This is a genomic window from Legionella maceachernii (assembly GCF_900167045.1).
GTDB lineage: Bacteria > Pseudomonadota > Gammaproteobacteria > Legionellales > Legionellaceae > Tatlockia > Tatlockia maceachernii.
Genome location: NZ_FUXJ01000006.1, coordinates 173,015 through 230,685 on the forward strand (window position 1 = coordinate 173,015; position 57,671 = coordinate 230,685).

Consider the following 57,671-nt stretch of genomic DNA (forward strand, 5'->3'; position numbering starts at 1 on the left):
TGTACTGATGTCTGAACACACACGGAAAAAATATTATGGGACTTCCAGCCATCAAATATTTTCCGACAATTTAATTGAGGATGCCGCGATTGGTGGCTCTTTAGGAGGAGTAATCGGAGGAACAATCGGTGCGATTGCAGGGTTAGGCGCGACAACCCTATTGCCTGGTTTGGGGGTGGTTGTTGGAGGACCAATTATCGCGGCACTTGCCGGCGCAGGAGCTGGCGGTATTTCGGGTGGACTTTTTGGAGCAATGGTGGGCTGGGGCTTCACTGAAGAGCAAGCCAAAATGTATGAAAAGGGAATTAAATCAGGAGGAATTGTGTTGGGGGTTAGTAAAAAAAATAAGAATTTTGTGCAACTGGAAGCTGATTGGAGAGGTAGTGAAGGCAAGGAGAAAAAGCAAAGGTAGAGAGCGACAAATCGCCTCGCTTATCTTATTCCTTCCATCCTGCGGCTTGTCGGCAGACAAGCCGTAAACGTAGACAAAGAGCCATGTAGGAAAATTGAGTCATCGACAGACTCTAATGATCGTAACATATTTCTTTATTATTCCGCGGGCTTAACCGCAAAAAACACACCGTAACAAACCCTACCTTGCTCAAAAGCTTCCTGCATCAGTTTTATCTGCTTTGCAAAACGAAATCCACGCCAGCCTCCTATTCTTAATATTTTTAAAAAGTGATAAGCACTCAGAAGCGATAAGCCTATGTTCCAACTTTGTTTAACAAAAGGTGACCAGTCTTCAGCCGTTTCCACAATAAAATTTTGATGATTCAATAATTGCTGATAATGATTGATTGTGGGCATGTAAGGAAGATCAAAGGCAAGGCATAAATTTTGATATTTTTTGGCGTATTCTCCTGCGTACTCTTCTTCGCTTGAACACCAAGTTGCCAGGAGTAACTTTCCTCCTGGTTTCAGCACACGAAAGGCTTCTTGGATAAATAAATTTTTATCGAAAAATTGCTCACAGCTTTCTAATGACCACACGATGTCAAAAGAGTTATTTTCGATACTTTTCAGCTCCAGAGCATCTTCGACTTTAAAAGTGACAGTGTTAATATTTTGTTCTTGAGCTTGCTGAAAAGCAATGGCCACTTGTTTAGAACTAAGGGTAATGCCAGTAACAATGGCCTGATAATTTTGAGCCAAGTAGAGGCTGCTGCCACCCATACCACAGCCTACATCTAGGATTTTATTGTTTCGAGCTATTTTGAGCTTATCAGCTAATTTTTTTATTAATTTTTCTTGTGCTTCATTTGGGGTAATCACTTGGGAATCTTCATAATACCCATGATGAATATGAGGTCCCCAAACCAAGCGCCAGCCCTCCGATAATTGATCCCAAAAATTTGCAATTTTACGCGTTATTTTCTCACGATGGAGAATGAAAGGCTGGTCGGTTCTGATAGGCATAATCCTTATCCTGTTTTTGATTGTTTTTATTAATGTTCTTCGCTAAGGATACAAGCCAAATTTAAGTAAGTCTATCGTCTTTTTTGCATTTAATTTTGCATTTTTATCAGTTTGAAAATAAAATAGACAGCCATTCTCTAATGCGAATTAACGATGCAATTGTTGCGGTTCTCCAGTTATACTTTCAATGTGGTTGGATGGTTAGTAGCCTTAATTCTTCCGGCTTTTCTTGTTTATCTTTTGCAAGAGACAACAATGAATTGGGCTTGCACTAATTTTGTTGTCATTTTCTCAGCTGCACTTGTTATGTGGATTTTCCGTTTGCTACCCGAATATGTGCCCGCGGTTTTTGTGATTTTGGCCACCATGTTATTAGGATTAGCACAACAAACGGTGCTCTTATCGGGGTTTGGTTCAGACAGCTTTTTTTTAGCCTTGGGTGTGTTTGGGATCGGTGCTGTTTTAGTAAAATCTCGCCTTTTTTATCGGTTATCTTTACTGATTTTGAATCATTTACCTAAGAATAAATTTTTACTCCAAATCGTTTTATTTGTTATTGGTGTTTTACTCACACCTGTAATGACGGCTCAGAGCGCTCGGGTGTCACTGATTGCCCCCTTGCTTGAAAACATGCGAAAAACCGCAGGACTTAGTCCCCGCAGTATTGCTGCCAATAGCCTTGCTTGTTCAGCATTTAATGGATGTATTTTATTATCCGTCATGTTTTTAACGGGCAAATCAAGTAATTTTGTCCTTTATGGCATGCTCTCCGAGCAAACGCAATGGCAATTTGGCTGGATGAATTGGCTTATTGTGTCTTCTGTTCCAGGAGCCTTATTGGTGCTGGCTTTTTTTACCTTACTTTCTTTGAAATTCCGTAGCCAAGATTCCTTAGTGGTTAACCGGTTAGCAATCAAGCGTGAACTTTATTTAATGGGTAGTTTAACCATTCATGAATGGGCTGCCATTTTAAGTATTGTCGCTTTGATTTTAGGATTGGCGTTTTCGTCTTTGCACCAAATTCCAAGTGCTTGGATTAGCTTTGCAATCTTCTTTATTTTGCTAACTTCAGGGGTGTTAAACAAAGATGATTTTAAAAATGGTATTAATTGGCCCTTTCTCTTTTATCTGGGGGCAATCATTGGCATCATGCGCTGCGTCCAAGAGATTGGGATCGAAGCATGGATTATTAATTATTTGTCTTGGCTTGGTGATATTGCTTATGAACAGCAAATTATTTTTATCATTTTAGTGTATGTAGTGAGTTGGTTAGGTGGCTTATTGTTCGGTACCATGGCTGCCCCCGCCTTGATGTTTACTCTTTTAATGCCTGTTGCACAGCAAGCGTTGATTAATACTTGGCTGGTGGCCTTCGTTATTTTAATGGCTACCGAAGCCTGGGTTTTTCCTTATCAATCAAGCTATTATTTGTGTTTTGAAGAGTGGGCGCGAGGAAATAATGCTTATGATTTAAGGAAAACGCTGTCCGTTAATGCATGGTTTTCTGTTTTACGCCTCGTTGCAATTCTGCTTAGCATTCCATTCTGGCGGAAAATTGGGGTGTTATGAAGATCAAATATCTTACAACCTTATGCACGGGCCTATTTTTATTGGTTGTGTTCTCTTTCCTAGGTTATCAACGATTACATAAACCACGAATTTTTGTCTTGCATAGTTACAATGCTAATATGCCTTGGGTGCAAAGTTTGAATCAAGGGATAAGGACAGTTTTTGGTGATAAAGCATATATAAGCTTACGTTATTATTACATGGATGCTAAGCATCATAATTCCAAAGAGTATTTAGAACGGGTTTCTAAAGCGATTAAAACGACAATAGAAGCTTGGCGCCCCGATATTCTTATCGCCTTTGATGATGATGCTCAGGATATGGCAGTGCGAGAATTTGGGTATTCAACGAACATTAAAGTTATTCTTGCTGGCATTACTGATTCTAAACGTTGGCTCGAGTATGACAGTACACCTAACATCACAGGCATCACTGAGCAAATACCCGTGAAAGCCATACGCGAAATTTTATCGTTGATGTTCCGCAATCAAAAACGCATCTATTATTTGTCAGATGATTCTAAAGCAGCTAAGACTTTGGATAAATCCATCATGAAAGAAGACTGGGGATCTTATGGATTAGTTGCTCATAAACGGGTAAAAACGTTTGCTCAATGGAAAGCAGCAGTATTCGAAGCCGAAAGAAAAGCGGATATTTTACTGGTTTCTGTTTATCAAACGATCATGGAGGGTAACAGAGAAATTGATTCGAAGCGGTTAGTGCGATGGATGAATGAGCACAGCCACATTCCGGTGGTTGGGGTTTATGAGTCTTTCATTATAGATGGAGGAATGTTAGCCATTGCCATTTCAAGTATGGAGCAGGGATATACTGCCGCATGGTTAGCGCTAAACATTATAGAAAAGAAGTTAACCATTCAAGAAATTCCCTTGTTGCATGGAAAAACATTCTCTCTTTTTATGCAAAAGGAAACCTTGCTTAAGCGGTTCCCTTATGTGCATATCCCTGTGATCCTTGATGCCTTTTCTAAATCGCAATGGAGTTTGGATAGACTCTCTTCTCCAGGTATGGATCTCTCTGACATAGGACGATTACGTCTAAAAACAATTCATTCTGCAAAAAATTGATTTGTCTAAACGAATGCTAATTTTTTGGTAATGATCCTCCATTCCCGCGTTCAAGCGGGAACATAGAGTAAAGAGGACGTGAGCGATTACTTTTTTTCCATCTCATATTGCTTGATGGTTGTTAGAAGCCTCGAGGGCGAATATACACCTGATTCAATTGCCTCGTAAAAAGCAAGTAAAGAGGGCTTTTGCTCGAATATTGCTTTTTTAGGGAGTTCCTTTTTATTGACAGGATATCCTTCACGGATACCAGTCAAAATAGCACTGAGCAGCCACAGTAATGAAATGGCATCATTATCAATTTCTTTATGGGAAACGAAACCATAATCAATAAGCGAAACATGGCTTTTATCGCAGATGACATTCCACGTTCTGACATCATTGTGATGTAACCCTTCTTTTTCCAAATCTGCAAGCGATTTAAGGAGCTCTTGTGCTACATTTATTGCATTTATTTCGCCCGGTTCATGGAGTAGATCCACTAAAAGCTTTCCGCTAATACGCTTTAATACCAATTTAGCCCCGCTCGATGATAGCTCGAAATCCACCAGTTCTGGCATGTGATAAATGTTAGTTAAATGTAAGAGGGTGTTAATTTCAGAGACAATTTGGCATCGATTTACCTCGCCACTTCGCTCGTCGAATACATATTCTTTTATCACATACTCTTTGCTCAAATAGTAACGACGCGTTATCGCATAAACCGTCGGTGAATTAGGGTAAGCCTCGAATGTTTTGAACAGGTAAGAGAATTGACGATTATTTACAGTAATTACATTGTCTTTAGCTTTAACGACGTAAAGGGGGCGGTGTTTATCGGATAAATGAGTAGAGAAATCCCCTATTTTTTCTATAGCCACTTTATCTTTTACAAGATCAAATACAGCTAGTTCATCTTCAGGTTGTGCGTCGTTCCAAAATAGCGTTGGGTCCTCATTTTTTCTTGCGAGTTCAACAATAAGCATGGGCACTTTTTCCAGAAGCGCTTTCATGAGCCGTTGTGTGTACTCCAATCCATTATAATAGACTGTATGATGCAGAACACTGAGAATAGTCACAACATCAAATTGACCTGGCTCAATAGTGTTTATGGAATTTTCATCGAGTGCTTTAGTCCTGATAACTGTAGGGATATTGTTGATACTCCCTATCAAGCGAGCAACTTCGGCATTCTTGGCATTGTATTCCCAGCCTTCAGTCACTGCACTACGGTCTGCAAAATAGTAACACATGTAACCCAGCGATGACCCGATATCCAGCATGCGTTTTCCGGCAACCCTACCAAAGTAAGTTTCTATGGCACGACACCTATCTTGGCTGGTACGTTGCGGTTCTCTTTGAAGCACACCACCAATCCCATAAGTTGGCTGATATGGTTCAACTTCTTTGATGAGTTCTTTGAGATGATCGAGCCGAAAATCATGAGTATGTAATCGATGGCCAATTCCTTGGGTAAGTTGCTCGATATGATGCAATCGATTTTCAATGCGTAAATTGAGTTGCTCAAGAAGTTGCTCAATACGCCGCAAGCGATGTACTTCACCAACCATTATTGGGGGAGCAATACGCTTAATAAAGTGTTTGGCTATTTTTTTAAGACCGCTCCAGAAATTTTTTTTGCTCTCTATATGCTTTGAGCATGTTGAAGACTTATGTTCTCCTGATGCTGCTTTTTCCATCAAGGACTCTCCTTCGGGGTGATTAAATTGAGTATCTTGCATTCCCGCAATGCGTTGCGCGCCTCCTGAAAAATAATCGCTATCCATAAGCTATCAAACCTTACTGCCATAAAGCCGCAACATGGAACTATACCAGTTTAGTGTCTAAACTGTAATTAACATTTTGGAGTGTTCTAATCCTGAATTCATTAGGAGTAAATTAAGAAAGGTTAGCTCAATGAAAAAACAATTAACTGATTTGATTGTCCATAGACTGCACGAGGAAAAGGAAAATCTAAGAAAACAATTTTTTCAAACGCATCCCATTAAAGTTGCTCATCATTTTGCCCTAGATAATGTGCTTCCTGTTGAGATCGCTGAGAAAATTTATGCAAATTTTCCCAAACCCAAAAACATGCACATGCTAAGTAATTTGGGGCAGTTAAAGTTAAGGTATAGTCATCTGAAAGATACATCCCATTTAATACAAGACATCAATTCTGCTTTTCAAGATCCGAGAGTGATTACTGAAATTGAAGAAATCACTGAAATTAAAAACCAAATTCCTGATCCTTCACGTTTTGCTGGCGGAATCAGTACACTGCTTAAAGGGTATTATATTAACCCTCATTTGGATAATTCCCATGATGTGGATAGAAAATTCTACCGTACTGTGAATGTTCTTTATTATGTGTCTCCTAATTGGAAATTGGAAAACGGGGGCAATTATGAATTATGGGATGAGTCCATTAAACAGCGCATTATCGTTCCTTGCTTTTTCAATCGCTTGATTGTCATGGCAACCAATCGCCATTCCTGGCATTCGGTGAATCGTGTTGTATGCGATGCCCCGCGATGCTGTGTGTTCAATTATTTTTTTTCGGCACAATCACCTGAGGGTGAGGAGTACCTTAATGTCAATTCCATAACGAACCCACTTTACAGACCTCGACCTGAGCAAAAAATTCGCCGAAAAATAGCCAATATGAGACATAGATTATTGGGTAAGAGGGCCTGATCCTCTCTCCATAACTAATCCTCACTTTAAGTGAGTTTATTAAAGTAATTGTGCACTACATGAGCTTAAGTTTTTTATCAGCAGACGCTAACTTCTTCATTCCAATCGATAAATGATAAATATAAAAACACATTCCTTAGTAATTAAACCACTTTATAAGAGCGCATAATTTCACGAAAATGAATATTTTTACTCCACTGAGAACATTTTGCTTCCATTTTCGGTCTAATTTAGTATAATGATTACAAATCTTTACTTAAATGATACATTTAAAAGAACAGGCTTTACGATGACTCATTATTTATATATCCCTTTTAAACGAAAAGACGTTCCATCCAATCAAAAGAAAATGATCGAAGAGTGGTTACTATTGGAACAGAAACAAAAGAATGAAGTGGTAGTCTGTTATTACGGTGAGAAAAAATTAAAACAACGACCCCAAAGCGCCAAAATTACAATTTTATTTGCGGGTAAACCTGGAAATAAATCACCATTGCACGGTATCGACGACATAGATACTGAATTATTACGGCACTCTGAAGGATTATCGCAACATCTTAGAGTTATTTATGCGCATAATAATTCAATCTTAGTCCCTGAGGTCGCTGATAAAATGAAGGAAGATGGTTTGCTCGATGAATTTCAAGGGCGGCTACAGATTAACCTTATTTTCCTTAATGCCAATATCAAAGAAGCTCACACCCTGGCTGGTTCTTTTTTTAATTCACTAAAAAAATACGAAGAGCACAAGCAGGGAGTAATAAAGCTGCAATATCTCGCAAATGACTCACAGGAAAAATCGAATTCCTATCCCACCTATACGCACAAAAAAAGCCAATTAGAGCTGGTTAAAGAGCCCGCGATATATACCAAGCACTCTATGTACAATGATAAAGCACATTATCCTAAACTTTCTGTTGACGAAGTGGCTTCGGTAGTTAAAGCGTATTATCGTTATAAATCCTCGCGATGCTGTGGTTTATCGGGCTTATTAAACTTAAATGGGCTCTTTTCAAGTGCTGCCAGCACGGAAGCCCTTAAATATCTCAGCAAAAAAGACATCTCTGATATAGACAGATACGCTTATGCTTCTCGCTTCATAAGGTACTATAAAGAAAATCATTTATCCCAATTTCTTAACCCAGTGCTTGAAAATGCATTACAGGAACATGAAGCCACTTGGAATGACCAGCCGACAAGTTCATTAAACATGTAGTTTTGAGTCCCAAAAAAGAGATTCATGAATTTTATTGGTTAATCGAGAAGCATAAATTCATTGGCGGCACAAATAAGAGCGAATTAGATCGCATTTGCTACTCCACCCGATCGCGATGATTTTAAATTGCCCTTTGAATGGTTTAACGAGCAAACTGCTGCTTACTGAAAGCCACTCGGTCTGTAATGGGCTCTGTACCTTGTGCAGCTCGAGTTTCAATAAGTCTATAACGAGAAAGACCACCTTCACGATTAGCAATTTGGATATTTAATCCTGGGCGAGCATTCAGCTCCAGCATAAGAGGACCATGATCTTTGTCAAGGACGATGTCCACTCCTAGATAACCAAGACCCGTTAACTCATAACAACTGGCTGCAATTTCTAAAATCTTATCCCAGTAAGGCACAGCAATATCAACAATTGGTGCCATGGTGTCGGGATGAAAATCGATGGCATCATTATGAAAAACGCCACCGAGAGTTTTTCCAGTGGCTAAGTTAATGCCGACTCCAATAGCGCCTTGATGCAAATTCGCCTTGCCTCCAGATAAGCGTGTGGGTAAACGTACCATTGCCATGGCTGGATAGCCTAATAAAGTAATAACACGAATATCCGGGATGCCTTCGTAGCTCACCTCTTGGAATACCGGATCCACTACGACACGGTGTTCAATGATGGCGTAATCTGCATGACCACCTAAACTGTAGGCACCTGAGAGAAGACAAGACAAGTGATAATTCATTTCGTTGACGGTAACAAGTTTACCGTTAATTTGGCGATAGCGCCCAAAGACTTTATCAGTAATGACAATAATACCATCACCTCCAGCGCCATGAGCAGGTTTTACCACAAAATCTTTATAAGGTTCTAAGATTTGCTCGATATTTTTAATTTGATGCTCACTTTCGATAATTTCATAGAGCTTTGGCACAGCAATTCCGGCTTGTATAGCAAGTCGTTTGGTTTGTAATTTATCGTCAACTAATGGATAGCGTTTGCGATTGTTATACCGCAGCACATAATCACTATTACGCTGGTTAATACTGAGAATGCCGCGTTCTCGTAAACGACGATATAACTGCAACATTATTCTTTCCCCGCGAGCACTTTAAAGCGGAATAGCTCAAAAAGCCTATACCCGCGATATTGGCCAAACCACAAAATCAATGCAAGCAATACGAGCAAGAGTTCGGGAAAAGCAAAAATTAAATATTGCATGGGGGCATAGCTCATTGCGCCAAAAGCAATCACGGCTGCTACAAGACTGCCGGCACCTGATTTAATGGCTTCTGAAGCACCTCGCTCATCCCAAGTGATACACATTCTTTCTATTGTCATGGTTAGAATTACCATTGGGAATAAAGCCACTGATAAACCAGAATCCAAACCTAAATTTTGGCTTATGACACTGATAAAGACCATCAATAAAATGACCACAGTAAGAATTGCGGCCAATCTTGGAACAAGCAATAACCGAAGCTGATCAAGATAAAAACGGGCCAGTAAACCAAAAGAAACAATGATAATGAAGAGCGTTATTCCCCAAATGACATGCGTTTCACGGAAAGCTAACGCGATAAGTACTGGCATAAAAGTACCGAATGTTTTCAAGCCGATAAAATTACGCAGCAATAAAATAATAAAAGCCCCAATTGGCACAGTAAGTAAGATTTTATAAATTTCTTGAACATTAACCGGCAGTTGCAATAAAGAAAAGCGCAATAATTGAGAATCAGTTTGCGATCCTCGTGCTTTTGCAATAGTTAGTGCATTAATTGGTGTGGGAGAGACGGTGAGATTGAATACCGGTTTTTTACCGCCAACCACATCGTGCACCGGATCGAAGCCATACTGCCAAACAAGAAAATCTTTAGGGAAACCTGCTCCACCGGTACGAGGGTTAATATAAGTCCACTCTTTGCCATTGTGAACCACCATAAACGCTTTTAAATCAGCTTTATTTTGTTTTCCTAAATAAATTCCTTTAACAGGCATCGCATAAATTTTAGCCTGATTTAAAACCGTGATCGCTGCATTAATAATATTCTCATCAGTAAAGTCATTACCCACCAATAACTTAGCATTGCCATCGCGTTTGTTGAGCTCTTTGATGGTGCCTTGAGCAAACGTTTGAATATCGGCCGATGATTGGCGAACCTGATTGGTTATGGCTTCCACAGCTGAGCGTTGCGTGTCAATAAGAGGTTGTGCTTTCACGAGTGGTGGTTTATTGGTTAACGAAGATTCATTGTTATTCACTTCGCGGAAAATGGCTCGGTAATAAAGCGATTGGTCACCTGAACTGCGCCTCTGCGACCATACTGTTTGACGATTATAACCACTTAAATTAGTGGTTACTCCGTAATTATGAGAAACAAAGTACTCGTCTAAAATAGCAAAGTAAGGAGGCATATAGGGTATGGTAAAACTTGCTTTTACTGGGGTATTTCGATCAGCTACAAAACGTAAATTGGCCTCAACCATCCAGCTATTCACTGTTTCTGTGTCTGTTAATGGCACATCAAGAACAAGATGTCGATAAAGAAAAATCCCTATACCTAACAAAAAAAGGCTGATAATTAAGCCATACACATGTCGTTTATTTGACTTCATTTTTTACTGCTTTCTGGGTTTTAATTAAAAAGGCATGGCTCGGGTCAACCAGACCATTAAAAGCGATGATTGCATCTCTACCAAGAAGTAATGGGTAATTAAAGCGTTTTCTATTGGTTAAATTCACCGGGATATTACGGACTTTATTACCAATTTGAATGCGCATCATGACAACCGGCCGCTTGATAGGAGCTGGCTTCCTTTGTGATGGCAGATGTTCTCCTGCGCGCACTTTAATTTTTACTTTACCTAAATACTCTGAGGTAAACTCAACTTCTTCTGTCTTACCTGGAACTTTAAAGCGTAGATAAGGTTTGCCATTTTGCTCAATTTCGTGAATATCAACAGCACTTAATGAAGCGGATTTTGCACCGGTATCAAATTTGGCTGATAGAACCATCCCTTTATCGACAAGCGTTGCTTTTTCAACATACCCATACACTATTTTGGTATCAGTCGCCATGGAAAATCCTGATAGCAATAATAAAATCAAACAAGAAAAACGACGCAAACTCATTAGCAAACCTTCTCACTAAATTTGCAAATAGCTAATGCTAGCAGATTTGTGAGCCAACGCACAGAGCTCGGATTACCTATTATAATAGAAATGAATAAAATTTGGTTATTTTTACTAAAACTTAGCAACGAAAATAAAGATTTTTTTACCTACTTTGTGATAGAATTGCCGATGGCCAAACGCTTTTTGGTCTATTTTGACTCAAGATGAAAAATTTGTTGTCAATTGTCTCATTATTCGGTACAATCCCTCCCATCCTAGCCGATCCCGTAGAATTGTATGTCGATCGAAACTCTTCCTATAGAATCAGTAAGTTACTTGGAGCTGATTGCCGGGAGAAAGGATCAAAACCCACCGCTTCTGGCAAAGAAACTACACAAGTGGCATTATATTTACGCAATATATGGTGCCTTGGATGGCTTGAGCCTGTCGTACAGCATGATCAAGTATCTCTTTGATTTGGTGTCGGAGAGCAAACAGTCTGCTTCAGATGAAATGCACGATTGGTTAATGGAACCCGGTGGTGCTTTAGCCGCGGCAAGCGGTTCAATCGTTCTCATTACTTTCTCGATGCTTGCCAATCATTTCAGTGATGACGATCCCAATGCATTTAAGCGTTATATAGCCATTTTATGGCCCTATTGCCGAGATACAATGAAGGGCCTAAAAAATGCGTATAAGGGGGTGCGTAGTACACTCCAAGTGGTTGAGTTACTCAATGGTCAAAATTTATCCTTCCTCTTTGTTCCTGTCGGTGTTTTACTCGGGGGGTTATCCGTTTTAAACCGCATTTGGTACCGTCGAATGCTCACCGAGCGCAAGTCGATGATGAAGGAAAATGCCAAGTTGCTGGAAGAGATCCAGAACTCAAGGGACATAACTCTTGAAAATATTGATAATTATTTAAAACGAATAAAAAAACAAACTGAGAGGCAAAAACGATTAGGATTACTCTCAGCGACTTATGGAGGTATCGTTGATGGCCTTTACTTGTATGTCGGTGTCTTAGGCCTTTGTTCCCTTTCTCCACCCGCATTAATTGCGATGTCAGTATTCTCTTTTCTGTATGTGACAATCAGTATCGCTACCCGTGCCTATGAAGAATACGATTTTCAACGCAAATTACGTATTGCCCAAGCAAAAATTGAATTAGCCCATAGTGGAAAAAAAATAGAGCTCATGATTGAAGCGCTGCAACGGACGCACAGTGCTGTAGCAAGGGACTCTCAAAATTCCGAATTATTGGCGCAGCAATTAAAAATAATTGCTGAATTTGAAAAGGTAGTCGAATTATTTGAAGAAAAACGCGAAAATTACCGCTCTATTACTACCCTTTCTTACACTTCAGCCGTTTTAGCAGGTGCGAAGAGGGGACTGTATGCTTATTCAGCACTTGCAAGCCTTGTGTTTGCTGTCGGCACAATCCTGGTTTTAGCTTCTGTTCCTTTCCCCCCCGCCCTATTAATCAGTTGTATTAGCCTTGGATTGGTTTTCTTGATGGCATTTATTGCTCATTCTGTAATCCATACCTTCCAACACCATCGTAAACAACAAAAAGAACTAGAGGCTGAAAATCTCTCTACAGATAAGAAAAAACTGTCCCATATTCAATGGCTTTACAATAAATGTAAAAAAGACGTTGCCGAGCTTGAGCCAGATCAGCTTGAGCTAGTTAGGATAGCGATTCTCGATAGAATGGTTATCGATCCCACTCCTCAATTCTTTTTTGAAGAATGGTTTGAAGTGGTACGCTCTTTCTTTTCGGGAGTTGGCAAAGGGTCAAAAGCGGTTGGACTCATGATGAATTCGCTAGAGGAGCCGGATGATAAAGGTCATTATCATGAGTCAATCATCATGATGGGCTTTATCGCATTGAGCGCTTTTATCCATACTCTGGTGTTTGCCTTAAGGGCCTATGCGCGCATGGGGCGAGATCCTCTTGAGAAAGTATTCATAACTAATAAACCGAAAGAATTGGCCTTAGCCTGTGACTCCACGCCTTCGTCGATTGATTCAGAGGATTGGTTCTCTCGAGATGACGATTACAGGGGGTGTGGCTCTTCGGGTCCATTGATAGGCGAATCCTCATCTATTGATGGAGTACAAAAAGACACAGCAATGAATCCGCTACAGTCCTGTGTGATCGAGCCCGAGCAAATAACACCTCGTTTGCCTGTGGGAGAACCTCCCCAGGGTGCTCAGTTCTCTGTCTTAGAGTCTGAGCAAACGCCTAAGCCATCGACAGAGTCTGAGCCGTCCGTTCAAGCGAAGACTGAGAAGGACTCACCGAAAGGGCAAAAACCAAATTCATTTAGTTTTGTTCATTCGCTGTATCACGTCTTTGCGGGAAGTAAACAATCTTCGCGTCCTGCTCCATCCTCTCAACGATTACCCTCACAATTGGTTACTGAGTTTGGTTCTTCGCAGATGAAGAGTACAATTGTGGGTTCAACGTAGGGTCATTGTACATTTTGAATTGGTGGTAAACCCTAAATGTCCTCGTTTTTGTTATTATTTCATTAAAGAAGCGTTGTAAACAGTCCATCAGCTGAGTTTGTTGGGCAAGAATCGTTTGCCATTTACGGTAACAATTTTGTCGATGCGCTTCGCCAACCTCCTCTCGTTTAGCTTGTAAATCCATATGGTAGGCTTTAAGCGCGAGTATAGAAAGACGGTCAATCATCATTCCTGGGGTCTCAGAATGCACTGGGCAGTCATTGGGACTTGCAGGTTTTAAGGCAGTGTAGAGCCATTCATCCATGGCTTCCATGCGATTATTACGTTGTTGATTGCAATGATCAATTTCACGTTTGGCTAAATAAACATATTCATACCCCATATCATCGCGCCGAGCCCTATCTTCTGCATGCCAAAGTTGGAAATTAAACGAATGATTCTCTTCAACTAACGCTAAAAAATTTTGATGACTCAATATCAATTCTCTGTTTTTCCAACGAACAATACATTCGCGATGTAAATCAGCAATTTCAGTGACATTAATTGCATTAGTCATTAACCACTCCCAGCAAATTTCACAAAAAATAGGCCACGTCCTTAAAGTTTTGCCGTTCGGAATAACTTTAGGGAAGCGGCTTATATTACCTCTAAATCGAATAAATGGCGATAAACACGGAGTAACTCCTACAGGCAAATTTGGGCTTTGGCCCAACAAAACATTCACTCAAAATTAAATGGTAAAGAATAAGTGTTTATGGAAGAAATAATTGTAGATTGGTTACAGGGCTCAAGCAATGTTGACTCAAGGCCTAACCTGCGTTGTTTCTTTGCATAGCTACTTAAATTTCCCTTTTTCTAAGAATGTTAAAATCAACTGTCTCGTCTTCGGATTATTCATAATAAAAGCATGGTTGGTGTCGATAACAACCGGTTCAATTTGTCCGGGTAAGCGGGCAGCTGATGGCGGAACCTTTGCATCATAGCGTCCTGCAATGATACCCATTTTAATGTTAGGGATGGGAACCCGATGCACATAAGCTGTTTCATCTGAACTTAATTCTGCAAGTGGTTTGATTAGAGGTGTAACGATTGGAAAAGCTTTTATAAATAATTTTGCCAACGAAGAGCCTTGATTGGGCGGTGCTAGCATAATTAAATAGCCGATATTTGTTAATTGTTTTTGGTTAAGATTAGCTAATGCTTCGCGAATAATGATGCCACCAAGACTATGGGTAATAAAATGAACTTTTTTACCTGGATTTTCTGTTAATAAAGATTCGATAAATTGATATAGAAAAACGCCATGCTCATGAATGTCATATCGCGTCGAAGGATAACTGTAAGAATAAACCTGATATCCTTGATTTTTCAGGTACAATTTCAATGACGCCATACTTAAAGAAGAGCGCATTAAACCATGGATTAGGACGATGATTTCACGCTGATGTTTCGTTTGAGTAACCGCGAGATTAACTCTATTCCTTTGTTCCTGCTCATGAGAAATAAATGCATGAGATTGGATAAGATAAGTCATTCCAGCAACAATCATGAGAATGGATTTAATCGTAGATATTTTATTGTGAAAATTATGTTTCATGCTTTTTATTGTCGTTATCAATTATTTTTTATTCTGAGCAGATTTCGGATGTGCCGAGTTTAACTATGAACTATCAAATTTTTTTATTTCTTGCAAGTTTAATTTTTTTCAAGGCGATTCTTTTCAATTTCCGGGTTAGACTAATAAGCCCCTAATGCAGTCAAAAGAGAGGATGCTGTTGTAAAATTACTAAAAGGGGATTTAAATTTTTAAGAGAATGACGATGAGTAAAATACTGATGAGCGCGTGCCTTTTAGGGCAAAAAGTCCGCTATGACGGTGGAGACTGCCTCCAAAATCATCTCCTTTTGCAACAATGGTTCAAAGAAGGGAAGATCGTTACAATTTGTCCAGAAGTGGCAGGGGGGTTATCCACACCTAGAGCACCCGCCGAAATTCAGGAGAGTCGATCGAGAAGGGACGTACTCAATAAAATGGCTTTTGTAAAAAACAATATGCACCAAGATGTGACTCAGTTTTTTTTAACAGGAGCAGAAAAAGCGCTGGCGCTGGTGAAAAAGCATCACATCTCTGTGGCAATTTTAAAAGCAAAAAGCCCCTCGTGCGGATCAAATCGAATTTACGATGGTCGCTTTACGCGAACATTAATTAATGGGGACGGAGTAACCGCTGCCTTATTAAAACAACATGGTGTGTTGATATTTGATGAAAATCACATTGAAAATGCGTTGCAAGCAGCGCAAAATAGCTTAAATAATAATACGTTAGTTCATTTAGAATAATAAGTCACAGGGGCAATAATTTGCTTCAGCATGGGATATAGCCATTAAAAATCCGTCAAAAAATAATAAGAGGGTATGTTTTGTATCAAATGAGAATCCGTTGTTTCTTGATATTAATGCTACTAGGTAGCTGGTTGCTAAATGGAGAGTGCGCTACACAGCGTGATTTTCAGGTTTGGCCCAATTTGACCGCGATAGGTCGATTTAGCCATAGCGATAATACCGCATTCGGGCGTTTGAGGTGTTGGTTGGAGGGACAAGAGCGTATTGGGGATGACAGCAAACGGCTTACACAAACGTTATTACGTCCTGGCTTAGGTTATGCAGTAACACCTAGTCTCAGCCTATGGCTTGGTTATGCCTGGATCCATACCAATCGACCTCTAACCTCTAGTCCGTTTAACGAAAATCGCATTTGGCAGCAACTTTTATGGATTAAAACCACCCCGCATTTCACGTTTACTAGTCGTACGCGTATGGAGCAGCGTTTTTTTCAAAATGATCCTAATAATAACAAAGTTGCTTATAGGGCTAGACAACTTATGAAAATCGCTATTCCATTAAAGTACAATTCTAGACTCAGTGCTGTGGGTAGTGATGAAGTATTTTGGCATAAAAATAATTACATCGGCAGGAATGGGCGTGGCTTTGATCAGAATCGATTATTCGTGGGCCTTGGCTATAAAATTAATTCGAATGCCACGACAGAAATCGGCTATATGAATCAATATATTCGACGATATGGGGTCCCTAATTTTCTTTCTAACATCGTATCAATTAATTTTTTCTTAAATTTTTAACCAAAGAGAGGTAAGATTCTGTAAAAGGTTACAGAACTATCTCAGAAAAGTAGCGATTATAGATCTTTAAATAGGTTCCATCATTTTCCATCTCAAGAAGGGCTTTGTTAATTCGTTTAATTAAACCAGGGGATTTTTTATTTGCCATAATCCCATAGCCTATTCCTACAGGGATGCTCTTCCCGACAAGTTTAAACAGGGTGCTGCTGGTTGCTACCCAATGTTTCGCTGTTTCTTCATCCGTAATGACGACGTCCACTTTCCTAGTTGATAAAGCATGAAATGTCGCTGAAATAGTGGGGTATTCAATAATCTGTACCAAGTCATTAAATCGTTCTAGGATAAGGGCTTTAAATAAGGTGCCTTGAACGGAGCCTACTCTTTTTTCTTGAATGTCTGCAATGTTGTTAATAGGAGAGACGGTGGTCGTGACATATTGGCCATTACTGGCTAAATAAGGTAAGCTAAATAAAAAAGTTTCTTCTCGAGTTTCAGTGATACTGATGGCTCCCAGACCCAAATCGATATTGCCTGCTACCAATTCGGTAAATATTTTTGTAAAAGTTAAGGGAATAAAACGACAATCTGCTGTTATGCGATGGCAAATTTCCGTCATGATATCGACATCAAAACCCCAAAAATGGCCTTGTTTGTCTGCTTGAATCTCAAAAGGAGGATCATAGGGGAGCGTGCCTATGCGAATTATTTCAGCACTAACCGGGGAGCATACTAGCAAAGTGAGGAGTAATAGCAAGAATCTCACAGGGATTACCTAAATATGAGTATGAATTTATTATGACTCTAAAAATTGATTTTTCCCTAATTATTTTAAAAATTTCATTGTAACTCTCAGTGATCTCTAGAAATGCCTAGGGAATAGATGACAGACTCCATCTTTTATGCAACTATTCTGAAATTGGTTTCTCGGAGGTAATTATGAAAGTTATTGTATCGATATTGTTGTTTCTGATGGTTGGTGCAGTTAACGCAGAAGATAAGATACCCTCTGGCTGTAAGCCTATTGCAGTGACAGGTGAAACAGTAATGGTATCCGCAAAAAAGCCGCAGCTGGTTATGATTCATAATTTATCAAACGCGGATTTGTGGATTACCCACCCGGTTTCTGATCCTGGTGCGAGTGCAGGATGGAGTAGTCGATTACAAGCAGGTAATTGGTCTGCTCTTGCTCTCGACCAAACGAATTTTGAATTGAGTTGTATTGAATCAAAACCTGGGCATGAGCAACAAGTTCCTTGCCAAGGCGTTATTTCAGTGTGTCGCTGGGCCAAAGTTACTTTACCGCCAAAAGAGACAGGGACTTATTGGGCTGGTGAAAATATGGTTCTATCCAATTTAAAAGAGCATTTGGGAGGACGTGGATTTGAGTTATCCAGTTCTTCTGAATAATGATAAACTAATTTTTGTATAATAAAGTGGTGAAAGTGAGTAAAAAATCAAAGGACCCTTTCTATAAAAGAGAGAAAGAAAAATACGCGATACCTATACCGAGTCGTGAATTGATTATGCAGGAATTGGAGGACTTCGGGCGCCCCATGACTCGTACTCAGTTATTGACCAGGCTTGAGGTAGAAAACGAAAGCGAACAGGAAGCGTTGGGTTTTCGCTTGAAAGCGATGCTACGAGACGGTCAAATTATGCTGGATCGTCGTGGCCGTTTTTGTTTATTAAAGCGTATTAATTTACAAAGAGGTACCATACAAGGCCATCCTGATGGGTATGGTTTTTTTATCCCAGCGGGAGGTGGAGAAGATATGATCTTGTCTGCCAAAGAAATGCGAACGGTGATGCACGGTGATCTCGTATTGGCTTATCAGTCGGGGGCTGATCGACGTGGCCGGCCTGAAGGGAAAATACATGAGATAATCGAGCATGCCAATGCCACCGTAGTTGGACGATTTTTTACCGAACATGGTGTGGGGCTCGTTATTCCTGACAATAAGCGGTTGACCCAAGATATCTCCATCCCGTTAGAATTCGCTGGGGGCGCTAAAAACGGGCAAATGGTATTGATTGAAGTGATTGCTTTTCCAAGCAAACGCAATCAAGCCATCGGTAAAGTGATCCACATTCTGGGGGATCATATGGCTCCAGGTATGGAAACAGAGGTTGCTATCCATGCACATGGCATTCCTGCTGAGTGGCCAGAAGAAGTCACTGCGGAAGTGGCTAAAATTCCTCAAAAAATCACTGAAGATCAATTAAAAAATCGTGTTGATTTAAGACACCTCTCTTTTGTCACTATTGACGGAGAGGATGCTAAAGATTTTGATGATGCTGTTTATTGCTATCAAAAGCCCAAAGGGGGATATCAACTCTACGTCGCCATTGCTGATGTAAGTCACTACGTGGCTGTTGATTCAGCGTTGGATAAAGAGGCGGAACGACGGGGAAATTCCGTGTATTTCCCGGGTAAAGTGGTGCCGATGCTGCCCGAAGCTTTATCCAACGGTATTTGTTCACTTAATCCCCATGTTGATCGTTTATGCATTGTTGCCGAGATGGCGATAACGCCAGATGGCAAAATAAGTCGCTCTCGCTTCTATCGTGCCGTTTTCCATTCTCACGCGCGGTTGACTTATACGCAGGTAGCCCAATGGTTGGAGGATGAGAGGACTGATGCTCAACATGAGGCCTTATGGCCCATGTTGCAATCGCTTCATGCTCTTTATAAAATATTTTTAAAAGCTCGCAAAGCGCGTGGAGCGATGGATTTTGAAACCACAGAAACGCGGATTGAATTTGATGAGAAGCGAAAAATTCAGCGTATTATTCCAGTCATCCGCAACGACGCCCATCGCTTAATTGAAGAATGCATGCTCGCAGCGAATGTCGCCACGGCGCGTTTTTTAGAAAAAGCAAAATTACCTGTTCTTTATCGGGTGCATGAAACCCCAGACGAGGATAAAATTGGAGCATTAAGATTATTTCTTGGAGAGCTTGGACTGCAGTTGGGTGGAGGTAAGAAGCCTCATCCTAAAGACTTTCAAAAAGTCTTGTCGACAATAGAAAATAGACCCGAAAAGCATTTAATTGAAACGGTAATGCTTCGCTCTTTGAAGCAAGCTCAATACATCGAAGAAAATGATGGTCATTTTGGTCTCGCTTATTCGGCGTACACCCACTTTACTTCACCAATACGGCGTTATCCTGATTTGTTAATTCACCGCGCCGTGGGGCATTTGATTGATAAAGCTAAAGAAGAAAAATTTCATTACACTGCTGAGGAGATGAGTCGCTTAGGCAAGCATTGCTCATTCACTGAGCGGCGTGCAGATGAGGCGACCCGCGAAGTAGTCGCCTGGTTAAAATGTGAATACATGCAAGATAAACTAGGGCAAGTATTCCAAGGAACTATTTCCGCAGTGACCAGCTTCGGTATTTTTGTTGAGTTAGATGAGATTTATGTGGAAGGTTTAGTGCATGTTACCTCATTACGCAATGATTACTATGCTTTTGATGCCATTAAGCATCGGTTAGTTGGTGAGCGTGGCGGCCATGTTTATCGTTTGGGTGATAAGATGAAAGTATTAGTAGCCCGTGTGGATTTAGATGAGCGCAAAATCGATTTTGAACCAGCAGAAAATGGAATTTTCGATGACTGAGCATTATGTTTATGGTATTCATGCGGTAACCGCTCTATTAAATAATCCTCACAGAAAAACTAAAAAGCTATATATCAATCAAGAGCGGGCTGATAAACGATTACACGAGCTCTTCGATTTGGCTTCAAGCCAGCAGATTCCGGTGGAAAAATTGCCACTACAAAAAATGAATCAGCGTTTTGCCGAGCTTACACACCAAGGAGTAGTCGCAGTCGCTGATAATCTACGCGATTATACTGAAAGTGACTTATCTAATTTACTTGCGGCTTGCAAACAACCTAGTTTACTTCTGATCTTAGATGGTATCACTGATCCACATAACTTAGGTGCTTGCTTAAGGACTGCCGATGCCACGGGAGTCGATTTTGTGGTTATTCCAAAAGATAAGAGTGCCAGTATTACGTCGGTGGTTAGCAAAGTTGCCTGTGGCGCAGCAGAATCTATTCCTGTGGTGCGCGTGACTAATTTGGTTCGCGCTATAGAAACCATTAAACAATCGGGAGTCTGGGTTTATGGGGCAGCTGGAGAAGCAACTGAAACTCTTTATCAAATGAATTGTCGCTCATCAATCGCTTTGGTGATGGGTGCAGAAGGTAGCGGGTTGCGGCGCTTGACCCGAGAGCACTGTGATGGTTTATTTTCTTTACCCATGCTGGGCAGTGTAGAAAGTTTAAATGTTTCGGTAGCAACGGGGGTGTGTCTATACGAAGTAGTACGCCAGCGTCAAAATTCATGATAAGCAGAGAATTGTGTCATCCTTCGCTACGTTCAGGATGAAAAACGGTTTTTCAACCGGTACAAATCCAACCACTCATCAAGATTCAAGATACCTTCTCTATCCCAAAACCTTAAAAAGGCTACGCACTCTCAGTAAACTGATGAATGGTTTTACTCAATCTCGAAACCAATTCGTCGATTTCTTTTTCACTAATAATGAGCGGCGGTAAAAGTCGAATAACGGTTTCATTGGTTACATTGAAAAGTAGTCCATTAGCAAGACCCATTTTTCGAGCATCGTTCGCAGGCCTGTCAAGTTCAATACCTAACATAAAACCTCTCCCGCGAATGCCGCGTACACCGGGATGATCAACCAATGCTTGCATCAGCTTTTCTTTTAATAGCGCACCTTTTTGAGCGACTTGTTCGCAAAGATTATTGCCTTCAATCACATCTAAAACAGTCAAGGCTGTTGCACAAGCGAGTGGGTTGCCCCCAAATGTGGAGCCGTGATTACCCGGTTTAAAAAGGTTGCATGCGTTGCCCCTCATCAAGCACGCACTGATAGGAATTCCATTACCCAAACCTTTTGCTGTAGTGACAATATCAGGTTGAATACCAGCATGCATGTACGCAAAAAATTTTCCTGTTCGTCCATTGCCTGTTTGAATTTCATCTAGGATAAATAACCAGTCATGTTCTTTACAAAGTTGGGCTAAGGCTCGTAGGTAGGAATCTTCAGCAACAAAAATCCCCCCTTCACCCTGAATAGGTTCGATCATCACTGCGACTACATCATCGCGATTGGCTGCGATAGTATGGATGGCGTCGATATCATTGAATGGTGCGCGAATAAAACCTGGGACCAACGGCTCGAAACCGGCTTGAACTTTACGGCTACCTGAGGCGGTTAAAGTTGCCATAGTGCGTCCGTGAAATGCTCGCTCCATAACGATTATTGAGGGGGTCTCAATTCCTTTTTTATGACCGTATAAACGAGTTAGTTTAATGGCTGCTTCATTTGCCTCAGCACCCGAGTTAGCAAAAAAAGCTTGTTCCATGTTGGTGATGGCAGTTAATCTTTCGGCAAGTTGCTCTTGTTCTTTAATGAGGTAGCCATTGGAAGTATGGAGTAATTTCGCGGCTTGTTTTTGGATTGTACGGGTTATATCGGGGTGGGCATGCCCTAGTCCACAAACGGCTATACCACTTAATCCATCGAGATAAGCCTTGCCTTGCTCGTCATATAGCCAAATCCCCTCACCATGAGTGAAGGATATCGGTAAAGGGCTATAACTTGTGATTAACGCCATAAAAACTCCTTATCATTATTTTGGCGAAAAAAACTTGCTTTTTGTTCATGCTGTATTCAAAGAACGGCTGAGTTTGACGATTTCATGCGGCAATCCAACCGTTCACCAAGAATTAAGTATACCGCCTGAACGGATACTTTTCTGTGCAATATGACTTGAAAATCAATCTTTTCGCTTTAGTTAGCGAATTTTCAATCTGTCTTTAGATTGATTTATATCGTTTGGAAAAGCTCCCAATTTTAACGTAAATTAGACTCCACGAAGTCCCAGTTTACCAGAGACCAAAATGCCTTTAAGTACTCAGGGCGTGCATTGCGATAATCGATATAATAAGCATGTTCCCACACATCGCAAGTCATTAACGCCTGTTGCCCTTCGGTCATTGGTGTTCCAGCATTGGAGGTACTGATAATTTTAAGAGCGCCGTCTTTATCCTGAACTAACCATGCCCAGCCAGATCCAAAGGTTGCAATGGCAGTTTGGGTAAACTGTTCTTTAAAATCATTAAAAGAACCGAATGCTTTAACAATCGAGTCAGCTAATTTCCCTGTTGGCTCATCCCCGCCTTTAGGGCTTAGGCAGTGCCAATAAAAAGTATGGTTCCAAGTTTGAGCTGCATTATTGAATACACCCCCAGAACGGCTTTTTTTAATAATATCTTCCAGACTCAAATTCTCGTATTCTGTTCCGGCAATGAGCTTATTGAGATTAGTGACATAAGTATTATGATGTTTTCCATAGTGGTACTCTAAGGTTTCTTCAGAAATATAAGGTGCCAACGCATTCTTTGCATAAGGCAACGCGGGTAGAGTAAATGCCATAAAAACTCCTATTTTTTAGTTAGGTTGTAAGTTTATCAGGATTCATTATAAGTACCAGGTCGGATTTCCAGAAACATAAAAAAAATAAATAGGAAACTGAAAACCGGTAAGAAGCCTATAATGAAGGATATTGTTTGAAAGAGATAGAGCTTGCTAGCTAAATTTTCTTTACAAAACATCGTTTCACAAAGATCATACTTACGTTGAAAGATGGCCTTAAGTTGCTAATTGACCTTATTTTCGCCATAATTACGGTTGTTTTTATTTTTTATAGGGGCTCTGGTGGATACAATTGAGAAAATCAAAAAGCAAATTGCTGAAAATGCAATACTATTATATATGAAAGGCACTCCCAAAATGCCTCAATGCGGTTTCTCAGCACGTGCTGTACAATGCCTTGATGCTTGTGGCGTAACATTCGCCTATGTGGATATTCTAGCAAATCCAGATATTCGTCAGACATTACCGCAGTATGCTGATTGGCCCACTTTCCCCCAGTTATACGTCAAGGGTGAGTTAATTGGTGGCTCAGATATTATCATGGAGCTTTATCAACAAGGCGAGTTGGAGCCATTATTGCGTGAAGCAGTATCCTCATAATCTGAGCACCCTAATAAATAAGAAAATAAATTGCTTAACCAAGGAGAATAGTGATGAGTGTTTTGGTTGGACGAAAAGCCCCTGATTTTACAGTTCCTGCTGTACTTGGTAATGGTGAAATCACTGACAAATTCAATTTACATGAAGAGCTAAAAGGCAAATATGGTCTAGTATTTTTCTACCCTCTCGATTTTACCTTTGTTTGCCCTTCCGAATTAATTGCGCTTGATCACCGTATGCATGAGTTTAAATCAAGAAATGTTGCTGTGGTTGCTGTGTCTATTGATTCACAATTTACCCATAATGCATATCGTAATACCTCTATTAAAGACGGAGGTATTGGGCCAGTGCAATTTACCCTAGCGGCGGATGTTACTCACACCATTTGTCAATCTTATGGGGTTGAACATCCTGTGGCGGGTGTCGCTTTCCGCGGCGCTTTCGTCATTGATAAAAATGGTATGGTGCGTTCACAAATTGTTAATGATCTACCTATCGGTCGTAATATTGATGAACTGTTGCGAGTGATTGATGCTGTCCAATTTTTTGAAGAGCATGGAGAGGTTTGCCCAGCGGGTTGGCAAAAAGGGAAAGCAGGCATGAAAGCTTCTCCTAAAGGTGTTGCTCAATACCTCGCTGAACATTCAGACAATTTATAAGTAGCTAATAAGATCAGAGCCCGCTTATCTGTAAATAGCCTGATTGTCGAGCACCGAGCCCAGCAAATCAGGCTATTTTGGGTTAAGATAGCTAGGTTAAATGCATTTTGCGCCATGTATTCAGCATGGCGCAAAACAAATCCGCTGTTTTTTCTGCGTCATAGATGGCGGAGTGCGCTTCTTTCGTATCAAAATCAATTCCGGCAGCTTGTGCTGCTTTCGCTAAGACAGTTTGCCCGTACATAAATCCTGCTAAAGTCGCAGTGTCGAAACAAGTAAATGAGTGAAAAGGCGAAGCAATTCCTGTTCGTTTGGCGGCCTCTTTGATAAACAGTAAATCAAACCAAGCGTTATGGCCTACGAGAACAGCACGTTGGCATTTAGTCTTTTTTAAAGCCTTATTGATTGGGACAAACAAATTTTCCAAGGCTTGTTTTTCTTCAATTGCAAAACGGAGAGGTTGAAACGGATCAATTTGAATAAAGTCAAGCGATTTTTCGTCCAGTTCAGCCCCCTCAAAAGGTAGAACATGCTCAAAATGGGAGGCTCCTCGGACAAAAAAACCTTGTTCATCGAGCTCAATTAATACAATACACATCTCAAGGAGTGCATTTTTTTGTGGATCAATTCCAGCCGTTTCGATATCCACAACAACGGGCAAAAAGCCTCGAAATCTGTCTTTTAATGCTTCACACAAAATGAAATCACGCCGACTCATAAACACTCCACTCCACTGTTTCACCTGCAGCCACAGGTACCACTTGTTCTTGTCCTAAGGGTAACGTTTCAGGAATAGACTGAGGTGTCTTAATTAACGTCAGCTCTGTGTGATTGAGAGGAAGTCGATAGAATTCAGCACCAAATTGACTGAGAAAGGCATTAAGCCTATTCAATTTGCCAAGATGATCAAAAATCTGCGTATACATTGCCACAGCATAAGGTGCTGAATAAATTCCTGCACAGCCGCAAGCACTCTCCTTATTGGTTTTTGCGTGGGGCGCACTGTCAGTGCCAGCAAAAAATTTGGGGTTTCCGCTGATTGCCGCTTTTTGCAAGGCTTGCTGATCACTTTCCCTCTTTAAAATAGGTAAGCAATAATAATGAGGTTTTACCCCTCCGGCTAAAAGATGATTGCGATTGTAAAATAAATGATGAGGTGTTATGGTCGCTGCGACATTACTAGAGGATTGGTTTACAAAATCGACAGCAATTTGTGTCGAAATGTGCTCAAGAACAATTCGCAGTTTGGGAAAATCACGTAATAATGGAATTAAGCAATTTTCAATAAATTCAGCTTCTCGATAAAAAATATCTCCCTGCGTGACCTCACCATGAATTTGTAACACCAGATTTTGTTGCTGCATGATTTCAAATAGAGGATAGAGTGCAGTTAAAGAGCGAGCTCCTTCCTCGGAATTAGTCGTAGCCCCAGCAGGATATAGTTTTGCCCCTAAGAGGTAGGGAAAATTGTTAATGCTTTCGAGATCAAGAGGTGTTACCTGCTCATTAAGATACAGAGTCATATAGGGGACAAAGTCAAAATGCCCCCCTAAAGCGGTTAAAATTCGCTCACGATAGGCAAGTACCGAGTCTACTGTAATTAATGCAGGCTTCAGATTAGGCATAATCAATGCACGAGAAAAATGGCGAGCAGTCGCTGGCACGGTGTGCTGTAAAATGATGCCGTCGCGAAAATGAACATGCCAATCGTCAGGCCGAGTAATAGTCAAAGTTTTCACATTAAAAGTTCCGGTAAGTTTGCCGATACCGCAAAGGATAGCATGGTTCTAAGTTGGATGAGCAAACACAGTCAAAGATTATTCATAAGCTTAGGGCCTACAAGAAAGCCCGTTATCAGTGACTAGGGATGGTGTTAAAAATCCTTCTGCGCCTAATGATACTGAAGCAGGTAAAAGAATGAATTGTCGAGTGGTAGTTAAGATTATTAAATAGAATCAATTAGTAAGGTTATTGTGTTGAACTTCTTCTCAATTCTACTTATTAACAGACCTAATTTTTTGGAACAGGTAACTTAATAAATAAGTATTGTCGATACCACTTCTTTTCTGATACAGTAGATAAAGTTTAGTCAACCTATTGATTCCAATTAGTTAAATAGCTTGAAAAATTAATGCTCACCGAGGTCTAAAGTTTTTAAGTCTCTTAAGCTTATCAATTAGATCAAACGATTGGTGACGAATTAATTACTGTGAGCACAAAAGAAACATTGTTGACCGCAAAGCTAAATAATTTATCGAATTAATAGAGAAAATTTGTGGAAATGGTGTTGACTTTGATAAAGTAGCACTTGATAATCTGCCTATGTACGTTCTCGGATAGAGCGATGATTGCGTACTGTGGTCAATCCCATGATGTGGTTTGACGGCTAAACGGGAAATTAATAATAAAAAAGTGGAGATGAAGCATGTCATATTTGAAGAAAACAGCGGTAGCTGTTCTTGCTTTAAGCAGCAGTGCAGTATTTGCTGGTACCATGGGTCCTGTTTGCACCCCTGGTAATGTCACAGTTCCTTGCGAAAGAACTGCTTGGGATTTCGGTGTACAAGCCCTTTACTTAGACACTACTTACGACAATGGCAGCCCTAATTGGTGGGGTGGTTATGGTAGTGGTTATGATTTCGGTGGCTTCAATGAAACCAGATGGAATAATAACTGGCGTAATGACTGGAATTGGGGCTTCAAGTTAGAAGGTTCTTACCATTTCCACACTGGTAACGACATCAACGTTAACTGGTACCACTTAACTAATAGCAACAATGACCACCACAACAACTCGGGTTGGGGCTGGGATAACAACCGCAACAGAGGTCCTCGTTGGGACGCTGTTAACGTTGAACTTGGTCAACACGTAGACTTCAGCGAGTGGAAAGTTATCCGCTTCCATGGTGGTGTTCAATACGCTCGAATCGCTGATCACCGTCGTAACCACAATAATGGCTTTGGCGCATTCGGAGCTGGCTTTGGTGGATTCGGAACTGGCTTTGGCGGATTCGGAACTTCCTTCTTTGGTGCCAATGCGTTTGGAAACCATCACGAAGCAAGATTCAACGGTTTCGGTCCTCGCTTCGGTGCTGACATGAGCTACATGGTTGGTAATGGTTTCAGCGTTTATGCTAACGGTGCAACAGCCTTGTTGATCGGTTCTAGCAGACCTGCATTCCAATTCGATCCAGCATTCCCAGTGTCATTAATTCCAGTAGCTGCAGGTTTCCCTGTGCTCCCAGCATTCGGAACTCTTCCAGGTACAGGATTTGCTGCGCTGAATACGTTTAACCACCACAACAGAACTATTATGGTTCCTGAGTTGGAAGGTAAACTCGGTGCTAAATACACTTATGCTATGGCATCAGGTGACTTAACCCTGGATGTTGGTTACATGTGGGTTAACTACTTCAATGCTAGACACACTGTGTTCAACCATGGCACTATCGTTGATGGCTTCGGTGTTCGTCGTCACTTGGGCTTCGAAGATCGTTCAAGCAACGTTGCTTTCAACGGTCCTTACGCTGGTGTTAAGTGGGTTGGTAATTTTGTCTAATTTGTTGAATTATGCTGTATTTAAAGCCCATCACTTGTTGATGGGCTTTTTTTTAGATTAACGGAGTGATCATGTTGAAAAAAACAACCTTGGCAATTCTCAGTTTGGCTGTGAGTGGTTTTGCCTCCGCTGGAATGTATTCCCCCGCACCTGCTCCTTCGTGCACTCCAGGTGATGTAACAGTACCTTGCGAAGCTAAAAAATGGGACATTGGAGCACAGGCGCTTTATTTTCAGCCAACTTATTCAAATGGCAAAGGTTATGAATTCAATCCAGAACATGGTTTTAACAGCGTCAGACCCAGATGGGGATGGGGATACCGATTACAGGGGTCATATCATTTTCATACCGGTAACGACATCACAATGACCTTTATACATTATGATAGAAACTCAGATCGTGGCGGCTATGCTGGAGAAATTCCATTTGCCCTTGCATTTGAACCATTTAGATTGCGCTTAGAAAATCAGTTTGATCAGGTTAATTTAGTACTTGGCCAACATGTTGATATGAGCGCGTGGAAAAAAATACGGTTTTATGGCGGTTTGCAATTTGCAAAAATCCGGCTGGATACAACAAATCAATTCTTAGTCGTTCCACCAGGACTTGTTCTACGCTCAGTTTCAAGTTTACAACAGTTCCGAAATGCTGATTTTGAGGGAGTAGGTCCAGTTGTGGGTGTCGATTACGCATATAATTTAGTTCAGGGTTTCAGCGTAACAGGTAATGCGGCAACTGCTCTTCACTACGGTGTAAATCGCTATGTTTCAGGATTTATCGCTGGTCCGAGCTTTGCTGTTAATGCAGTTGATAGTCATAGCCAACGAATAGTAGTGCCCAGTATCGAAGCAAAATTAGGTCTTAAGTATACTCATGAATGGATTGAGGGCACACTTAATCTGGAAGGCGGCTTTCAAGCAGTTAATTATTTTAACGCTTTGGAAGTAAGGAGGCCTTTTGGGGTAACTAATCATATTTCGAGCAGCGATTTCGGACTGTACGGCCCCTATTTCGGCGCAAGCTGGGTTGGAAACGTGATTTAATTTCAAAAATACCCTCTATTACAAGGCCCATGTTCAATGGGCTTTTTTTATGTCAAAAAAGAAGTGGATTGTTCAATGCTTACCACTTTATGTATACAGTTTGAGAAGAGCTGTGAGTCAGATCGGAAGTGAATGAGCTATGGCATTGAATTGTATTGACCAAATGTTGTCAAACTCCGATCAATTAATTTCAATACAAAAGATCTTGGCTGCGATTTTTGATCAGTATTAATCTTTTTCACACAAATTTTGATTTAAATTTAGACTTTAAGATTGAGAAAAATGACGAGCCTAGCTATGCTATTGGGGCTTGTGTCTTTGAACAATGTTTAAAATTAAAGATCAGTTGGAATAAAAAATGAGATGGACCTTTTCACTTTAAAGACAGGAAGAAAAAAAATAATTTAGGAGTACGTTGTGTGAAATATAAAGCCCTAATATTAGCACTTTCTGCTTTGTCCAGCTCAATTTTTGCCGCTGACAATGAAGAGCTGCAGCAGGAAATTCTACGCTTACAAGAGCAAACTAAACAGCTGCAAAGCCAATTGAATCGTTTGCAAAAACAATTAGTTGCCCAGGCAGTTATAAAACCCACAGCTAAAGCTAAACCCGCTGTAAAGCAGGTTATAGCTAAAAAATCGATAACTAAAAAAGCACCTCCACCCCCTACTAAAAACGTTGTAGCGGCAAAAAATAATCAAGCGGTTGTAGCAAATACAGAAAACACTGAGAAAGGAAAAACCATCCATGTCAGTCCATTATCAGTGTATACAGCGCATGAAGATGACAAAGTGAAAGGGTTTTATCCTACAGCGTTGATTGCGGATGGTCGGGTGATTAGTTACATCGCTGGTACGCCAGTGGTTAGCTCACCTTATCTAGGAGAGAGACCTGCTTTTGATGGTTCTGATTATATTGTGAATATTTCAAGCATTAATCGGGATATTCGTTTAATGGAACAGCGACGCCGATTATACCGTGCTTATGAAAGCCTTGGATATCCCAAACCCAACGTACCTATAATCTCAATTAGCGGAAAAGCAGAACCGGTTGCGATTATTAATCGTCCTTACGTGGGTAAATACGCGAGTGATATCAATTTGGGTTCTAGTGAGGTAGACGTTGCGGCGGCGTTAAATGACAAAGTGGAAGCATTCATATCCATGGCTTACGATGAAACGCCTCCTCCTGTGGGACAGCGGGTTTCAAACTCTGCTTTTAGTTTAAACTTAGGGTTTGTTAACATTGGTAATCTAGATAAATCGCCCTTTTATTTCACTGCAGGTCAAATGTTTGTTCCTTTTGGCCGTTATTCCAGCTCAATGATCAGTTCTACACTACCTCAACGTTTAGCAAGAACAAAGGCCAGGCCCTTTATTCTTGGGTATAAATCCCAAAAAGATTGGGGGCCTTATGCAGCTGTCTATGGATTTAAATCCGATACTAATTTAGGCCACGCTGGTATAGGCGGGTTAAATTTAGGTTATACCATTAAAGCAGGTAGGCTTTCTGGTGATATAGGGGCTGGGTATATAAGCTCTATAACTGATTCAACGGGTATGCAAGATAATGGTTCTCAACCTTTTACAACATTTGGCGGTTTTGCCTCAGATACCAACGGAAGTGAGTTAATTCACAAAGTACCGGGCGTTAATGTTCATGGAAACATTAGTTTTGATCGCTACAGTTTGACTGCTGAATGGGTAGGAGCATCACGAAGATTCAGATTCCAGGATCTGAGCTTTAATTACAGAGGAGCCAAGCCACAAGCAGCACAACTTGAGGGAGGTGTGACCTTTATGGCCTTCAATAAGCCTGCTTCAATAGGGGTGGGTTACCAATGGTCGAAGGACACGCTTGCTTTACACTTGCCCAAACATCGCTTTAGTGGTGTATTCAACATTTCGATATGGAAGGATACGGTTGAGAGCCTCGAATACCGTCATGATGTGGACTATAACGTTTATCAATTTGCTAATGGGATTGCGCCACCTGGTTTGGTGAATTTGCCAATTTTTGGTACGGGTCGCAAATCTGACGCTTTAATTGCACAAATTGGTGTGTATTTCTAAACGGTATACCACCCTTCACGTTGTCTGTTCATTCCGCTTCCCGCGGTGCAAACCGCGGGTATCAAAACCCGAAATTTATGGCATTAACCTGTTCGCTATAAAGTGCTTTGTTCATGAAATTACTGCTATGCTTATCCACATACCAAGCGTAAAAAGGTTGTGTAAATAATGGGATTAGGTAATCTACGGCGTTTAATGGCAATAGTTTGGCTAATACTCCTTTTCTCACCATTCGGCTGGGCAAATAGCATTGTTGAGTTATCAATAAATGGGACGATAGGACCGGCCACAGCAGATTATTTATCCCGGGGCATTATCAACGCTCAAAAAGCAAGCCTAATTCTAATTACGATTGACACTCCCGGTGGCTTAGATAAATCAACACGGCAAATTGTACAAAGTATTTTAAGTTCAAAAGTGCCCGTCGTTGTTTATGTAGCCCCGAGCGGGGCTCGTGCAGCGAGTGCAGGCACATTTTTAGTTTATGCAAGCACGGTGGCTGCTATGGCACCTAGTACTCATTTAGGAGCCGCTAGCCCAATTGATATAACCACTGCAATGGGTGGCCAAAGCCAATCCGCTACAAAAACAACCATGGAGAAAAAAGTCACGAATGATTCTATTGCCTACATTCGATCATTAGCGCAATTGCGTGAGCGCGATCCTGTATTCGCTGAAAAAGCGGTACAAGATGCAGCGACCATGACTGCTGATGAAGCGCTGCGCGCTAAAGTGATTAATATCATTGCAAAGGATCGAAATGATTTATTTGCTCAACTCAATGGAAAAATAGTGACTCAAGATGGTCAAAAAATTCAGTTGGTAACTGAAAAAGCAAAAATAGATAGTATGCCCCCTGATTGGCGTACTCGCTTCTTAGAGGTGGTCACTGATCCTACGGTGGCATATTTACTTTTATTGCTTGGAATTTATGGCATTTTCTTTGAATTAGTCAATCCGGGATATATGTTACCTGGAGTGGTGGGTGCTATTTCCTTTCTCATAGCACTTTATGCCTTGCAGTTGTTACCTGTCAATTATGCTGGATTAGCGCTTATTGTGCTTGGTTTAGCCTTTATTGTCGGGGAAGCGTTTGCACCCAGCTTTGGCGCTTTGGGGATTGGGGGAACAATTGCTTTTGTTATGGGATCAATTTTACTGATTAGCAGCGATTCAGAATCCTATCAAATTGCTCGGTCCGCCATTGGGGCAATGGCAGCTGTTAATCTTATTATTTTATTTGCCCTAATTGCCATGTTGTTAAAGGCTAGAAAACGCAAATTACAACACGGTGTGATGATATTGATTGGTGCGGAAGGACGCGCATTAGGGGGAATCGATACTTATGGACAAGCCGTAATCAAAGGAGAAATTTGGAGTGTCCATGCCAAGAAACCGATTAAAGCGGATAAACCTATAAAAGTGATCGCTGCTGAAGGATTACAATTGGAAGTGGAGGAAGTGAAATAGCCTTTAGTATCGCGAGCAAGAGTGAGATAAAGTAAGGGATTGTTTGCAAATCCAGAATGATTTACTAATCGAGCTGGCTCACGAAAATGAGCTTGAATTAGGAGAAAAAGATGAGCATCTTTTTTGGATTTATCGTTATTATTCTTGCATTTTTACTGATGTCAACTTTTAAGGTTTTGCGAGAATATGAGCGTGCAGTAGTCTTCATGCTAGGCCGATTTTGGCGTGTCAAAGGACCTGGCTTAGTTATTCTTATTCCCATAGTGCAGCAAATGGTTCGGGTTGATTTACGCACAGTGGTGATGGACGTGCCGAGCCAAGATGTGATTTCGCGAGACAACGTTTCGGTCCGCGTAAACGCAGTGCTTTATTTTAGGGTGATTGATCCAGAAAAAGCGATTATTCAAGTGGAAAACTATTTTGAAGCGACTAGTCAACTCGCCCAGACCACATTACGCTCAGTCTTAGGACAGCACGAGCTGGACGAGATGCTGGCGGAACGAGAGAGGTTAAACTCTGACATACAAAAAATATTAGATGCGCAAACGGATAGTTGGGGTATCAAAGTTTCGAATGTGGAAATAAAGCATATCGATCTCGATGAAAGCATGATACGTGCTATTGCGAAGCAAGCAGAGGCCGAGCGTGATAGGCGAGCAAAGGTGATTCATGCAGAAGGTGAATTGCAAGCCTCCGAAAAATTATTCCAGGCAGCCAAAGTACTTGCTCAAGAACCACAATCCATGCAACTGCGTTATTTGCAAACACTCACCGCCTTAGCAAATAATAATACGTCGACCATTGTTTTCCCTATGCCCATTGAACTCGGAGAGTTATTGCGAAAAATAGGAGAGAAGTGACTGGTTAGTAAGGATGACGTTTTTTTTCGCTCATTTTACGGATAAACGTTTTCTTAAACAGTTCATTTGCCGATCCGGGCGTTGGATTAAAGAGGGGAATAGTGATATCGACTTCATCGTTTGGGTCGGCTTCAGCAATTGCAACAGCAACAATTTCGGCGGCTTCCTTTGCATCCCAACCATAAACTCCGATCCCTAAAGGTTGTAAAAAAAGAGGCCTACTTAATTGCTTTGCATCTAAAACAGCCCCTTGTACTGCCGCTTTATATTGTTCTTTAAAGCGTTTTTTTCTTTCCACGGAATCGGATAGGGTTTCAAAAGTTAAGCCAACATTGCCTGCAACAAAAGGAACGGTTGCAACGCCTCCCAAATAACCATCTTGCTCTGCGATGCGTATGTAGGCAGGCATTTCTTCTTGTTGGCTATGGTAATTATCTAAAATCGTCTGTAATGCTTTTTGCCACCCTCCTGCTGCATTTTGGTAATGAATATTTTGATTAAAAAACTGTTTAAACACTGTAAAACCGGAGCCCATGCTTAAGACACTAGTGCAGGTCACTGTTCCTGCACAAACAATTAGGGAGTTCGCTTTAGGTTCAATGCGGGTTGTTGTGGTGAAAGGCATGTCGGTCCTTAAATCCGGTTTGGGTTATGGAATTATAGTAAACCAAAAGTTTTAACTTCCACTGGGAAACACTTTGTGGTAGAAGATTGTTTTTTGTCAAGTAATCGACCGGAGTACTTTATGGCAATCAAATCAGATCGTTGGATTGAAAAAATGGCGCTGGAACATGGGATGATTTCCCCTTTTCAGTGTGGGCAGGTCCGCCAAACAGATCAAGGACGTATCATCTCCTATGGTGTTTCAAGCTATGGTTATGATGTGCGTTGTGCGAATGAATTTAAAATTTTTACTAATATTAACTCAGCGATCGTTGACCCTAAGGCTTTCGATGAAAACAGTTTTGTTGATGTAAAATCGGACGTTTGTATTATTCCTCCGAATTCTTTTGCTTTAGCGCGTACAGTGGAGTATTTTCGTATTCCTCGCACTGTGTTGACCATTTGTTTGGGTAAATCAACTTATGCTCGATGCGGAATTATTGTCAATGTCACACCTTTAGAACCGGAGTGGGAAGGGCATGTGACTCTGGAGTTTTCTAATACAACACCGTTGCCTGCAAAAATTTACGCTAACGAAGGGGTTGCTCAAATGTTATTCTTGGAGTCCGATGAGGTGTGCGCAGTGTCTTATCGAGATAGGGGCGGCAAATATCAAGGACAAACAGGCGTGACTTTGCCACGAACTTAAGCTCGTAAACAACGAGTTTTAATCCTCATCTTTTAGTGGAAATTTTGCACGGGAGGCATCCACTCGCTCTCTCAATTCCTTACCCGGTTTAAAATGAGGGCTGTGCTTAGCCTCGGTAACCACTTTTTCCCCTGTTTTAGGATTATGCGCATTACGTGGCGGTCGGTAGTGTAGAGAAAAACTGCCAAAACCTCGAATTTCGATTCGCTTGTTTTGAATAAGCGCTTCACTCATTAACTCAAGAATACGGTTAATGCAGTCAGCTACCTGCTTTTCAGGAAGATGTGTCATTTTTGCAGCAAGGGTTGCAATGAGTTCCGATTTAATCATACCCACCTCGGTTAGCCGCGTTTTCGGGACGTCACCACCAAGACACAGCAGGTGCTGACTTTTTACCACTCTATTTTCAGTATAGACGGGTAAAGAAATTATTCAATGTTATCAATTAACTGTATCAATATTTTAATCGTCAATGCAATCTTTCTTAGTGAATCAATGATGAATTCTGTTAAGAAATGCTATTTTCAGCTAAATATTAAGACGTTGTTGAATAAAAGCATTAACAATACCCCAGCTCATGGCCACCTTCGTCGTGCGTAAACAAGCAAATAAATTGGATGTTAGGGCTTTAGAAGTCGTAATGACCAAAGAACCAGGTTTGATTTGCTCAACGGATTTCGAAATGGTCTGCCAAGCTTCGCCAAAGAAAGCGGTGGCATTAATAAAAATCAGGGAAGCATCATCAAACGGTATTTGTAAAAAATCCCCTTTTTTAAAGTCAATACAGCTTGCTATTTCAAGATAGCCAGGGCGCTCACTCAAGCGTTGTTTTTGTAATTCAGCGCTTTGATGTAATGAGGCGAAAAGCTCAATGCCACAGCTTTTTTTGACATTAAAGACCATAGCACAAGCAAGCACTGCTTTCCCTGTGCCGCTTCCTAAATCATAGAAAACAGTTGATGAATCAGGATGACAGAGTGATAGTAAGGCAATGAAAGATTCAAATTCAATTTCCCCGTAGACGTATTCCAAAGCATCACTATCAAGTCTCGCTTCTTTGGATAAGGCAAATCCATTCATATCAGCATAAAGCTGTTGAAATACAGCGAAATGTTTATCGAGAGCTAGCGCATTTTGCCAAAGGGTGATTTTCTTGTTTCGCTGTTTTTGAGAATGATAAAAGAGAACGGTTGTGATAATCACCAAGAGAAGCAGCAATAGAGGCCACATAGTCATTCATAATGAGATAATGTATAAATAGGGTAGCTCATTTATAGGAACGTTTGCATCTACTGCATCACCAGAAGTATGTGCTATTTTTCTTAAGCTGGATGAAAAAGAAAAAAAATTTGATACAGTGAAAGAAAAAAATTTCATGTTTAGGTAAATGTAGTAATGATAAAACAAATAATTATCGTTGGTTTAGTGATCTTACTCTGTATCACCCTGTCCGTGTACTTATTGCAAAGGCATTTGATTTATTTTCCTAGTAAAGAGAAGCCCGAGCGTCACCAATTTCACGCGCAAGATATGACGCAATTGCAATTGCCAACGCCGGATGGTTTGCAATTAAACGCATGGTATAAGCCTGCTCATAATAATCAGCCCACAATTTTATACTTACATGGGAATGCTGGACATATAGGGTATCGTATGCCTTTAGTGCGTCAGTTTCTCACTGCTGGATTTGGTGTGTTATTACTCGAATATCGCGGTTATGGTGGGAATAGAGGTAAACCGACGGAAGAAGGTTTATACACTGACGGTCGAACGGCGATTCATTTTTTATTGGATAAAGGAATTTCCACTCGTCATTTGGTTCTTTATGGCGAGTCTTTAGGTACTGGCGTGGCAACAAAATTAGCCACTGAATTTCCGATTTGTGCAATGGTCTTGCAATCGCCCCTTGCTTCATTGTCTGCTGTTGCACGCTATCATTATCCCTGGATATTTATTGAGCCCTGGGATAAATTTGATTCTTTATCGAGGATAGCCAGTACCCACGTGCCTTTGCTAATTTTCCATGGTAAGCAAGATCAAATCGTTCCTTTTGCACAAGGCTTCAGCCTATATAAGCAAGCCAATGATCCTAAGCGCTTGATTATACTAGAAAATAAGGGGCATAATGATGTTTGGGATGAAAAATTTGCAGCCGAAACAATTCATTTTATCCACTCCTATTGCTCCTAACTTAATCATTTTATTTCGATTTATGCCATAATCCTTAATGTTCTCTTAATATTAATTCCTTAGAATGTACCTAATGGTTCGAAAATTATTCATTAAGACACGCGGAGAGTATCAATGCCAGATCGCATACCAATGACACGGCGGATACCAATGCCAGACCGGAGCAAACCAGGGTTTTTTAATGCCAAAGTGCCCCCTGTTGCTCATCCTTATCAAACTGTATCCGAAGAAAAAGCAGATTTTATCGATGTTGGTGGTGTTGGCGATTGTGGATTTAGAGCTTTGGCTGTGGCAATGCTTGATGATATTTTGGAAAGCCCAGCCCGCGAAAATCAGGGTATGGCTAAATACTTACTCACACTCCATGCTTCATACTTCCCACAACAGCAGATCGCCAGTCGTCTAATGACGCCAGTGGAGCATTTAACAACATTAGTGGCAGCCCCCTTTAATCGCGCCAAATTTGCCTTAGAATTATCCTATGCTTTGCGTCAGGCAGCAGTCGATGAAATAGTCGCTTCACCAGACCAATACCGGGGTGCTTTTGCCGATGAAAGAGAAGGGACTGATCCACAAAAGATGCGTCAGCCAATACATGGATTGACGAGACCGCAATTGCTGCCTTATCAAATGCAATTAAAGTTCCCATTAAAGTACAGGTGGTCGAACCAGGTAAAGAAATTCCTTTGAGTCTAACCTATAATGAAGACCTGCAAATGACCAAGGGAAATCCGATAACGATACAATTGCAAGGCAAACATTATTTACCTAAAGTCAAAAACCCTGAAAATTTTGTATTATTAGATCCTGTCAGCGCTCATCGCATTGAACCTGCTAAACCAATTCACCAGCCAGCTAATGATCCAACACTTTCTGAAATTTTGAAAAAGATTGAAGAAGCGGATGAAGCGATGCTGAAAGAATATGCGCAAACCTCAAGCCGTTTGGAGCTAATGGTGAGGAACAAAGAACTGAGTAAAGATGATTTACTTCGTATTTATATCGAAGGGATAAAAAAGAGTGATTACCTTGAAGGTCGCGTAAAACAAGTTGGAATTGAAAATGGTAATCAGGATTTCTTTGAACAAGCCATTGAAAGAGGCCGCAAAAATGTAAAAGCAATAGCGCTGCCTCAAGGAAATTATGAAGATCAAATTACCAAGGAATTAGTGCATGCTATCGCCCGGGCGATAAGTATCGGACAGTTAGATCATTCTGTTTATGAGAATGTCGAAACCTCGTCTTACCATCTTTCTTCACTTTTTGCTGGCGGTTAGGTTGCATGAGTAGCTTCCTCTTCTCGCCAGTGTAGTTTATGTAAATAGTCCTTCTTCGCATTCTGCGGCGCGCCTGCTGAAGATAGGAAAAAAGTGTTGCTATTACAGAAATCCCTGTTCTTTCATCCATTCATCATTGGCATATTTTGACATGTAATTACGAATAGAATCGGGCAGAATAACTAAACATTTTTGCCCTTTTTGTAGGGTTTTTGCTGCTTGCAAAGCAGCCCACATGGCAGCGCCTGAAGAACCGCCCACCAATAATCCTTCTTCGCGAATCATGCGTCTTGCCATACGAAAAGAGTCGCTATCATTAGTTTTAATGTAAGTATCAATGAGTGTGTTATCTAAAACTTCCGGGAAGAAGTCATAACCTATTCCTTCCACATGATAAGGTTTAATCTCATCGCCGCCGCCTAGAATAGACCCAATGGGGTCCACACCAATGATTTTAATCGCTGGGTTATACTCTTTCATGCGCTTAGCAATACCGGTAATAGTCCCGCCAGTACCCACTCCGGCAACGATCATGTGTAAGTCTTTACCGAAATCGTCAATAATTTCTTGTGCGGTTCCGTGATAATGGGCGTTAGGATTATCAGGATTTGAATATTGATCAAGAATATGGGAATTAGGAATTTCGCGCTGCAGTTCTTTGGCTAAAGAAATATGGCTGTCTGGATCATTCCAAGCGGCTTCTGTACGGGTTCGATAAATAGTTGCCCCTAAGCGCTCAAGAACGGCCTGTTTTTCCTGGCTCATTTTATTGGGCATTGTAATGATCACTTTATAGCCCATAACAGCACCGGCCAAAGCAATACCGATACCTGTATTACCTGAAGTCGGTTCGATTAATGTATCACCCGGTTTGATGCGCCCGCTGCGCTCGGCATTTTTTACCATCTCATAACCAATACGATCTTTTACCGATCCACCTGGATTTAAAAATTCGCATTTAGCATAAATTTCGCATGCCAATTCTTTGCTTAAATGATTAATTTTGACAACAGGCGTGTTACCAATTGTGGCTAGAATAGTGGGATAAATCATGTTCAGACCCTTTTGATGATTTTATCACTCAGTATACGCTAAAATTGGGGTTAGTCGTCAATGCAACCCGTGTTAGGCAAAAATTAGAGCCTTAGCCCACCAGCGGTTGGCTCACAATAGAGTAGTGGTTGCAAAAATCAAATCAAGGTTGAGCCAGGTGCAACCTGCATAGAGGAACATAGTGGATTTGCTGTGAACCCCTCGTTATACTCGTTGATTGAGAGATAAAATACAAAACAATAATTTATAGGGCGAGGGACAGCAGAAGCGAATGAATGAACCGCTATCTCCAGACGATCAAAGGCCTCCAGATCCATTAGCGGAATCCGAGTCTTCTCATCGCTCTTCCATGCTTTGGTGGTTATTACTCTTAGGCGCAGTATTAGCGTTAGTCTATTTTATTAAGTATCGACATACCAAGCCGGAAGAGGAGAAAAAACCTCCTGCGGTTACATTAGCGGTTGCACGTACAAGCAATGTTCCCGTTTATATTTCGGCATTAGGCAATGTGACCGCAACGTATACTGTCACAGTTAAAACGCAGATCAATGGCCTTTTGATGAAGGTTTTATTTAAAGAGGGACAGTTCGTAAAAAAAGGACAGTTGCTTGCAGAAATTGATCAGCGGCCTTTACTTGCGCAGCTTACCCAATATCAAGGGCAATTACTGCGCGATCAAGCTTTACTAGCCAATGCATTAGTCGATCTTAAGCGCTATCAGCGCTTATGGAAACAAGATTCGGTCTCGCAGCAAACGCTGGCAACGCAAGAGTCATTAGTGAAACAGTATCAAGGTGAAATTGAGATTGATCAAGGGTTGATCGAAAGTACCAAAATTAATTTACTGTATTGTCATATCACTTCCCCTATTGATGGGCGCATCGGTTTACGTTTGGTTGACCCGGGTAATTTTGTGCAAACGACGGATCAGACCGGTATTGCTGTCATCACGACGTTAAACCCAATCACTGTTATTTTTACTATCCCCGAGGATGATGTCGCAAGAATTTTGCCGCAAGCGTTTACCGCAAAAAACATTGAGGTAGAAGCGTATGATCGTCAGCAAAAGCAATTATTGGCAACAGGTACTTTACTCACTATCGATAACCAAATTGATACCACGACAGGAACAGTGAGGCTAAGGGCAATCTTTGATAATAAAGAGAGTAGGCTCTTTCCAAATCAGTTTGTAAATGCAAAACTGCTTGTAACGACACTGAATAACGCCATTGTTGTGCCAACGGCTGCTATTCTGCATGGCAATAATGGTAATTTTGTTTATCGATTGAATTCTGATTTTACTGTCCGGGTTCAGCCGATTAAACCAGGAGTAACTCATGGTGACGAAACGGTTATTCAACAAGGATTGTCGTTTGGCGAACAGGTGGTTGTTGATGGAGCTGATAAATTGAACGATGGCATGAAAGTTAGCATAGCAGGGTCATCGAGTAAATTAATGGAATAACTGATGAATATTTCTGCACCTTTTATTCAACGCTCAATCGCCACGTCTTTACTCATGTTTGCCATTCTGTTAGTCGGGATATTAGCTTTCCAATTATTGCCTGTTTCTTCACTTCCTGAAATTGAATACCCTACTATTCAAGTTTCTACGTTTTATCCTGGAGCAAGTCCTGACGTAATGGCGTCCACGGTAACAGCGCCATTAGAGAAGCAATTCGGACAGATGCCCGGTCTGATTTTGATGACTTCTAACAGTTCTACGGGTTCATCGCTTATTAATTTGCAATTTGCTCTCAATCTCGATCTTGACGTAGCAGAGCAACAAGTTCAGGCTGCAATTAATGCCGCCTATAATTTCCTTCCTGCCGATCTTCCCAATCCACCGGTTTACAACAAAGTAAACCCGGCAGATACGCCCATCATGACGTTGAGTTTAACCTCTAATACACTGCCCTTACCTCAAGTGGAAGATTTTGCAGAGACCCGTCTAGTCCCTAAAATTTCCCAGCTCATCGGGGTTGGTTTAGTCAGTGTGAGTGGTGGGCAGCGTCCTGCAGTGCGGATTCAAGTTAACCCCGATGCATTAACTTCTTATGGATTATCCATGGAAGAGGTGCGAACAGCGATCATGACAGCTAATGTGAATGCTGCAAAAGGAAATTTTGATGGGCCTCGTCTCGCCTACACAATAAGAGCGAACGATCAGTTACTCACAAGCGTGGATTATAAGCCGATTATCGTCAGTTACAAAAATAATAGCCCTGTTCGCCTGCAAGATATTGCCAATGTGATTGATGGCGCAGAAGACGTAAGGCAAGCAGCTTGGATGAATGCTGAACCGGCTATCATTTTAAACATTCGAAGACAGCCTGGGGCAAACGTGATTGAGGTCGTTGATCGCGTTCAAGGTTTATTAAAAAAATTACAAACAACGTTGCCTGAGACCATTAAAATTTCAGTCCTGACTGATCGCACGGTGACTATTCGTGCTTCCATTCGGGATGTGCAGTTTGAATTGATGCTCGCAATCGCATTGGTTGTCATGGTTATTTTTCTTTTTCTGCGTAATCTTTCTGCTACTTTAATTCCCAGTATTGCAGTACCGCTCTCGTTAATCGGTACTTTTGGCACCATGTATTTGTTGGGATTTAGCGTAAATAACTTGACGCTAATGGCGTTAACCATCGCAACAGGCTTCGTGGTCGATGATGCGATTGTGATGATTGAGAATATTGCTCGCCATTTAGAAAATGGTGAGCCTCCTTTAGATGCCGCGTTAAATGGAGCAAAACAAATTGGTTTTACTATCGTATCATTAACGGTTTCCCTTATTGCAGTACTCATTCCTTTGCTGTTTATGGGTGATTTGGTGGGCCGATTGTTTCGTGAGTTTGCAATGACACTGGCCATTACCATTCTCATTTCTGCTTTTGTTTCATTGACATTGACCCCAACACTTTGTGTGCGATTATTACGGCATCGCAAGCCGCAGGAGCTTAATCGATTCGAGCGTGTGTCTACGAAAGTGTTAAATAATGTAATTAAAGACTACAGTCGTTCCTTAAGTTGGGTGCTCGAACATCAATCATTAGTGCTTATTATAGCGGTAATAACGCTGATTTTTACCCTCCTTTTATTCTATTTTATTCCAAAAGGGTTTTTCCCTATGCAGGATACGGGAGTTATCCAGGGTATCTCGCAAATGCCACAATCCATTTCATTTACTGAAATGGCTAAACGGCAACAAGCTCTAGCGCGGGTTGTGCTCGCTGATCCTGCGGTGGAAAACATCTCTTCCTTTATCGGGATAGATGGTACGAATGTTACCCTAAACAGTGGTCGGATGCTCATTACTCTAAAACCCCTTGCGAAACGCCATGCAAGCGCTGCAGAAGTGATACGTCGTCTACAAAATAAGCTGACTCGCGTGCCTGGAGCTACTTTGTACATGCAGCCTGTACAGGATTTGACAATTGATACCCGTATTAGTCGCACTCAATACCAGTACAGTGTAAGTGCACCGGATGCAAAGGAAGTAGTGCACTGGAGTAACTTAATATTAGCAAAGCTTGATCAGCTACCCCAGTTGAGGGATGTTGCAAGTGATCAGCAAAATCAAGGGTTAAAGACAGTGATTCATGTCGATCGTGATACCGCTTCCAGATTAGGTATTACGATGCAAATGATTGATAACACCCTCTATGATTCATTTGGTCAGCGGCAAATATCAATCATATTTACGCAACAAAATCAGTATCGAGTGATCCTTGAGGCATTACCTAAATTACAAGAAGATCCCAAAGCGTTTAGAAATACTTATCTAACCTCGCCCAATGGAGGTGCTATTCCACTGCATACTTTTACCAAAATTGCCAAAAAAGTGGGATCGATTGTGATAAACCGTGAGAACCAATTTCCGGTGACTACTTTGTCTTTTAATTTGGCGCCAACGGCTTCTTTAGGGGATGCGATGGAAGCCATTGAACAAATCAAAGCAGGGCTCGATGTGCCTATGAGTGTCCAAGCTGACTTTGAAGGAACGGCCAAACTATTTAAGGCTTCGTTACACAATGAAGGTTGGCTGTTGCTGGCGGCTATTGTGGTTGTTTATATTATTTTAGGGGTGCTTTATGAAAGTTATATTCATCCAATTACCATCCTTTCCACGTTGCCTTCCGCCGGAATGGGTGCCTTATTGGCATTAATGATAACGGGGAAGGATTTAAGCATCATCGCTCTTATCGGGATCATTCTGCTTATTGGTATTGTGATGAAAAATGCGATCATGATGATCGATTTTGCTCTTGAACAAGAGCGCAAATTCTTTAAAGCCCCGCGTGATGCCATTTATCTTGCCTGTCAACTGCGATTCAGGCCAATTTTGATGACCACCTTGGCATCGATGTTAGGTGCCGTCCCTCTTGCTTTAGGCAGCGGCATGGGCGCCGAATTACGTCAACCATTGGGTATTGCGATCATTGGAGGATTAATTGTGAGTCAATTATTGACTCTTTATACCACACCAGTCATTTACCTCTATTTTGATCGATTAAAATCCAAAATTAATGAAGCAAATGGGTCGACTCCTCTCCAGAATGTCTCTACTGAGCATAAAGAATGAGCCTGTCCTCACTTTTTATTCAACGTCCAATTGGCACCAGTTTACTGGCAATAGGTTTAGCGCTGGCCGGAATAGTAGCCTTTAATTTGTTGCCTATTGCGCCTCTGCCGCAAGTTGAGTTTCCTACTATAAGTGTCACTGCCGCCTTACCCGGTGCCAGTCCCGAGAATATGGCAACTTCAGTGGCAGCTCCGCTTGAGCGGCAGCTCGGGCGTATTGCTGGCATTACACAAATAACCTCATCCAGCATTTTAGGCGTGAGCCAAATCATCTTGCAGTTTGATTTATCACGGAATATCGATGGCGCCGCGCGTGATGTGCAAGCAGCGATTAATGCAGCAGCTGGTCAATTGCCACCGAACTTACCTAACGATCCTGTCTACCGCAAAATCAATCCTGCGGAAGCCCCTATTATGGTGATGTCACTGACTTCTGAACAATACAATGTGGGTGAAATCTATGATGTGGCTTCGTCGATTTTACAACAGAAGCTGTCACAAATCAGTGGAGTGGGACAAGTCATCGTTGGGGGGAGTTCCTTGCCTGCTGTTCGTGTCGAGTTAAATCCCACGGTGCTAAATAGTTATGGCATAAGCTTGCCTGAGGTTGCAAACGCCATTGCGACAGCAAATGTAAATCAAGCAAAAGGCCAGGTAACGGTGGGTGAAAAGGTGACTTCAGAAATTATAACCAATGATCAGATGGTTAAGGCTGCTCAGTATAAGCCAATCATTATTACCTATCGTAATAATAATCCGGTGCGTATTTCTGATGTGGGTGAAGTTCATGATTCGGTTCAAGACGTGCGAAATTCAGGTATTGCTAATGGCAAACCTGCCGTTTTAGTCGTGATTTTTAAGCAGCCAGGAGCTAATGTTATTTCAACGGCTGATGAGATTAAAGCCACTCTGCCGCAGCTTAAAGCCTCTATTCCAGCAGCAATCGATATGAGCGTGATGCTTGATCGAACCAAAACCATCCGTGTTTCATTGCATGATGTGGAAATTACCTTAGTGATTGCGATGATTTTGGTTATTTTAGTGACCTATCTTTTCTTAGGGAATTTTCGCGCGATGTTAATACCGGGGGTCACCGTTCCTTTATCGTTATTAGGCACTTTCGCGATAATGAAACTAGTGGGGTATAGCCTTGATAATCTGTCATTAATGGCATTAACCATTTCTACTGGTTTTGTCGTTGATGATGCGGTTGTTGTACTTGAAAACATCGCTCGTCATTTAGAAATGGGAGTGAACCGCGTACAAGCCGCATTGGAAGGGGCAAAGGAAGTCAATTTTACAGTGATCTCCATGAGTCTCTCCTTGATTGCGGTTTTCATTCCCATTCTGTTAATGGGGGGATTAGTTGGACGCCTATTTAAAGAATTTGCGGTTACTTTATCCATTGCCATTCTTATTTCGATGATGGTGTCGTTGACCGTAACACCGATGATGTGTTCTCGAATATTGAATCCTTCAGAAAAGAAAAAGGGTCATTTTTTTACTCGGTTTATTGAGAAGCTTCGTCATCACTACGAAAAAAGTTTGGCGTGGTCGCTACGGCACACTAAATTCATGTTATTAGTGGCCTTGCTCACACTGCTTTTTAATGTTTACCTGTACGTTGTTATATCAAAAGGATTTTTTCCACAACAGGATATTGGTCAATTGGCTGGAACTTTACAGACCGATCAGAATCTTTCTTTCCAAGCCACCAACAAGAAATTTCATGAGTTTGTGGGTATTATTCTTAGCGATCCTGCGGTGGAGAACATTGTAGGGTTTATTGGTGGTAATACTCGAACGACTCCCGGTTCTTTATTTATAACGCTCAAACCTCCGTCACAACGCAAAATTTCGGCCGATCAGGTGATTAATCGTTTACGTCCCAAACTTGCAACAGTAACGGGTGCTTATTTATATCTACAGGCTTCGCAGGAGCTTATGGTGGGGGGGCGGCAGACGAACGCACAATTTCAATACACGTTAACCGGTAACAATCTTCAGGAGCTTAGTGAATGGGCGCCAATAATCACCGAAAAACTAAGTCGGGTGCCTGGCATTGCTGATCTAAGTAATGACCAGCGTGATCATGGTTTGCAGGTGTTTGTGAATGTGGATCGGGATACGGCATCGCGTTTTGGTATTACCGCCGAAGCGATTGACAGTACGCTCTATAATGCTTTTGGCCAAAGCCTAGTATCCACTATTTACACAGCGATGAATCAATATTATGTGGTGATGGAAGTAGCCCCGAAATATTGGCAGCGACCCGAAACATTGGACGAAATTTATGTGATTTCTCCATCAGGGCAAAAAGTACCGTTATCAGTATTTGCCAATTTTACCCCTGGAGCTACCTTGTTATCAGTTAATCATCAGGGCCAAGCGCCATCTGTTACCTGGTCTTTCAATTTACTCCCAGGCACTCCATTGGATAAAACAGTGAACAATATTCTCTCAACCATTGCTCAAATGGGATTGCCACCCACTATTCAAGGAGCATTCCAAGGCACAGCGCAAGCTTTCCAGGATTCTCTTGCTAATCAACCTTATTTAATTTTAGCGGCCCTTCTTTCCGTCTACATTGTACTCGGTATGCTTTATGAAAGCCTAATCCATCCCGTTACTATTCTTTCAACGTTGCCTTCAGCGGGTGTTGGTGCTTTATTAGCTCTGATGTTGTGTGGCTTTGACCTGAGTATTATTGCTTTGATAGGAATCATTTTATTAATTGGTATCGTTAAAAAAAATGCCATCATGATGATTGATTTTGCACTGCATGCGGAACGCACTCAACAAAAAACACCAAGCCAAGCCATCTATGAAGCGGCATTGATGCGTTTCCGCCCCATTATGATGACAACTATGGCTGCCATGTTTGGCGCTTTGCCGCTGGTGTTTGGTCTGGGATTAGGCTCTGAGCTGCGCCGTCCTCTTGGAATCACCATTGTGGGTGGTTTAATTGGTAGCCAGCTATTGACGCTTTATACGACACCCGTTATCTATTTGGTCATGGAAAATGTTACTATTCGCTTTCATCGTTTTTGGGCGCGTAGGAAGAAAACGGTACCTGCTGTTTAGTTTGCAGAGAAACAACAAGGAATAAGTATGCATATCAAGGCGAAATTACCCTTATTAATGATAAGCTTATTGCTTGCCTCCTGTGTTGTTGGTCCTGATTATGTGCGCCCAAAGGTTAAACTCCCTGCTCAATTTAAAGAAGCGAAAGGAAAAGCATTTAAAGTGAACCCTCCTTCAGGATGGAAAGTGGCTAAACCGTGTGATGAAGTGGATCGGGGTGAGTGGTGGAAACAATTTCATGATCAAACACTTAATAAACTGGAAGATGAACTCAATCATTGTAATCAGAATATCGTTAATGCTTGGCAAAATTATCGCCAGTCACTTGCCATCGTGGATGAAGCCCGCGCCAATTTTTTTCCGAGTTTAGCAGGCACCTTTAATATCTTTAGACAAAAGATAGGTGGCGGCGCTGCGACTTCCTTTTTCAGCTCAACCGGTGGAACAACCACCACGGGAACATCGACTACAGGCGCATTTACTTCACGATCAGCCACTATTACCACTTACTCCGCTTTTTTGACAGCGGATTGGGAACCCGATATCTGGGGACAAGTTCGTCGTACGGTTGAATCTAATGCAGCGGCCGCTCAATCCAATCAAGCGTTATTAGCAGCAACACAATTGTCGGCACAAGGCTCACTGGCACAGTATTATTTCGAGTTACGGGCGCTTGATACCGACCAGCAGCTTTTGGATGAAACGGTTGCGGGTTATAAAAAGGCACTGCAGTTGACACGTAACCAATACGCGGCAGGGGTCGCATCAAGAGCGGATATTGTGCAAGCACAGACCCAACTAGAGACTGCTGAAGCCCAAGCAATCAATAACGGCATCTTGCGTGGGCAATATGAGCATGCTATTGCCGTATTAATTGGTCTGCCACCGGCTAATTTTTCTCTCCCTTTTAATCCTCTGAAAACTGCGCCTCCGCCGATTCCTGTGACAGTGCCCAGCGTTTGGTTGGAGCGAAGACCTGATATTGCGCAAGCAGAACGCCTGATGCAACAAACGAATGCTCAGATTGGCGTGGCAATTGCCGCTTATTTTCCTACTCTAGATTTAACGGCCACTGTGAGTATTGCGGGACGAAGTTTCCATCAGTTAGTGACTGATCCTAATGTAGGTTGGACTGCTGGTATGCAATTAGCAGAGGTTATTTTTGATGGCGGTTTTCGCAGTGCGGCAGTCAGGGCTGCAAAAGCAGCCTATTTGGCTCAGGTTGCCGCTTACCGTCAGGCCATTCTTAATGCTTTTCAAGATGTAGAAGATAATCTCATTGCTCTACGCCTCCTTAAGGAACAGAGTATTGCACAGAATGCGGCAGCCGCGAGCTCAAGAAGGGCTTTGCAACTTGTTATTAATCAATATAAGTCGGGAACGGTTCCCTACTCCAGTGTGATCACTGCGCAAATTGCGGCCTATACTACGCAGAAAGCGGCATATGATGTGATTGGATTGCAAATGACTGCCGCAGTGGGGTTGATTAAAGCATTAGGTGGCGGTTGGAGTACGCAGGATATTTGTCCAATACGAATTTACCCCAAGCTTCTTCCGTTTGATATGAAGAAGCCGGCCCTGGTGACTGCGAGTAATCTTAATTGACCAGGTTAAACGCATCTAATAGTCCTATATAAAACCCCAAGACTGCATTCCGCTCTTTATGTGCGGAATGCAGACTACGATCCTGATTGGATGATATATACCCGTGATCCTTCAAAACGCTATTGCTTTTTCCGCCTGGAATTATTTTAAAAACTCCCAATAGGGATTGCTATTACTCGTTTTTAAAATAATTCCAGCCAAAAAAATCAAGTCGTCCAAAAACTAGCATTTTGAAAGATCACGGGTATAGATCCCGCATATAAGGCGCAGAAAGTAGGCAAAAAGACAGGGAGTTATATTCAGAAAGGAGAGGCGCTTGCCCTGCTTATTGATAGATGGATTTTACAAGTCACTCAAGTCCGGATAGAATGCAAATTGAATAAATCATTATTTTTCAAGGATGACATCATGAAAAAACAACTTTTCTTATCTAAAGTGGCTTACGCAACGTTACTTTTATCTCCTCTTGCTCTTGTCGGTTGTCAGGCAATGGAAGGACTATTTGGTGAATCACCCACCTATCAAGGTTCCTCCGCACACGGTCACAATCCGTCCTCTCATCGTGGTTCTGCATCATCCTCATCTTCTTCTCGTACTGCGTCGACGGCTACTAATGCGACTTCGGGAGCAGCGGCCACAACAGTTCACAGGGCGACGGGTAAATCTTCATCTTCAGTACCTGTAGAGCCTCCATCCGTAAAAAGCTCAGTATCTTCAGTGCCAAGCATGGATAGCAGCAGTAGCTCATCTTCTGCGTCATCAAGCAATAAGACAGCAGGTTCAAGTTCCAGTTCAACTTCGAGTAACGGTACGGTAACGATTCCTTCGGCACCCATTGTAGCACCAGCAACAGCGCCCACAATGACTGCACCTACTGTTTCTCAGTGAGTGAGCGTGTTTTAGGTTTTCCCTAATGAATAGAAGGGACCAATATGACTACAGTTGCGGATGTTTTCATTGACACCTTAGAAAATGCGGGGATTAAGCGCATCTATGGTATCGTGGGTGATTCCTTAAATGGTCTTACCAATGCCTTACAGAAAAGAAAGACAATTGAATGGATTCATACACGTCATGAAGAAGTGGCTGCCTTTGCCGCAGGTGCAGAGGCACAATTAACCGGTGAACTTACTGTTTGTGCAGGAAGTTGTGGGCCGGGGAATACGCACTTAATTAATGGGCTTTATGATTGCCAGCGCAGTTATGCCCCAGTGCTCGCAATAGCAGCCCATATCCCTACGCCTGAGATTGGTGGAGATTATTTTCAAGAAACACATCCCAATATCCTGTTTAAGGAGTGCAGTTATTTTTGTGAAATCGTCTCTTCTGTTGAACAAATTCCTCGCTTATTAAAAATCGCTATGCAAACTGCCATTGCAAAGCGCGGGGTTGCTGTTTTAGTCATTTCAGGTGATTTAGCATTGCAAGACATGCGTAAGCAAGCGCTTCCAAATTGGTCCAAAATGACCAAATCAGTTGTGATTCCAGAGCAGGCTGTACTTGAAGAAATTGCCCATCGCTTGAACGCGGCAAAAAAAGTGACGCTTTTTTGTGGTTATGGTGCTGCAGATGCGCATCAATCGCTAATGGCTTTGTGTGCCAAGTTATGTGCACCAATTGTCCATACTTTACGCGGCAAGGCGTTTATTGAATACGATAATCCTTATGATGTGGGAATGACAGGATTAGTGGGTTTTTCCTCTGGTTATTATGCGATGGAAGCGTGCGACACGTTGCTTTTGCTTGGAACAAATTTTCCATACCGGCAATTTTATCCTTCTAAGGCAGAGATCATTCAAATTGATCTCAATGGAGAGCAATTAGGAAAACGAGCCAATATTACACTGGGTGCAGTCGGCGATGTGAATAACACCGTGCAAGCGCTATTACCATTAATACAGCAGAAAAAAGATAGCAGCCATTTAGAGCAGGCCGTAACGCACTATAAACGAGCGCGCTCCAGCTTAGATGCGTTGGCATGCGAAGGGTCAGATAAAAAATTAATTCATCCGCAATATTTGGCTCGCTTAATTAATGAAGAAGCGGATGAAGACACCGTTTTTACTAGTGATGTAGGAACACCCACTGTTTGGGCTGCGCGTTACTTGCAAATGAATGGTAAGCGGCGTCTATTAGGATCATTCAATCATGGTTCAATGGCCAATGCATTAGCACAAGCGATAGGTGCACAGGCTGCGTATCCCAAGCGTCAAACAGTGGCACTTTGTGGTGATGGTGGTTTTACAATGCTGATGGGTGATATTTTGACATTAAACCAACAAAATTTACCAATAAAAGTAGTGGTATTTAACAATGGCACCCTTGGTTTTGTTGAAATGGAAATGCATGTTGGTGGAATGTTGGAGTACAGCACTGAGTTAAATAATCCGAATTTTGCAAAAATGGCTGACGCCGTGGGTATAAAAGGATTCCGTGTTGACGAATCTACTCATCTGCGAGAGGCGTTACAAAGTGCTTTTGCGCATGCAGGGCCTGCGTTAGTTGATGTCAGAGTAAATCGCAATGAATTGATCATGCCACCGACTATCAATGCTGCTCAGGTTAAAGGCTTTAGCCTTTATTTGATGAAGGCCATTATTAATGGTCAAGGGACCGAAGTATTGGATTTGATGAAAACCAATTTATGGCGGTAGAATTGCTTTTTTTATGCAGGTTTTTTAAATGAATAAGTTGAAAGCACAAGCAGCCAAAGCAGCGTTGGCTTATCTTGAAGACGATATGATTATCGGTGTAGGAACTGGATCGACTGTTAATTATTTTATTGATGAGCTGGCAACAATAAAGCATCGTATCGATGCTTGCGTAGCAAGTTCCAAAGCGACCGAAGAGCGTTTAAAAGCCGCTGGAATACCTGTTCTTGATTTAAATGCCACCAATGATTTACCCATTTATGTGGATGGTGCCGATGAAGTCAATGCGCGTCGTGAGATGATCAAAGGGGGCGGCGGTGCGCTTACCCGAGAGAAAATCATTGCAACAGTCGCAAGTCAATTCATCTGCATCGTCGATGAATCAAAGGTGGTGAAGAATTTGGGTGCTTTTCCTCTTTCGGTTGAAGTCATTCCCATGGCGCGTAGCTTTGTTGCCCGTGAGCTTGTGCAGCTAGGCGGTGATCCCGCTTATCGAGAAGGATTTATAACGGATAACGGTAATATTATCCTCGATGTGTATAATTTAGAAATCACTGCGGCGGCGGTATTAGAAGAAAAAATTAAATTGATTCCCGGTGTGGTGGACAATGGTTTATTTGCAAAACGTCTAGCCGATAAGGTTTTGGTGGCTTCTGAATCAGGGGTAAGAGTGTTCTAGTGGCTTTAAGCGCACTGTGGTCTGGAGGGAGCTCACTGAGTGAGCTCCTCAGTACAGACTGACCTTATCCCATACCCAATAGATCGGTGGTTTTTATTTCCTCTCGATCTTCTGGCTTAGAAAATTCGCCGCTAAAAAGCGTAAAATAGTCTTTAACCTTTTGCAGTTTAAGCGGTGTGGATTGAGCGGTTATTTCGCCAATAAGCTTCTCCTCCGCACCAGGGTCAATGTCAGTTTCTTGTTCGCGCATAACTTGCTTACTGAATTTGCGATGTAGGTCATTGCAAATACCCAGTATCTTCTGCATTTTATTGAAAGAAAAATCGTCATCTTCTTGATCAATCAAGAGCTCCTCTCCATGCGCAACTAAATCAATCATTCCTTGATTTTCTTCCACCTTAGGCAAACCTGTGAAGATGGTGATGCTAAAGTGCATGATGGGCTTTATAAACCAGGCAAGAGGGGTGGAAGCAAGTTCAATAACGCCCCGTAGTAAACTGACTAAGCCGTCGCCAAAACGATAGATATCCAACGTAAAGAAGCCAGTAAATAATTTAGCCAAGCCACTGGACACATTCACTATACCGACAAAAGGCTGCTTAAAATCTTGAACAAATTGGTAGTCGCCCTTATAGGGTTTGAAAAAATCGAAAAATAGTTTACCGATCTTTTTCAATGAATAACGGATTGGCACATAGTCAAATTGACCCAGTTTAATATTAGGGTCGTAGCTGCGATGCGGATAAAAATCAAGTTCAACTTTCTCTCTGGAGGAGGCATTAGTCAGCAATTTATAATAGCTGTCGACTAGTGGCTCTTGATCCACGTCATATTCCATTTGCGAAAAGCCAAACTTGATACCTTGATAGGCCTTAACCACCTTCCTGAAGCTTCTTACTTTTAAGACGCTGTATTCCTTCACTTCAGCGACCTTCTTATCTGCGTAAGAAGAAAACCATTCTTGATATTGAGCAAGTGATCGGTAGAGAAGAGATTTATGGGTAAGCCCTTGTTGAATCGCTGGTTTCAATGTGACAAAGTATTTAGCCAAAGCCTCTAAACCAGCATTTAATCCTTTAAAATAGGAGAGACCTAAAGCGGAATCGCCGTTTAATGAAATATCGGTATCATTAAACAACGTATGCGTATCCTGAACGCGTAAGGCAGGTAATTCATTCACACTGATTTTTATTGAATCATTATCAATGCCCTGTCCAGAAGTTGGATCCAATAATTTGATTCTTTCTGCAATGTAGCCTGTTATAAATTTCTTAAGGTCATTTGGTAATAGGTGCGCATTTTTCTTCCTACCAAATAGTTCAATGGGATCCGCTGCTGTCGCTATCCCATCAAGCCTTTCAAAATCCTGTTTGGTGATTATTAATTGAACCGTTACCGGTGTTTTCCCTGTTTTGGGATCGTAATGCCCGATTTGTTCAGTTGCCACTAAGCCTTGGCGTGCAAGTTTTTGATAAAACTCGATAGACCTATCCCAGTGCGTTTCCACATCGCCATCAATTTCATACCGAAGCTGCATGGCGTAATCCACTTCGTGTTTAATCTGATTGTTCCTGGGAAACAATTGTTGATTGACGACACTATGAGTGCCATCTGCACCGACAATGAGTTTGGGATGATAACGGAATAATTGTTGCTCAATGGTATCGGGTTTGACTTCGGTAATAACCGTTTTTACCCCGTAGTCTGTCGCGATTTCTTTAAGCGTTTCTTGAAGAACATTAGTGCGCACATGTGGGTGCTTACGAAGTTGTTTTAAAAGGGCTGTTAACCGTGGTTCATTGGTTAAGTCAGCTGCTTTCATGTAATTTTCTAATTGTTTGGGTTGCAATACCAGTGTATGTTTTCTTTTGAAAACAGGGTATTTTTCCAAAACCACTACCTGCAGCTCAGGATTGAGCTTTTTAAATCCTAGCGCTTGAGCGTATCCTATGGGACCACCGCCGACAATGACTACGTCAGCTTCTTGCCCCTCGTCGGGTTGCTCACTTGCCTTCTGTGATTCGGACGCTAATGCGGTTGGTTTAGGGGTGTATTTTTTGGAAGGTGATTCAACCAAGGGATAAGAGACTGCAAAAATGGCATTAAGTTGGCGAGCCATTTCATTTTGGAATTGCCGAGGCGAAAATTTAGCTAAAGTACTGGCTTGCTGGAAAATTGAGAAAGGATCTATACCCGTTTCTTCGTCCTTATATCGACTTAAGCAGCGATTAAAAGTTTGCAGAAACTTTTGCAATGGTAAGGGAAAATTCGGGGCATTTTCATCGTAAGAAGCGTAGAATGCCTGGGTTGCTAAATCGATTAGCTGGTCAAATTCAACTCTATTCATTAATAGCCTATTAAATTGTTACAAAAGTCAACGACTTTTAAGAAAATTGTTGGCGCAAATATTACCACATGGAGTTTTTTATGTCCAAAATAAATGTCGATTTGTTAGAATAATCTTAATTTTTTCTTAAGGTTAGATGGATATACTCCCTTTCAGTTAAGAAAGGAGTTTCTAATGCGTGTGTTAATTGTTGAAGACAATGCTTTTAATGCTTTTTGTTTATCGCGATTGTTGCAAACAATTAGTAAGCAGCTAAAAATAAAGGTGGTTAGCGAGAGTTCTAGTGCGCTTAACTATTTAAGCCAATATGAAGTCTCCTTAATTATTCTTGATGGTAATCTGCAAGGCAGTGATTATTTAAGTCGTAGTGGTCCTGCTCTAGCGAATATCATTTGGTCAAATAATCCACAAATTCCTATCATTGCCTGGTCCGACTCAGAGGATATGCGGGTCGCTTTTGCTGAAATATTTAAGCAACACAATAAAGTATTTAATGAAGGCAGTTGCTGGCCAAAAGCAATCGATTGCGATTTTATTTTAAAATCCCTACCTTTTTTATTGCCTCACATGAAACTTAATTATCTGATGAAAAAAATAGGGTAGTTCCTCATCACAGTCCTATCTCAGGGCTTATGCTTGGGATCTAATGGGGGAGCGGATTTTGAATTCCGCGCACAAAACCCGCGGGAGAGGGAACGGGCAGCGATTCCTGCATAGGAATAGAGTGCCCGTTTATTTAAGCGAGATTTTAGCCCGCTTCTTCCATGCCTGTTAACTGTGGTTCGGCTCTTCTACCACCGAGTAGCCCAGGTAGCCTGAGCCGGGAAAGTTTTCTATGCAATTTGGTGAACATGATAGGAAATACACCATTTCCTGTGACATTTGCTGTGGTTCCAAAAGGGTCACAGATAAGGTAGACGGCGGTTATTAATCCAACCATATCACTTGAAAAGCCTAAATGCGCTTCTAAGATGGGTGCAACAACAATGATTACTCCGCCAGGAACAGCGGCAACAGCGTATTTTGCTAAGGCAGTATACAGGGCAAAAATAGCAAACGTGGATACGGAAGGTAAAGGTAATCCAAAGGTCGATATTGTTGCTAAACTCAAAATGGGAATACCAATTGCACTGCCGATAGTATGAATATTAATAATGGCAGGAACGAGCATTTTTGCTTGTTCAGGATTATCGAGATTTTTTTCCGTGGATAAAAGAAGCACGGGCATGGCTGCGGCACTCGAGATGGTACTAAAGCCAACTAAGCTTGCAGGGAGTACATTCTTAAGATAAAAAGCAAATTTTTTAATCGAAAATTGACCGGCAACAAAATACCAGAAGGTAATATATAACCACTGGCTGAGCACAATTAAAACGAGAATCGGCCCATACAGCTTTAATGAAGTTTGTAGGAGGTGTTCATGCTCTAATTTGAAGATAAATCCCAAGATAAACAAAGGTAACAGCGGGATAAACACTCTTTTTAGAAAGCCATTCGCTAATTTATTTAATTTCATCGCAATGGCTTTTGCGGTTGCATTAGGCCAAAATGAAAAGAAAATGCCTGTCGCAAAGCCGATTAACAATGCCACATCATTGGTTACAAGCTTGGTCAAATGAAATTGCCATGTAGGCACTAACTGCGGTGAGGCAGCGATGGGAGAGGCGGCAAAATGCAAAAGATTCAACCCCACATAGCCCGAAGAATAACCGTACATGAGCGCTGTAAAATTAGAAGCAAAGACGCAGACGATGAGTAGTAAAACAAAAAAGAGCGCCCCTTTTTGTAAATTCGACAGGCAAGAAAAAACAAAGCTGAAAATAATAAACGGCAATAGAAACTCAAGAACGCTCTTCATGCTCAGGCTTAAAGCATAGCTCAGCGATTTCACCGCTACAGGGATCTGAGGGCCCAAAATCATGGGCAAAATCAGGATAGCGAGCAGTAGCATAGGAAGTTTTAATTTTTTTATAGATTCTGTAGACATATAAATCCTTATATGAAACTAAAAGTCTGATTGTGCCCTCTAAGTTAAACCCTTAAGAGCCAAAATGACAATAGCTAATATCATTTAAAGCCTAAAAGGACGCAAATCTTAGGAAGCATATTACAATCCTGAGGATAGATTTTGCAAACAATATGTTTCAATTACAAGATGTCGATATAAGGAGCATAGACAGGACTTATTTGAATGCATTACACTGGTGGCTCAAAGCATTGAGCCTTAAATTCATTCACAGGAATAAATTGTGTCGGTCAATAAAGTATTAGTGGTTTGGTCAAATTACTATGAAGAATTAGCAAAAAAACAATTGGATAGTTGTTTGGAACTGTTGAATCAAGCCAAATACGACTACGCGGTGGAGACTGTAGACGCTGGGACCTATGAAATTCCTGCCGTTATTCGCTACTACCAGCGCCATAAGCCTTATGCGGGTTATCTTCCTCTCAGTTTGCTTCTTAAAGGGAGTACCGACCATTATGAGTTCATATGGGAACATGTCAAAGAGTGTTTTATCAAGTTTGCAATGGAAGGTGTATTCATCGGTAATGGTATTATTTCTGCGCCTAGCATGGAGATTTTGACAACCAGAGTTGAAAATCGAGAGCGTGTGAAGGAGGCTTTTAAAGCACTGCATTATTTGCTTCAGCTTAAAAATAAATTCAACGATTAATAAATGATGACTAACTTATTGATTATTTCAGCCAATATTCATAAAGAATTGTCAGAAAAGCAACTGACTTATTGTGTTGAACTTGTTAAAAAATCAACACACGCTTACCAAGTTGAAATTGCAGCGGCTGGAACTTACGAAATTCCCTTTATTATTAATGCATATCACCAAAAAAATCCTTTCGATGGCTATATCGCGCTCGGATTGGTTTTGAATAAAAATCAAGACCACTACGATTTTATTATGTCCCATATAAAGGAGTGTTTTACTCGATTTGCTTTGAATAATATACCTGTAGGAAATGGGATTATTGCAGCGCCTACTTTTGAAGAATTAGCATCCAAAGTGGACAGCCAGGATCCTTGTCTTTCAGCTTACTCCTCTGCGTTTAATGCGGTTGACTATCTTATTAAGCTAAAGAATCGCTTAAGTCTTACCTCAAATCTATAGCATTTTTCCTTCAGCGAAAAAAGCGTGGTGAATTTACACTAGACGTTTTAAATAAGTCCTCGCGCTGTTAAAAAATCATGTGCAACTTTTTGTGGGCTGATTTTTTTTACGTCCACTAGGTAGTTTAGATATTGCATGGTTGTATTATCGATTATGCCTAATAAGGGCTGTAACGCGATGGCGATTTGTGGGTGGCTTTTAAGAAGAGTATTGCGAATCACAGGCGCCGCATAATAAGGGGGGTAAAAATGCTTATCGTCTTCCAATAAGCGTAGACGAAATTCAGCAATTCTACCGTCGGTGGTTGATGCTCCGATGATTTGCACGTCATTA

51 protein-coding genes (2 of these 51 running past the window's edge) are annotated in these 57,671 nt (G+C 41.4%); 32 read left to right on the forward strand and 19 right to left on the reverse strand.

Annotation, left to right across the window (positions count from 1 at the left end; all coding sequences use genetic code 11):
* Positions 1-412: the 3' portion of a hypothetical protein gene (locus B5D33_RS06625; RefSeq protein ID WP_176119740.1), read on the forward strand. It extends 113 nt beyond the left edge of the window; only the last 412 of its 525 coding nucleotides appear in the window; its start codon lies off the left edge, out of view; the stop codon is at positions 410-412.
* A 137-nt stretch (positions 413-549) separates the two neighbouring features.
* On the opposite strand, the gene B5D33_RS06630 is transcribed toward B5D33_RS06625, so the two are convergent.
* Positions 550-1,419: a methyltransferase domain-containing protein gene (locus B5D33_RS06630; protein WP_058453709.1), complete on the reverse strand. Its 870-nt coding sequence runs from the start codon at positions 1,417-1,419 to the stop codon at positions 550-552.
* Between the two features lie 153 nt (positions 1,420-1,572).
* Between B5D33_RS06630 and B5D33_RS06635 the strand changes: the two genes are divergently transcribed.
* Positions 1,573-2,988 carry an SLC13 family permease gene (locus B5D33_RS06635; protein WP_058453710.1) on the forward strand — a complete coding sequence of 472 codons (1,416 nt, stop codon included), beginning with the start codon at positions 1,573-1,575 and terminating at the stop codon, positions 2,986-2,988.
* A complete protein-coding gene (locus B5D33_RS06640) occupies positions 2,985-4,076 on the forward strand; it encodes an ABC transporter substrate-binding protein (RefSeq protein WP_058453711.1) in 1,092 nt (363 codons plus the stop codon). Before B5D33_RS06635 ends, B5D33_RS06640 begins: the two co-directional genes overlap by 4 nt.
* An 86-nt stretch (positions 4,077-4,162) precedes the next feature.
* On the opposite strand, the gene B5D33_RS06645 is transcribed toward B5D33_RS06640, so the two are convergent.
* The gene (locus B5D33_RS06645) at positions 4,163-5,842 is read right to left on the reverse strand and encodes a protein kinase domain-containing protein (RefSeq protein ID WP_058453712.1); all 1,680 of its coding nucleotides are present in this window, start codon (positions 5,840-5,842) and stop codon (positions 4,163-4,165) included.
* A gap of 130 nt (positions 5,843-5,972) precedes the next feature.
* On the opposite strand from B5D33_RS06645, the gene B5D33_RS06650 reads away from it, so the two are divergent.
* Together B5D33_RS06650 and B5D33_RS06655 are read left to right on the forward strand one after the other, a co-directional pair.
* A complete protein-coding gene (locus B5D33_RS06650) occupies positions 5,973-6,752 on the forward strand; it encodes a 2OG-Fe(II) oxygenase (RefSeq protein WP_058453713.1) in 780 nt (259 codons plus the stop codon).
* A 289-nt stretch (positions 6,753-7,041) separates the two neighbouring features.
* Positions 7,042-7,968, forward strand: coding sequence for a hypothetical protein (locus B5D33_RS06655; RefSeq protein WP_234802473.1), 927 nt, complete (start codon positions 7,042-7,044; stop codon positions 7,966-7,968).
* Between the two features lie 142 nt (positions 7,969-8,110).
* Here the strand turns inward: B5D33_RS06655 and B5D33_RS06660 are convergent, their stop codons facing one another.
* From B5D33_RS06660 to B5D33_RS06670, 3 genes are read right to left on the reverse strand one after another with little or no spacing between them, the layout of a single operon-like run.
* Positions 8,111-9,055 carry an alpha-L-glutamate ligase-like protein gene (locus B5D33_RS06660; protein ID WP_058453715.1) on the reverse strand — a complete coding sequence of 315 codons (945 nt, stop codon included), beginning with the start codon at positions 9,053-9,055 and terminating at the stop codon, positions 8,111-8,113.
* On the reverse strand, positions 9,055-10,581 hold the full coding sequence (locus B5D33_RS06665) for an inactive transglutaminase family protein (RefSeq protein ID WP_058453716.1): 1,527 nt from the start codon (positions 10,579-10,581) through the stop codon (positions 9,055-9,057). The genes B5D33_RS06660 and B5D33_RS06665 overlap by 1 nt, the downstream gene beginning before the upstream one ends.
* On the reverse strand, positions 10,568-11,098 hold the full coding sequence (locus B5D33_RS06670) for an ATP-dependent zinc protease family protein (RefSeq protein WP_058453717.1): 531 nt from the start codon (positions 11,096-11,098) through the stop codon (positions 10,568-10,570). The genes B5D33_RS06665 and B5D33_RS06670 overlap by 14 nt, the downstream gene beginning before the upstream one ends.
* 279 nt (positions 11,099-11,377) lie before the next feature.
* On the opposite strand from B5D33_RS06670, the gene B5D33_RS06680 reads away from it, so the two are divergent.
* On the forward strand, positions 11,378-13,555 hold the full coding sequence (locus B5D33_RS06680) for a UbiA prenyltransferase family protein (RefSeq protein ID WP_133140941.1): 2,178 nt from the start codon (positions 11,378-11,380) through the stop codon (positions 13,553-13,555).
* Here B5D33_RS06680 and B5D33_RS06685 read toward each other — a convergent pair.
* Both B5D33_RS06685 and B5D33_RS06690 read right to left on the reverse strand, forming a co-directional pair.
* Entirely contained in the window at positions 13,503-14,111 is a 609-nt protein-coding gene (locus tag B5D33_RS06685) for a DUF4254 domain-containing protein (protein WP_058453720.1), read from the reverse strand. The genes B5D33_RS06680 and B5D33_RS06685 overlap by 53 nt on opposite strands.
* A gap of 279 nt (positions 14,112-14,390) precedes the next feature.
* Positions 14,391-15,152 carry an alpha/beta hydrolase gene (locus B5D33_RS06690; protein WP_058453721.1) on the reverse strand — a complete coding sequence of 254 codons (762 nt, stop codon included), beginning with the start codon at positions 15,150-15,152 and terminating at the stop codon, positions 14,391-14,393.
* A gap of 223 nt (positions 15,153-15,375) precedes the next feature.
* Here B5D33_RS06690 and B5D33_RS06695 point away from each other — a divergent pair, with 223 nt between their 5' ends.
* Together B5D33_RS06695 and B5D33_RS06700 are read left to right on the forward strand one after the other, a co-directional pair.
* On the forward strand, positions 15,376-15,894 hold the full coding sequence (locus B5D33_RS06695; RefSeq protein WP_058453722.1) for a 2-thiouracil desulfurase family protein: 519 nt from the start codon (positions 15,376-15,378) through the stop codon (positions 15,892-15,894).
* 116 nt (positions 15,895-16,010) lie between these two features.
* Positions 16,011-16,694 (forward strand): DUF2490 domain-containing protein, encoded by a 684-nt coding sequence (locus tag B5D33_RS06700; RefSeq protein WP_234802474.1) that lies wholly within the window; start codon positions 16,011-16,013, stop codon positions 16,692-16,694.
* A gap of 28 nt (positions 16,695-16,722) precedes the next feature.
* Here the strand turns inward: B5D33_RS06700 and B5D33_RS06705 are convergent, their stop codons facing one another.
* Entirely contained in the window at positions 16,723-17,457 is a 735-nt protein-coding gene (locus B5D33_RS06705) for a transporter substrate-binding domain-containing protein (protein WP_058453724.1), read from the reverse strand.
* 173 nt (positions 17,458-17,630) lie between these two features.
* Between B5D33_RS06705 and B5D33_RS06710 the strand changes: the two genes are divergently transcribed.
* Genes B5D33_RS06710 through rlmB form a run of 3 tightly spaced genes read left to right on the forward strand, consistent with a single transcriptional unit; the run spans position 17,631 to position 21,053 of the window.
* On the forward strand, positions 17,631-18,101 hold the full coding sequence (locus B5D33_RS06710; protein WP_058453725.1) for a hypothetical protein: 471 nt from the start codon (positions 17,631-17,633) through the stop codon (positions 18,099-18,101).
* Positions 18,102-18,136: 35 nt separating this feature from the next.
* Positions 18,137-20,317 carry a ribonuclease R gene (gene rnr, locus B5D33_RS06715; protein WP_058453726.1) on the forward strand — a complete coding sequence of 727 codons (2,181 nt, stop codon included), beginning with the start codon at positions 18,137-18,139 and terminating at the stop codon, positions 20,315-20,317.
* Positions 20,310-21,053: a 23S rRNA (guanosine(2251)-2'-O)-methyltransferase RlmB gene (gene rlmB, locus B5D33_RS06720; RefSeq protein ID WP_058453727.1), complete on the forward strand. Its 744-nt coding sequence runs from the start codon at positions 20,310-20,312 to the stop codon at positions 21,051-21,053. Before rnr ends, rlmB begins: the two co-directional genes overlap by 8 nt.
* Positions 21,054-21,174: 121 nt before the next feature.
* On the opposite strand, the gene B5D33_RS06725 is transcribed toward rlmB, so the two are convergent.
* Both B5D33_RS06725 and B5D33_RS06730 read right to left on the reverse strand, forming a co-directional pair.
* Positions 21,175-22,347 carry an aspartate aminotransferase family protein gene (locus B5D33_RS06725; protein WP_058453728.1) on the reverse strand — a complete coding sequence of 391 codons (1,173 nt, stop codon included), beginning with the start codon at positions 22,345-22,347 and terminating at the stop codon, positions 21,175-21,177.
* A gap of 239 nt (positions 22,348-22,586) precedes the next feature.
* Positions 22,587-23,168, reverse strand: coding sequence for a superoxide dismutase (locus B5D33_RS06730; protein WP_058453729.1), 582 nt, complete (start codon positions 23,166-23,168; stop codon positions 22,587-22,589).
* Between the two features lie 282 nt (positions 23,169-23,450).
* Between B5D33_RS06730 and grxD the strand changes: the two genes are divergently transcribed.
* Together grxD and B5D33_RS06740 are read left to right on the forward strand one after the other, a co-directional pair.
* Positions 23,451-23,768: a Grx4 family monothiol glutaredoxin gene (grxD, locus tag B5D33_RS06735; protein ID WP_058453730.1), complete on the forward strand. Its 318-nt coding sequence runs from the start codon at positions 23,451-23,453 to the stop codon at positions 23,766-23,768.
* Positions 23,769-23,821: 53 nt separating this feature from the next.
* Positions 23,822-24,427, forward strand: a complete 606-nt coding sequence (locus B5D33_RS06740; RefSeq protein WP_058453731.1) for a peroxiredoxin — start codon at positions 23,822-23,824, stop codon at positions 24,425-24,427.
* A gap of 91 nt (positions 24,428-24,518) precedes the next feature.
* Here the strand turns inward: B5D33_RS06740 and rnt are convergent, their stop codons facing one another.
* Both rnt and pyrC read right to left on the reverse strand, forming a co-directional pair.
* Positions 24,519-25,145, reverse strand: a complete 627-nt coding sequence (rnt, locus tag B5D33_RS06745; protein ID WP_058453732.1) for a ribonuclease T — start codon at positions 25,143-25,145, stop codon at positions 24,519-24,521.
* Positions 25,132-26,166, reverse strand: a complete 1,035-nt coding sequence (pyrC, locus tag B5D33_RS06750; protein WP_058453733.1) for a dihydroorotase — start codon at positions 26,164-26,166, stop codon at positions 25,132-25,134. The genes rnt and pyrC overlap by 14 nt, the downstream gene beginning before the upstream one ends.
* A 686-nt stretch (positions 26,167-26,852) precedes the next feature.
* Here pyrC and B5D33_RS06755 point away from each other — a divergent pair.
* From B5D33_RS06755 to B5D33_RS06775, 5 genes are all read left to right on the forward strand, one after another.
* Complete coding sequence (locus tag B5D33_RS06755; RefSeq protein ID WP_058453734.1) at positions 26,853-27,986, forward strand: Lpg1974 family pore-forming outer membrane protein; 1,134 nt, start codon at positions 26,853-26,855, stop codon at positions 27,984-27,986.
* Positions 27,987-28,057: 71 nt separating this feature from the next.
* Positions 28,058-29,029 carry an Lpg1974 family pore-forming outer membrane protein gene (locus B5D33_RS06760; RefSeq protein ID WP_058453735.1) on the forward strand — a complete coding sequence of 324 codons (972 nt, stop codon included), beginning with the start codon at positions 28,058-28,060 and terminating at the stop codon, positions 29,027-29,029.
* Between the two features lie 419 nt (positions 29,030-29,448).
* A complete protein-coding gene (locus B5D33_RS06765; RefSeq protein WP_058453736.1) occupies positions 29,449-31,101 on the forward strand; it encodes an LbtU family siderophore porin in 1,653 nt (550 codons plus the stop codon).
* Between the two features lie 168 nt (positions 31,102-31,269).
* Complete coding sequence (locus B5D33_RS06770; RefSeq protein WP_115304830.1) at positions 31,270-32,571, forward strand: NfeD family protein; 1,302 nt, start codon at positions 31,270-31,272, stop codon at positions 32,569-32,571.
* A gap of 158 nt (positions 32,572-32,729) precedes the next feature.
* A complete protein-coding gene (locus tag B5D33_RS06775) occupies positions 32,730-33,431 on the forward strand; it encodes a slipin family protein (protein ID WP_234802479.1) in 702 nt (233 codons plus the stop codon).
* 4 nt (positions 33,432-33,435) lie between these two features.
* On the opposite strand, the gene B5D33_RS06780 is transcribed toward B5D33_RS06775, so the two are convergent.
* Positions 33,436-34,056 carry a hypothetical protein gene (locus B5D33_RS06780; protein ID WP_058453738.1) on the reverse strand — a complete coding sequence of 207 codons (621 nt, stop codon included), beginning with the start codon at positions 34,054-34,056 and terminating at the stop codon, positions 33,436-33,438.
* 120 nt (positions 34,057-34,176) lie between these two features.
* Here B5D33_RS06780 and dcd point away from each other — a divergent pair, with 120 nt between their 5' ends.
* Entirely contained in the window at positions 34,177-34,743 is a 567-nt protein-coding gene (gene dcd / locus B5D33_RS06785; RefSeq protein ID WP_058453739.1) for a dCTP deaminase, read from the forward strand.
* 18 nt (positions 34,744-34,761) lie between these two features.
* Here the strand turns inward: dcd and B5D33_RS06790 are convergent, their stop codons facing one another.
* Together B5D33_RS06790 and B5D33_RS06795 are read right to left on the reverse strand one after the other, a co-directional pair.
* Entirely contained in the window at positions 34,762-35,073 is a 312-nt protein-coding gene (locus B5D33_RS06790) for an integration host factor subunit beta (RefSeq protein WP_058453740.1), read from the reverse strand.
* Between the two features lie 198 nt (positions 35,074-35,271).
* Positions 35,272-35,973, reverse strand: a complete 702-nt coding sequence (locus tag B5D33_RS06795) for a class I SAM-dependent methyltransferase (RefSeq protein ID WP_065240049.1) — start codon at positions 35,971-35,973, stop codon at positions 35,272-35,274.
* A 165-nt stretch (positions 35,974-36,138) separates the two neighbouring features.
* Here B5D33_RS06795 and B5D33_RS06800 point away from each other — a divergent pair, with 165 nt between their 5' ends.
* From B5D33_RS06800 to B5D33_RS06810, 3 genes are all read left to right on the forward strand, one after another.
* Positions 36,139-36,933 carry an alpha/beta hydrolase gene (locus B5D33_RS06800; protein ID WP_058453742.1) on the forward strand — a complete coding sequence of 265 codons (795 nt, stop codon included), beginning with the start codon at positions 36,139-36,141 and terminating at the stop codon, positions 36,931-36,933.
* A 114-nt stretch (positions 36,934-37,047) separates the two neighbouring features.
* On the forward strand, positions 37,048-37,623 hold the full coding sequence (locus B5D33_RS06805) for a hypothetical protein (RefSeq protein ID WP_139364747.1): 576 nt from the start codon (positions 37,048-37,050) through the stop codon (positions 37,621-37,623).
* Positions 37,620-38,210 (forward strand): hypothetical protein, encoded by a 591-nt coding sequence (locus tag B5D33_RS06810; protein WP_078767368.1) that lies wholly within the window; start codon positions 37,620-37,622, stop codon positions 38,208-38,210. The genes B5D33_RS06805 and B5D33_RS06810 overlap by 4 nt, the downstream gene beginning before the upstream one ends.
* A gap of 102 nt (positions 38,211-38,312) precedes the next feature.
* Here the strand turns inward: B5D33_RS06810 and B5D33_RS06815 are convergent, their stop codons facing one another.
* Positions 38,313-39,263, reverse strand: a complete 951-nt coding sequence (locus B5D33_RS06815; protein ID WP_058453744.1) for a pyridoxal-phosphate dependent enzyme — start codon at positions 39,261-39,263, stop codon at positions 38,313-38,315.
* A 271-nt stretch (positions 39,264-39,534) separates the two neighbouring features.
* Here B5D33_RS06815 and B5D33_RS06820 point away from each other — a divergent pair, with 271 nt between their 5' ends.
* The 7 genes from B5D33_RS06820 to rpiA all read left to right on the forward strand — a co-directional run bounded on the left by B5D33_RS06820 (position 39,535) and on the right by rpiA (position 51,866).
* Positions 39,535-40,728, forward strand: coding sequence for an MdtA/MuxA family multidrug efflux RND transporter periplasmic adaptor subunit (locus B5D33_RS06820; RefSeq protein ID WP_058453745.1), 1,194 nt, complete (start codon positions 39,535-39,537; stop codon positions 40,726-40,728).
* 3 nt (positions 40,729-40,731) lie between these two features.
* Positions 40,732-43,848, forward strand: a complete 3,117-nt coding sequence (locus B5D33_RS06825) for a multidrug efflux RND transporter permease subunit (RefSeq protein WP_058453746.1) — start codon at positions 40,732-40,734, stop codon at positions 43,846-43,848.
* Positions 43,845-46,931: an efflux RND transporter permease subunit gene (locus B5D33_RS06830; protein ID WP_058453747.1), complete on the forward strand. Its 3,087-nt coding sequence runs from the start codon at positions 43,845-43,847 to the stop codon at positions 46,929-46,931. The genes B5D33_RS06825 and B5D33_RS06830 overlap by 4 nt, the downstream gene beginning before the upstream one ends.
* Before the next feature lie 27 nt (positions 46,932-46,958).
* Complete coding sequence (locus tag B5D33_RS06835) at positions 46,959-48,536, forward strand: efflux transporter outer membrane subunit (protein ID WP_065240050.1); 1,578 nt, start codon at positions 46,959-46,961, stop codon at positions 48,534-48,536.
* Positions 48,537-48,944: 408 nt separating this feature from the next.
* On the forward strand, positions 48,945-49,424 hold the full coding sequence (locus tag B5D33_RS16305; protein WP_133140943.1) for a hypothetical protein: 480 nt from the start codon (positions 48,945-48,947) through the stop codon (positions 49,422-49,424).
* A 44-nt stretch (positions 49,425-49,468) separates the two neighbouring features.
* Positions 49,469-51,190, forward strand: coding sequence for a ubiquinone-dependent pyruvate dehydrogenase (poxB, locus tag B5D33_RS06845; RefSeq protein WP_058453749.1), 1,722 nt, complete (start codon positions 49,469-49,471; stop codon positions 51,188-51,190).
* A gap of 28 nt (positions 51,191-51,218) precedes the next feature.
* Positions 51,219-51,866 (forward strand): ribose-5-phosphate isomerase RpiA, encoded by a 648-nt coding sequence (gene rpiA, locus B5D33_RS06850; RefSeq protein ID WP_058453750.1) that lies wholly within the window; start codon positions 51,219-51,221, stop codon positions 51,864-51,866.
* A 64-nt stretch (positions 51,867-51,930) separates the two neighbouring features.
* Here the strand turns inward: rpiA and B5D33_RS06855 are convergent, their stop codons facing one another.
* A complete protein-coding gene (locus tag B5D33_RS06855; RefSeq protein WP_058453751.1) occupies positions 51,931-54,213 on the reverse strand; it encodes a Rossmann-fold NAD(P)-binding domain-containing protein in 2,283 nt (760 codons plus the stop codon).
* A gap of 174 nt (positions 54,214-54,387) precedes the next feature.
* Here B5D33_RS06855 and B5D33_RS06860 point away from each other — a divergent pair, with 174 nt between their 5' ends.
* Positions 54,388-54,816 (forward strand): response regulator, encoded by a 429-nt coding sequence (locus B5D33_RS06860; RefSeq protein WP_058453752.1) that lies wholly within the window; start codon positions 54,388-54,390, stop codon positions 54,814-54,816.
* A gap of 145 nt (positions 54,817-54,961) precedes the next feature.
* On the opposite strand, the gene B5D33_RS06865 is transcribed toward B5D33_RS06860, so the two are convergent.
* Positions 54,962-56,200 (reverse strand): cation:dicarboxylate symporter family transporter, encoded by a 1,239-nt coding sequence (locus B5D33_RS06865; protein ID WP_058453753.1) that lies wholly within the window; start codon positions 56,198-56,200, stop codon positions 54,962-54,964.
* 262 nt (positions 56,201-56,462) lie between these two features.
* Here B5D33_RS06865 and B5D33_RS06870 point away from each other — a divergent pair, with 262 nt between their 5' ends.
* Complete coding sequence (locus B5D33_RS06870) at positions 56,463-56,888, forward strand: 6,7-dimethyl-8-ribityllumazine synthase (protein WP_058453754.1); 426 nt, start codon at positions 56,463-56,465, stop codon at positions 56,886-56,888.
* Between the two features lie 3 nt (positions 56,889-56,891).
* Positions 56,892-57,338 (forward strand): 6,7-dimethyl-8-ribityllumazine synthase, encoded by a 447-nt coding sequence (locus B5D33_RS06875; RefSeq protein WP_234802475.1) that lies wholly within the window; start codon positions 56,892-56,894, stop codon positions 57,336-57,338.
* Positions 57,339-57,385: 47 nt separating this feature from the next.
* Here B5D33_RS06875 and B5D33_RS06880 read toward each other — a convergent pair whose 3' ends face one another.
* On the reverse strand, positions 57,386-57,671 hold the 3' end of the coding sequence (locus B5D33_RS06880) for a glycine betaine ABC transporter substrate-binding protein (protein ID WP_058453755.1). 1,262 nt of this gene lie beyond the right edge of the window; only the last 286 of its 1,548 coding nucleotides appear in the window; its start codon lies beyond the right edge, outside the window; it ends in the stop codon at positions 57,386-57,388.

Excerpts from the sequence above, each read along its gene's own strand:
- B5D33_RS06630 (WP_058453709.1), bottom strand. The coding sequence starts at position 1,419 with ATGCCTATCAGAACCGACCAGCCTTTCATTCTCCATCGTGAGAAAATA.
- B5D33_RS06635 (WP_058453710.1), top strand. The coding sequence starts at position 1,573 with ATGCAATTGTTGCGGTTCTCCAGTTATACTTTCAATGTGGTTGGATGG.
- B5D33_RS06640 (WP_058453711.1), top strand. The coding sequence starts at position 2,985 with ATGAAGATCAAATATCTTACAACCTTATGCACGGGCCTATTTTTATTG.
- B5D33_RS06645 (WP_058453712.1), bottom strand. The coding sequence starts at position 5,842 with ATGGATAGCGATTATTTTTCAGGAGGCGCGCAACGCATTGCGGGAATG.
- B5D33_RS06650 (WP_058453713.1), top strand. The coding sequence starts at position 5,973 with ATGAAAAAACAATTAACTGATTTGATTGTCCATAGACTGCACGAGGAA.
- B5D33_RS06655 (WP_234802473.1), top strand. The coding sequence starts at position 7,042 with ATGACTCATTATTTATATATCCCTTTTAAACGAAAAGACGTTCCATCC.
- B5D33_RS06660 (WP_058453715.1), bottom strand. The coding sequence starts at position 9,055 with ATGTTGCAGTTATATCGTCGTTTACGAGAACGCGGCATTCTCAGTATT.
- B5D33_RS06665 (WP_058453716.1), bottom strand. The coding sequence starts at position 10,581 with ATGAAGTCAAATAAACGACATGTGTATGGCTTAATTATCAGCCTTTTT.
- B5D33_RS06670 (WP_058453717.1), bottom strand. The coding sequence starts at position 11,098 with ATGAGTTTGCGTCGTTTTTCTTGTTTGATTTTATTATTGCTATCAGGA.
- B5D33_RS06680 (WP_133140941.1), top strand. The coding sequence starts at position 11,378 with ATGTCGATCGAAACTCTTCCTATAGAATCAGTAAGTTACTTGGAGCTG.
- B5D33_RS06685 (WP_058453720.1), bottom strand. The coding sequence starts at position 14,111 with ATGACTAATGCAATTAATGTCACTGAAATTGCTGATTTACATCGCGAA.
- B5D33_RS06690 (WP_058453721.1), bottom strand. The coding sequence starts at position 15,152 with ATGAAACATAATTTTCACAATAAAATATCTACGATTAAATCCATTCTC.
- B5D33_RS06695 (WP_058453722.1), top strand. The coding sequence starts at position 15,376 with ATGAGTAAAATACTGATGAGCGCGTGCCTTTTAGGGCAAAAAGTCCGC.
- B5D33_RS06700 (WP_234802474.1), top strand. The coding sequence starts at position 16,011 with ATGCTACTAGGTAGCTGGTTGCTAAATGGAGAGTGCGCTACACAGCGT.
- B5D33_RS06710 (WP_058453725.1), top strand. The coding sequence starts at position 17,631 with ATGAAAGTTATTGTATCGATATTGTTGTTTCTGATGGTTGGTGCAGTT.
- rlmB (WP_058453727.1), top strand. The coding sequence starts at position 20,310 with ATGACTGAGCATTATGTTTATGGTATTCATGCGGTAACCGCTCTATTA.
- B5D33_RS06725 (WP_058453728.1), bottom strand. The coding sequence starts at position 22,347 with ATGGCGTTAATCACAAGTTATAGCCCTTTACCGATATCCTTCACTCAT.
- B5D33_RS06730 (WP_058453729.1), bottom strand. The coding sequence starts at position 23,168 with ATGGCATTTACTCTACCCGCGTTGCCTTATGCAAAGAATGCGTTGGCA.
- B5D33_RS06740 (WP_058453731.1), top strand. The coding sequence starts at position 23,822 with ATGAGTGTTTTGGTTGGACGAAAAGCCCCTGATTTTACAGTTCCTGCT.
- rnt (WP_058453732.1), bottom strand. The coding sequence starts at position 25,145 with ATGAGTCGGCGTGATTTCATTTTGTGTGAAGCATTAAAAGACAGATTT.
- B5D33_RS06755 (WP_058453734.1), top strand. The coding sequence starts at position 26,853 with ATGTCATATTTGAAGAAAACAGCGGTAGCTGTTCTTGCTTTAAGCAGC.
- B5D33_RS06760 (WP_058453735.1), top strand. The coding sequence starts at position 28,058 with ATGTTGAAAAAAACAACCTTGGCAATTCTCAGTTTGGCTGTGAGTGGT.
- B5D33_RS06770 (WP_115304830.1), top strand. The coding sequence starts at position 31,270 with ATGGGATTAGGTAATCTACGGCGTTTAATGGCAATAGTTTGGCTAATA.
- B5D33_RS06775 (WP_234802479.1), top strand. The coding sequence starts at position 32,730 with ATGTCAACTTTTAAGGTTTTGCGAGAATATGAGCGTGCAGTAGTCTTC.
- B5D33_RS06780 (WP_058453738.1), bottom strand. The coding sequence starts at position 34,056 with ATGCCTTTCACCACAACAACCCGCATTGAACCTAAAGCGAACTCCCTA.
- dcd (WP_058453739.1), top strand. The coding sequence starts at position 34,177 with ATGGCAATCAAATCAGATCGTTGGATTGAAAAAATGGCGCTGGAACAT.
- B5D33_RS06790 (WP_058453740.1), bottom strand. The coding sequence starts at position 35,073 with ATGATTAAATCGGAACTCATTGCAACCCTTGCTGCAAAAATGACACAT.
- B5D33_RS06795 (WP_065240049.1), bottom strand. The coding sequence starts at position 35,973 with ATGTGGCCTCTATTGCTGCTTCTCTTGGTGATTATCACAACCGTTCTC.
- B5D33_RS06800 (WP_058453742.1), top strand. The coding sequence starts at position 36,139 with ATGATAAAACAAATAATTATCGTTGGTTTAGTGATCTTACTCTGTATC.
- B5D33_RS06805 (WP_139364747.1), top strand. The coding sequence starts at position 37,048 with ATGCCAGATCGCATACCAATGACACGGCGGATACCAATGCCAGACCGG.
- B5D33_RS06815 (WP_058453744.1), bottom strand. The coding sequence starts at position 39,263 with ATGATTTATCCCACTATTCTAGCCACAATTGGTAACACGCCTGTTGTC.
- B5D33_RS06820 (WP_058453745.1), top strand. The coding sequence starts at position 39,535 with ATGAATGAACCGCTATCTCCAGACGATCAAAGGCCTCCAGATCCATTA.
- B5D33_RS06825 (WP_058453746.1), top strand. The coding sequence starts at position 40,732 with ATGAATATTTCTGCACCTTTTATTCAACGCTCAATCGCCACGTCTTTA.
- B5D33_RS06830 (WP_058453747.1), top strand. The coding sequence starts at position 43,845 with ATGAGCCTGTCCTCACTTTTTATTCAACGTCCAATTGGCACCAGTTTA.
- B5D33_RS06835 (WP_065240050.1), top strand. The coding sequence starts at position 46,959 with ATGCATATCAAGGCGAAATTACCCTTATTAATGATAAGCTTATTGCTT.
- B5D33_RS16305 (WP_133140943.1), top strand. The coding sequence starts at position 48,945 with ATGAAAAAACAACTTTTCTTATCTAAAGTGGCTTACGCAACGTTACTT.
- poxB (WP_058453749.1), top strand. The coding sequence starts at position 49,469 with ATGACTACAGTTGCGGATGTTTTCATTGACACCTTAGAAAATGCGGGG.
- rpiA (WP_058453750.1), top strand. The coding sequence starts at position 51,219 with ATGAATAAGTTGAAAGCACAAGCAGCCAAAGCAGCGTTGGCTTATCTT.
- B5D33_RS06855 (WP_058453751.1), bottom strand. The coding sequence starts at position 54,213 with ATGAATAGAGTTGAATTTGACCAGCTAATCGATTTAGCAACCCAGGCA.
- B5D33_RS06860 (WP_058453752.1), top strand. The coding sequence starts at position 54,388 with ATGCGTGTGTTAATTGTTGAAGACAATGCTTTTAATGCTTTTTGTTTA.
- B5D33_RS06865 (WP_058453753.1), bottom strand. The coding sequence starts at position 56,200 with ATGTCTACAGAATCTATAAAAAAATTAAAACTTCCTATGCTACTGCTC.
- B5D33_RS06875 (WP_234802475.1), top strand. The coding sequence starts at position 56,892 with ATGATGACTAACTTATTGATTATTTCAGCCAATATTCATAAAGAATTG.